The 57,671-nt window shown below is 43.9% G+C and carries 47 protein-coding genes (2 of these 47 only partly in view); 37 read left to right on the top strand and 10 right to left on the bottom strand.

Annotated features, from left to right (window positions below; all coding sequences use genetic code 11):
- Positions 1 to 1,559, top strand: the 3' portion of a protein-coding gene (locus AC3WJJ_RS17685; protein WP_492542719.1) for a vWA domain-containing protein. It extends 127 nt beyond the left edge of the window; only the last 1,559 of its 1,686 coding nucleotides appear in the window; its start codon lies off the left edge, out of view; it ends in the stop codon at positions 1,557 to 1,559.
- Positions 1,560 to 1,597: 38 nt separating this feature from the next.
- A complete protein-coding gene (locus AC3WJJ_RS17680) occupies positions 1,598 to 2,737 on the top strand; it encodes a toxic anion resistance protein (RefSeq protein ID WP_492542717.1) in 1,140 nt (379 codons plus the stop codon).
- A gap of 74 nt (positions 2,738 to 2,811) precedes the next feature.
- Here AC3WJJ_RS17680 and AC3WJJ_RS17675 read toward each other — a convergent pair whose 3' ends face one another.
- Entirely contained in the window at positions 2,812 to 3,027 is a 216-nt protein-coding gene (locus tag AC3WJJ_RS17675) for a hypothetical protein (RefSeq protein WP_492542715.1), read from the bottom strand.
- A 387-nt stretch (positions 3,028 to 3,414) separates the two neighbouring features.
- On the bottom strand, positions 3,415 to 4,266 hold the full coding sequence (locus AC3WJJ_RS17670; RefSeq protein ID WP_492542713.1) for a helix-turn-helix domain-containing protein: 852 nt from the start codon (positions 4,264 to 4,266) through the stop codon (positions 3,415 to 3,417).
- 207 nt (positions 4,267 to 4,473) lie between these two features.
- On the opposite strand from AC3WJJ_RS17670, the gene AC3WJJ_RS17665 reads away from it, so the two are divergent.
- The 3 genes from AC3WJJ_RS17665 to AC3WJJ_RS17655 all read left to right on the top strand — a co-directional run bounded on the left by AC3WJJ_RS17665 (position 4,474) and on the right by AC3WJJ_RS17655 (position 8,790).
- Complete coding sequence (locus tag AC3WJJ_RS17665) at positions 4,474 to 5,898, top strand: sulfatase family protein (protein ID WP_492542711.1); 1,425 nt, start codon at positions 4,474 to 4,476, stop codon at positions 5,896 to 5,898.
- Positions 5,899 to 5,977: 79 nt separating this feature from the next.
- Positions 5,978 to 7,369 carry a sulfatase family protein gene (locus AC3WJJ_RS17660; protein ID WP_492542709.1) on the top strand — a complete coding sequence of 464 codons (1,392 nt, stop codon included), beginning with the start codon at positions 5,978 to 5,980 and terminating at the stop codon, positions 7,367 to 7,369.
- 20 nt (positions 7,370 to 7,389) lie between these two features.
- Positions 7,390 to 8,790, top strand: a complete 1,401-nt coding sequence (locus AC3WJJ_RS17655; protein WP_492542708.1) for a sulfatase family protein — start codon at positions 7,390 to 7,392, stop codon at positions 8,788 to 8,790.
- A gap of 101 nt (positions 8,791 to 8,891) precedes the next feature.
- On the opposite strand, the gene AC3WJJ_RS17650 is transcribed toward AC3WJJ_RS17655, so the two are convergent.
- The 3 genes from AC3WJJ_RS17650 to AC3WJJ_RS17640 all read right to left on the bottom strand — a co-directional run bounded on the left by AC3WJJ_RS17650 (position 8,892) and on the right by AC3WJJ_RS17640 (position 11,747).
- Complete coding sequence (locus tag AC3WJJ_RS17650) at positions 8,892 to 9,302, bottom strand: DUF2500 domain-containing protein (protein ID WP_492542706.1); 411 nt, start codon at positions 9,300 to 9,302, stop codon at positions 8,892 to 8,894.
- Positions 9,303 to 9,621: 319 nt separating this feature from the next.
- Positions 9,622 to 10,890 carry an MFS transporter gene (locus AC3WJJ_RS17645; RefSeq protein ID WP_492542704.1) on the bottom strand — a complete coding sequence of 423 codons (1,269 nt, stop codon included), beginning with the start codon at positions 10,888 to 10,890 and terminating at the stop codon, positions 9,622 to 9,624.
- Between the two features lie 101 nt (positions 10,891 to 10,991).
- The gene (locus tag AC3WJJ_RS17640; RefSeq protein ID WP_492542702.1) at positions 10,992 to 11,747 is read right to left on the bottom strand and encodes an SDR family NAD(P)-dependent oxidoreductase; all 756 of its coding nucleotides are present in this window, start codon (positions 11,745 to 11,747) and stop codon (positions 10,992 to 10,994) included.
- Positions 11,748 to 12,148: 401 nt separating this feature from the next.
- Between AC3WJJ_RS17640 and AC3WJJ_RS17635 the strand changes: the two genes are divergently transcribed.
- Complete coding sequence (locus AC3WJJ_RS17635; RefSeq protein ID WP_492542700.1) at positions 12,149 to 12,469, top strand: winged helix-turn-helix transcriptional regulator; 321 nt, start codon at positions 12,149 to 12,151, stop codon at positions 12,467 to 12,469.
- Positions 12,470 to 12,645: 176 nt separating this feature from the next.
- A complete protein-coding gene (locus AC3WJJ_RS17630) occupies positions 12,646 to 15,276 on the top strand; it encodes a cation-translocating P-type ATPase (RefSeq protein WP_492542699.1) in 2,631 nt (876 codons plus the stop codon).
- Positions 15,277 to 15,413: 137 nt separating this feature from the next.
- Here the strand turns inward: AC3WJJ_RS17630 and AC3WJJ_RS17625 are convergent, their stop codons facing one another.
- On the bottom strand, positions 15,414 to 16,646 hold the full coding sequence (locus AC3WJJ_RS17625; protein ID WP_492542697.1) for a metallophosphoesterase: 1,233 nt from the start codon (positions 16,644 to 16,646) through the stop codon (positions 15,414 to 15,416).
- A 261-nt stretch (positions 16,647 to 16,907) separates the two neighbouring features.
- On the opposite strand from AC3WJJ_RS17625, the gene AC3WJJ_RS17620 reads away from it, so the two are divergent.
- The 3 genes from AC3WJJ_RS17620 to AC3WJJ_RS17610 all read left to right on the top strand — a co-directional run bounded on the left by AC3WJJ_RS17620 (position 16,908) and on the right by AC3WJJ_RS17610 (position 24,364).
- Positions 16,908 to 18,332: an MATE family efflux transporter gene (locus AC3WJJ_RS17620; RefSeq protein WP_492542695.1), complete on the top strand. Its 1,425-nt coding sequence runs from the start codon at positions 16,908 to 16,910 to the stop codon at positions 18,330 to 18,332.
- Positions 18,333 to 18,616: 284 nt separating this feature from the next.
- Positions 18,617 to 23,695 carry an AAA family ATPase gene (locus AC3WJJ_RS17615; RefSeq protein ID WP_492542693.1) on the top strand — a complete coding sequence of 1,693 codons (5,079 nt, stop codon included), beginning with the start codon at positions 18,617 to 18,619 and terminating at the stop codon, positions 23,693 to 23,695.
- Positions 23,696 to 23,710: 15 nt separating this feature from the next.
- Positions 23,711 to 24,364 carry a response regulator gene (locus AC3WJJ_RS17610; RefSeq protein WP_492542691.1) on the top strand — a complete coding sequence of 218 codons (654 nt, stop codon included), beginning with the start codon at positions 23,711 to 23,713 and terminating at the stop codon, positions 24,362 to 24,364.
- A gap of 80 nt (positions 24,365 to 24,444) precedes the next feature.
- Here AC3WJJ_RS17610 and AC3WJJ_RS17605 read toward each other — a convergent pair whose 3' ends face one another.
- On the bottom strand, positions 24,445 to 25,302 hold the full coding sequence (locus AC3WJJ_RS17605) for a DMT family transporter (RefSeq protein WP_492542690.1): 858 nt from the start codon (positions 25,300 to 25,302) through the stop codon (positions 24,445 to 24,447).
- 11 nt (positions 25,303 to 25,313) lie between these two features.
- Entirely contained in the window at positions 25,314 to 26,282 is a 969-nt protein-coding gene (locus tag AC3WJJ_RS17600; RefSeq protein WP_492542688.1) for a metallophosphoesterase family protein, read from the bottom strand.
- 229 nt (positions 26,283 to 26,511) lie between these two features.
- Here AC3WJJ_RS17600 and AC3WJJ_RS17595 point away from each other — a divergent pair, with 229 nt between their 5' ends.
- From AC3WJJ_RS17595 to AC3WJJ_RS17465, 27 genes are all read left to right on the top strand, one after another.
- Positions 26,512 to 27,279: a DeoR/GlpR family DNA-binding transcription regulator gene (locus AC3WJJ_RS17595; RefSeq protein WP_492542686.1), complete on the top strand. Its 768-nt coding sequence runs from the start codon at positions 26,512 to 26,514 to the stop codon at positions 27,277 to 27,279.
- An 89-nt stretch (positions 27,280 to 27,368) separates the two neighbouring features.
- Positions 27,369 to 27,629, top strand: coding sequence for a hypothetical protein (locus tag AC3WJJ_RS17590; protein ID WP_492542684.1), 261 nt, complete (start codon positions 27,369 to 27,371; stop codon positions 27,627 to 27,629).
- Between the two features lie 206 nt (positions 27,630 to 27,835).
- Positions 27,836 to 29,176, top strand: a complete 1,341-nt coding sequence (locus tag AC3WJJ_RS17585) for a sialidase family protein (RefSeq protein WP_492542682.1) — start codon at positions 27,836 to 27,838, stop codon at positions 29,174 to 29,176.
- A 241-nt stretch (positions 29,177 to 29,417) separates the two neighbouring features.
- On the top strand, positions 29,418 to 29,585 hold the full coding sequence (locus tag AC3WJJ_RS17580; RefSeq protein WP_492542680.1) for a hypothetical protein: 168 nt from the start codon (positions 29,418 to 29,420) through the stop codon (positions 29,583 to 29,585).
- Positions 29,586 to 29,624: 39 nt separating this feature from the next.
- Positions 29,625 to 30,053 (top strand): GNAT family N-acetyltransferase, encoded by a 429-nt coding sequence (locus tag AC3WJJ_RS17575; protein WP_492542678.1) that lies wholly within the window; start codon positions 29,625 to 29,627, stop codon positions 30,051 to 30,053.
- A 14-nt stretch (positions 30,054 to 30,067) separates the two neighbouring features.
- Positions 30,068 to 30,988 carry a ribonucleoside hydrolase RihC gene (gene rihC / locus AC3WJJ_RS17570; protein ID WP_492542677.1) on the top strand — a complete coding sequence of 307 codons (921 nt, stop codon included), beginning with the start codon at positions 30,068 to 30,070 and terminating at the stop codon, positions 30,986 to 30,988.
- 29 nt (positions 30,989 to 31,017) lie between these two features.
- The gene (dcuC, locus tag AC3WJJ_RS17565; protein WP_492542675.1) at positions 31,018 to 32,433 is read left to right on the top strand and encodes a C4-dicarboxylate transporter DcuC; all 1,416 of its coding nucleotides are present in this window, start codon (positions 31,018 to 31,020) and stop codon (positions 32,431 to 32,433) included.
- 209 nt (positions 32,434 to 32,642) lie between these two features.
- Complete coding sequence (locus AC3WJJ_RS17560; protein ID WP_492542673.1) at positions 32,643 to 34,421, top strand: sensor histidine kinase; 1,779 nt, start codon at positions 32,643 to 32,645, stop codon at positions 34,419 to 34,421.
- Positions 34,396 to 35,427 (top strand): response regulator transcription factor, encoded by a 1,032-nt coding sequence (locus AC3WJJ_RS17555; RefSeq protein WP_492542671.1) that lies wholly within the window; start codon positions 34,396 to 34,398, stop codon positions 35,425 to 35,427. Before AC3WJJ_RS17560 ends, AC3WJJ_RS17555 begins: the two co-directional genes overlap by 26 nt.
- A gap of 289 nt (positions 35,428 to 35,716) precedes the next feature.
- Positions 35,717 to 37,354 (top strand): type 2 periplasmic-binding domain-containing protein, encoded by a 1,638-nt coding sequence (locus tag AC3WJJ_RS17550; RefSeq protein ID WP_492542669.1) that lies wholly within the window; start codon positions 35,717 to 35,719, stop codon positions 37,352 to 37,354.
- A 72-nt stretch (positions 37,355 to 37,426) separates the two neighbouring features.
- Entirely contained in the window at positions 37,427 to 38,317 is an 891-nt protein-coding gene (locus tag AC3WJJ_RS17545; RefSeq protein WP_492543089.1) for an ABC transporter permease, read from the top strand.
- A 21-nt stretch (positions 38,318 to 38,338) separates the two neighbouring features.
- Complete coding sequence (locus AC3WJJ_RS17540; RefSeq protein ID WP_492542667.1) at positions 38,339 to 39,229, top strand: carbohydrate ABC transporter permease; 891 nt, start codon at positions 38,339 to 38,341, stop codon at positions 39,227 to 39,229.
- A gap of 238 nt (positions 39,230 to 39,467) precedes the next feature.
- Positions 39,468 to 40,757: an ABC transporter substrate-binding protein gene (locus tag AC3WJJ_RS17535; protein ID WP_492542665.1), complete on the top strand. Its 1,290-nt coding sequence runs from the start codon at positions 39,468 to 39,470 to the stop codon at positions 40,755 to 40,757.
- Between the two features lie 99 nt (positions 40,758 to 40,856).
- The gene (locus AC3WJJ_RS17530; RefSeq protein WP_492542663.1) at positions 40,857 to 41,744 is read left to right on the top strand and encodes a carbohydrate ABC transporter permease; all 888 of its coding nucleotides are present in this window, start codon (positions 40,857 to 40,859) and stop codon (positions 41,742 to 41,744) included.
- Entirely contained in the window at positions 41,741 to 42,580 is an 840-nt protein-coding gene (locus AC3WJJ_RS17525; protein ID WP_492542661.1) for a carbohydrate ABC transporter permease, read from the top strand. The genes AC3WJJ_RS17530 and AC3WJJ_RS17525 overlap by 4 nt, the downstream gene beginning before the upstream one ends.
- A 50-nt stretch (positions 42,581 to 42,630) precedes the next feature.
- On the top strand, positions 42,631 to 44,718 hold the full coding sequence (locus AC3WJJ_RS17520; protein WP_492542659.1) for an alpha-N-acetylglucosaminidase: 2,088 nt from the start codon (positions 42,631 to 42,633) through the stop codon (positions 44,716 to 44,718).
- Positions 44,719 to 44,837: 119 nt separating this feature from the next.
- Positions 44,838 to 45,611 (top strand): response regulator transcription factor, encoded by a 774-nt coding sequence (locus AC3WJJ_RS17515; protein ID WP_492542657.1) that lies wholly within the window; start codon positions 44,838 to 44,840, stop codon positions 45,609 to 45,611.
- Complete coding sequence (locus AC3WJJ_RS17510) at positions 45,608 to 47,317, top strand: sensor histidine kinase (protein ID WP_492542655.1); 1,710 nt, start codon at positions 45,608 to 45,610, stop codon at positions 47,315 to 47,317. The genes AC3WJJ_RS17515 and AC3WJJ_RS17510 overlap by 4 nt, the downstream gene beginning before the upstream one ends.
- Positions 47,318 to 47,444: 127 nt before the next feature.
- Positions 47,445 to 48,284 carry an AraC family transcriptional regulator gene (locus AC3WJJ_RS17505; protein ID WP_422659409.1) on the top strand — a complete coding sequence of 280 codons (840 nt, stop codon included), beginning with the start codon at positions 47,445 to 47,447 and terminating at the stop codon, positions 48,282 to 48,284.
- A gap of 305 nt (positions 48,285 to 48,589) precedes the next feature.
- On the top strand, positions 48,590 to 49,906 hold the full coding sequence (locus AC3WJJ_RS17500; RefSeq protein ID WP_492542653.1) for an ABC transporter substrate-binding protein: 1,317 nt from the start codon (positions 48,590 to 48,592) through the stop codon (positions 49,904 to 49,906).
- Between the two features lie 6 nt (positions 49,907 to 49,912).
- Positions 49,913 to 50,821 carry a carbohydrate ABC transporter permease gene (locus AC3WJJ_RS17495; RefSeq protein WP_492542651.1) on the top strand — a complete coding sequence of 303 codons (909 nt, stop codon included), beginning with the start codon at positions 49,913 to 49,915 and terminating at the stop codon, positions 50,819 to 50,821.
- The gene (locus AC3WJJ_RS17490) at positions 50,821 to 51,657 is read left to right on the top strand and encodes a carbohydrate ABC transporter permease (protein WP_422659412.1); all 837 of its coding nucleotides are present in this window, start codon (positions 50,821 to 50,823) and stop codon (positions 51,655 to 51,657) included. Before AC3WJJ_RS17495 ends, AC3WJJ_RS17490 begins: the two co-directional genes overlap by 1 nt.
- A 60-nt stretch (positions 51,658 to 51,717) precedes the next feature.
- A complete protein-coding gene (locus AC3WJJ_RS17485; RefSeq protein ID WP_492542649.1) occupies positions 51,718 to 52,845 on the top strand; it encodes a Gfo/Idh/MocA family protein in 1,128 nt (375 codons plus the stop codon).
- On the top strand, positions 52,842 to 53,282 hold the full coding sequence (locus tag AC3WJJ_RS17480) for a NanQ anomerase/TabA/YiaL family protein (RefSeq protein ID WP_492542648.1): 441 nt from the start codon (positions 52,842 to 52,844) through the stop codon (positions 53,280 to 53,282). The genes AC3WJJ_RS17485 and AC3WJJ_RS17480 overlap by 4 nt, the downstream gene beginning before the upstream one ends.
- Positions 53,283 to 53,310: 28 nt before the next feature.
- A complete protein-coding gene (locus AC3WJJ_RS17475; RefSeq protein WP_492542646.1) occupies positions 53,311 to 54,231 on the top strand; it encodes a dihydrodipicolinate synthase family protein in 921 nt (306 codons plus the stop codon).
- A gap of 159 nt (positions 54,232 to 54,390) precedes the next feature.
- Positions 54,391 to 54,987 (top strand): RNA polymerase sigma factor, encoded by a 597-nt coding sequence (locus AC3WJJ_RS17470; protein WP_492542644.1) that lies wholly within the window; start codon positions 54,391 to 54,393, stop codon positions 54,985 to 54,987.
- Positions 54,959 to 56,068 carry a DUF4179 domain-containing protein gene (locus tag AC3WJJ_RS17465; RefSeq protein ID WP_492542642.1) on the top strand — a complete coding sequence of 370 codons (1,110 nt, stop codon included), beginning with the start codon at positions 54,959 to 54,961 and terminating at the stop codon, positions 56,066 to 56,068. The genes AC3WJJ_RS17470 and AC3WJJ_RS17465 overlap by 29 nt, the downstream gene beginning before the upstream one ends.
- A gap of 86 nt (positions 56,069 to 56,154) precedes the next feature.
- Here the strand turns inward: AC3WJJ_RS17465 and AC3WJJ_RS17460 are convergent, their stop codons facing one another.
- Together AC3WJJ_RS17460 and AC3WJJ_RS17455 are read right to left on the bottom strand one after the other, a co-directional pair.
- The gene (locus tag AC3WJJ_RS17460) at positions 56,155 to 56,457 is read right to left on the bottom strand and encodes a hypothetical protein (protein WP_492542640.1); all 303 of its coding nucleotides are present in this window, start codon (positions 56,455 to 56,457) and stop codon (positions 56,155 to 56,157) included.
- Positions 56,458 to 56,680: 223 nt separating this feature from the next.
- Positions 56,681 to 57,671, bottom strand: the 3' portion of a protein-coding gene (locus AC3WJJ_RS17455) for a methyl-accepting chemotaxis protein (protein ID WP_492542639.1). The gene runs 788 nt beyond the window's last position; 991 of the gene's 1,779 nt are visible here — the last part of the coding sequence; its start codon lies off the right edge, out of view; it ends in the stop codon at positions 56,681 to 56,683.

The following is a 57,671-nucleotide window of genomic DNA, read 5'->3' as shown; positions in this document are numbered from 1 at the left end:
CAGCCAAGAAGCTGAATAAAGTATACGGTAATATTTCAGTAACGACGGCTGAACCAGTCAAGGGGCAGATCGACCTCGATCCGGTAGCGATTGGAGATTCACTTCCGGATATTTCGAAATATCCAATTTCTGTGCAGAACACAACAGATAGCTTCGTAGAGATTTTCTCCTCTCCAGAGAAAGCAGGAAGCGGCATTGATGGATGGTTAAATGAAGTCGCAGAAGAATTCAATAAGTCGAATACGACGGTGAATGGTATGCCCGTTTCTGTGAAGATTCGCAATATCGCATCAGGAACAGCGAAAGATTACATAATCTCAGGTAAATATGTACCCGATGCATTCACCCCTTCCAATGAGCTGTGGGGAGAGATGGTGAAAGAGAGTGGGGCCAGCATCGAGCTTGTATCCAAGCGACTTACCGGTAATGTGACCGGTGTAGTCACCAAGAAGGCTAAATACGATGAACTTATTAAAAAGTATGGGTCTCTAAATCTCAAGACTCTTACGGATGCAATTGCCGCGAATGAGCTGGCTATGGGTTATACCGATCCTTTTGCAAGTTCAACGGGTCTAAACTTCCTTGTAACCGCCCTTCGTACATTTGATAGCAGCGATATGCTTGGCGAGAAGGCGGTGCAAGAATTCGAGAAATTCCAGGCGAATGTACCTTTTATTGCGTCCACAACAATACAGATGCGTGATGCAGCGAAATCGGGAATGCTAGATGCTTTCGTTCTGGAGTATCAGACTTTTGTGAACGCGGCAGATTTGAAGAGTGGTTATGTGTTCACTCCTTTTGGTGTAAGGCACGATAGCCCGCTGTATGCTGTTGGGAATGTCCCTCAAGAAAAGAAGGATATCATTAAGGCATTTGCCGAGTTTGTCGAGCAGGAGAAATATCAGAGTCTAGCGGAGAAAAAAGGCTTCAATGGACTTAACGACTATCAATCCGAGATGGATGCCATTGAGAGCAGCCTTTTGCCTTCGGCTCAGAAGCTGTGGAAAGAGAAGAAGGACGGCAATAAACCAGTTGCGGCGGTGTTTGTAGCGGATGTATCCGGAAGTATGGATGGTGAGCCGCTCAACCGTTTGAAGGAATCATTATTAACGGGGCAAAAGTACCTCGGCAGGGACAACAGCATTGGCTTCGTCTCCTACTCTGACAGTGTGTCGATCAATCTTCCCATTGCAAAATATGATACGAATCAGCAATCCATGTTCGTTGGAGCGATTAACAGTCTACAGGCGAGTGGAGGCACAGCTACATTTGATGGCATAGTCGTTGCGATGAAAATGCTTCAGGATGAGATTGCGTTAAATCCGGATGTGAAGCCGATTATTTTTGTCCTTAGTGATGGGGAGACGAATAAAGGGCATTCACTTGATGATATCAGAGGGTTGATTGAGTCCTACAAAATCCCGGTGTATACGATTGGATATAACGCAGATATTCAAGCGCTTCAAAGCATATCCAGTATTAATGAAGCAGCGAGTATTAATGCAGATACAGATGATGTGGTCTATAAGATCGGTCAATTGCTTAATGTTCAGATGTAGATGTAATTCACTATACAACACTTAAGGAGGGGTTGCGGTTGTCATTTACCATGGAGGTTATTAGTGAGGAAAAGATTAAGACAGCTATTGAAGAACAGATAAAGCCAGAGCCTGAAGAGGTTAGACAATTAAAGGAACTTGCAGCTAACAATGTACAGACCATCATCGAACTCGATATGGATTCATTAGAGAAGCGGAAGCAGGTTCTGCAATCGATTGATAGTTTCGGCATGAACACGATGAGGTCTTCCTCAGAGAAGAATTCCCTGCTGCAAGTATCTGTCGGCAATCTTTCCAAGACGGGCGATGAGGGCGGTCAGGTTGCAAAAGGGCTGACAGAGCTGCAGCTCCAATTGAAGGATTTAGATCCGAGTCTCGTGGATTTTGCCAAAAGCGGTTTCCTAGGCAAGTTCTTTAATCCGCTGCGGAGTTACTTTGCTAAGTATCAGAAGGCCGATGCAGTTATCTCCGATATTATTGTTTCCTTAGATAAGGGCAAAACCGTACTGAGAAACGACAATACAACCCTTGAGATCGAACAACAGACACTTCGGGATCTCACCAAAAAACTTCAGAAGGAAATTCAACTTGGGATGCTCATGGATACAGAGATCGAATCCCAGATTGAAGCTGCTAAAGCGCGCCAGGAATCTGAAGATAAAATTAGGTTCATAACAGAAGAAGTGCTGTTTCCACTGCGTCAGCGTGTCATGGACCTGCAGCAAATGCTGGTCGTGAATCAACAGGGCATCATGGCCATTGAAGTTGTCATGCGGAACAACAAAGAACTGATCAGAGGCGTGGACCGGGCCAGAAATGTAACGGTATCTGCTCTGAAGATCTCGGTGACCGTGGCGAGCGCGCTGTATAACCAGCGAATCGTTCTGAAGAAGATTGAGCTACTCAATCAAACGACAGACAATTTAATAAGCGGGACTTCAAGAATGCTGAAGGATCAGGGTGCCGCGATTCATAAGCAGTCACTTGAGACAAGTGTGTCGGTGGACACCTTGAAGCAAGCCTTCACAGATGTGTTATCCGCACTGGATTCAATCAGCACTTACAAGCAGGAAGCTCTGCCTAAAATGCGTGACACCATTCTTGAGTTTAGAGAGCTGGCGGATAACGGAGAGCAGCAGATTCACCGGTTGGAGAGAGGTCAGCAGTTAGGTTTATAGAGGGAAGGGACACCCCAGGGTTGGGGTGTCCCTTCTTTGTATACATTTGCGGATGGTATGCGTAACAATTGTTCTTAGTTTTCGTTAGTATTGTCATCTGCTGTATTTTTTGTTTTTTCATTTAATAGTTTCTTTAAATCAAAAACTTCTTTTTTTAGATGATCAACTTCAGATTTCAATCCTGAATTTTTAAGAACAGCGCTAACGATAAGGTATATTATTAAGTAGTTAGCAGCCATTATTATCAAGAGCATAATGAGTTCTGGCACTCCCTGTACAGCCAGTTGCATAAAAAATCCCCTTTCTAAAAAAGATGGTGGGAATTAGAAGATGATACAAGGTGACTTTGTGCAATGGGAAGTTATCTTCTATTTTGTAACACCAGATCCCTCAGGCCTTCCGGATTAAATTCAAGCGATGTGCATTCGGCATACTTTTAATAACAACCGGACAGAGAGTTCGCTATTTACTAAAATTCACCCATTATTGGGTAACATGCGGACTCAGAATCCGTTATTCGCTCAATCAGATCTAAATCGGCTTGTTATATAGGTAATAACGACTCTCCTGTCCGCTTACATACACAAAATGATAAAAACAGAGAAATAACGGAATGTGAGTCCGCAAACCGCCAACCGCAAACCGCGAACCGCGAACCGCGAACCGCAAGTGGTCCTTTACCCATTCATATAGGAGAGGGCTAGGTTTTTGCGATATTGGCTCGGGCTTACTCCTTCTGCGCGCCTGAAGGCGCGGCTTAGCTGGCTTTGATCCTCATAGCCGATCCGCTCGGCAATTTCCCGAAGGCTTAATGTGTTGTTCAGCAGCATCTGTTTCGCAAAATCGATCCGACTCCGTCTGACAAACTCCATGGGTGCAGTGCCTAGCGTCTCCAGGAATAGATGGCTTAACTGGCTAACACTGATATGAACATGATCTGCAAGCTCTTGTAAGTGAAGAGGCTGATCCAGTCGTTCTCTTACATAATCACATACCTTCATTACACGGTGGTCGAAGCGAAGTGGTTCATCGGGAAGCATGTGCCGGACGGTAGTCATCCACTGCTGAATCCAGCGATAGATAAGTCCTTGTAGTCCGCAATAATGTATGGGGATATCCGTATGAAGCAGATATGTATTCGTTCCTTCGTTATCATGATGTGAGGCCTTCGCCTCGACAAGCTCACCTAAATGATCAAATTCCTCTACGAGTATGTTCCAATTCGCAATCCACTTATCTAGCCGATCCGATGGCTCTAATCTCACTACAGTGGGGAGCCCGTATAACGAAACGAGATCCATACTGCAAATCTTCAGGTCAGCACAGAAGGATAGGTAGTGAATACGGTCTTCAGAATCGCGAGGAATCAGCTCGAATTGGGTATTGGGAGGACACATAATCAGATCTCCACGGGTAGCCCAACGCTGTTCCCCATTAATCTCGATCTGGAGTTCTCCATCTAATACAAGCCATATCAGGGTGTAAGGCACACGCATATGGCTCACGTAAAAGCTTGTATGTTTGTTCATATTACGTATCCAGTGAACACGCATAGATAAATAATCGATATGAAATGACTCATTGAGGACAAACACGAAGTAGAGCCCCTTTCATAGAGATATGACGGTCATAAGAAATGTCAAAAAGGCAGTAGTTAGTGCCATAGTAAGACGGTAATCTTGCATGTTAGGATGAGTCTTATAAAGATACACATTCACCTGAAAAGGAGTTTCTTTATGCAAAAACCTAATATGATATACATTATAACGGATGATCTAGGTTATGGCGATTTAAGCTGTTACGGGGCTCAGCAGTTCGCAACACCTCATATTGACCGATTGGCGGAAGAAGGAAGAAGGTATACGGATGCCCATGCATCTTCTGCTGTATGTACGCCGTCTAGGTACGGTGTTATGACAGGCAGATATTGCTGGAGAGGCAAGATTAAGAGTGGTGTTCTTCACGGGCACGACGCATCTATTATAGAAAAGGGGCGCAAGACACTGCCCTCATACCTGAAAGAGCACGGATATGAAACCGCTTGCATTGGGAAGTGGCATTTAGGCATGGATTGGGCAAAAGTAAACGACTCACCTGAGAGATTTGATTATAGTCAGCCGATTCAAAATGGCCCTGTGTCATGTGGGTTTGATTATTACTTCGGGATATCCGCTTCCCTTGATATGCCGCCGTATTCTTTTATCGAGAATGATCGTACCGTTGGAATACCGAGTATCCCAAAAGACCCTGAGGATTTCAGTCAGCGAGGGCGCGGTGGGTTGATGGTTCCGGGGTGGAAGGATGAAGATGTTCATCCAGTGTTGACACAAAAGGCACTTGAATTCATTGAACAAACTACGGGAGTAGATCCGTTCTTTCTCTATCTACCTTTAACGGGTCCCCATACGCCATGGAGTCCGAGTGAATCCTTCCAAGGTAAGAGCGGAATTGGACCTAGAGGTGACTTAATACTGGAAATTGATGATACGGTCGGACGCTTAGTGAGCTTACTAGAAGACAAAGGCATTCGAGATAATACGCTGATCGTCTTTACAAGTGATAATGGACCTGATCCATTCCGTGAGGAAATTACGGTTCACGGTCATGATTCTGCTGGAAATCTGCGTGGTCAGAAAGCAGACATCTGGGAAGGGGGGCACCGTGTTCCCTTTATCGTAAGCTGGCCTGGATATATTCCCCGAGGAACGACTAGCGAGGAGCTTATCTGCCTGACTGATTGGATGGCAACATGCGCATCGATTCTGGAGGACGAATTGCCTGACAATGCGGGAGAGGACAGTATCGATATGCTTCCAGATCTGCTTGGGCAGGTACTCGGTAGTCCACTTCGAGAATCCGTCATACTCCAGTCTCTTGATGGGATGCTTGCTCTTCGCCGGGGGGATTGGAAGTATATCCGAGGAGCTGGTGGAGGTGGATTCGACCAGAAGACACGTAGCATTATTGGTATTCCGCATACACCAGACCGGGAAGTGAAACCAGAAGATCCACAGGAGCAGCTTTATGATATAAGGGATGACATTCGCGAAGCAGTGAATCAATGTAACAAGTATCCTGTGCTAGTGAGCGAGATGAGGTCTGAGCTAGAGAGGCTTGTGGAAGCAGGACGAACAAGGCCTGTACGGTCGGCGAGAGCATAATGACCCCGTACCACACTTATAAGGTTCTATATATGGAAGTGATAATACGAAAGTAGAGTTACATATAAGGGGCGAGAATATGAAGAATCCATCAAGTCCAAAACGCAAGCCGAATGTTGTTTTCATGATTGCAGATGATCACCGTGAGGAGGCCATAGGTGCATTCGGCAATGAAGTAATTTCTACACCCGTACTCGACGCACTGGCATCTGAAGGAACGTCATTTGGAAATACACATATTTTTGGTGGCCTAACTGGAGCAGTGTGTGCACCTAGCCGTGCTTGCGTAAATTCAGGCATGTCTGTCTTTAATGCGATGATCGGCAGAGATGTGATGTCTTGGGATCATAGCGTGATTATACGGCCAGATGTCCAGCTTATGCCGCAAACGCTGCGAGAGGCAGGCTATCATACACACGCAATCGGAAAATGGCACAATGATAAAGGTAGCTTTGCCCGTAGTTTTGATGGTGGAGATAAGCTATTCTTTCACGGCATGAGTGAGCATACGGAGGTCCCGGTTCAGGATTTTGATCCTGATGGGAAATACCTAATGGAGAGGCAGTATGTAGAGAATACCTTTTCAACCGAGTTGTTCACGGACGCGGCTGTACGTTTTATAGAAGACTATCAGAAGGAAGAACCGTTTTATCTGTACATGGCATATACAGCGCCTCACGATCCTAGAACTTCACCTGAGCCTTATGCGAGCATGTACGATCCGAAGGATATTCCGCTACCTTACAATTATAAGGAGGAGCATCCTTTTGATACGGGAGATATGACGGTTAGAGATGAGCACTTGGCAGCACTCCCTAGGAACGAAGATGAAATTCGTCAACATATTGCTGATTATTATGGGATCATTACTCATCTGGACACCGAGATTGGCCGTGTGGTTGCAGCACTGAAGGCGAAAGGGATCTACGACGATACCATTATTGTGTATACGGCTGATCATGGTATTGCAATCGGGCAGCATGGTTTGATGGGTAAGCAGAATATGTATGAGCATAGTGTGCGGATTCCGCTTATTGTTAAAGGACCAGAAGTGCAAGCTGGAAAAAGAGAGTTAGCTCCAGTCAGCAACATCGATATTTTTCCGACGCTTATGGAGTTGTGTGGTGTTCCGACCCCACCGGAAGTCGAAGGAATCAGCATGGTGCCAAGCTTGATTGGAGACAACAACGCTAACTTGCGCCGTGTCGTATGCTCTGTATACCGCGATGTCCAGCGTATGGTGACCGATGGAAGATGGAAGCTCATACGGTATTACTATTCTCCGGCTACAGATACAGGCGTTACTCGTCTGCAACTATTTGATCTAGAGAATGACCCATGGGAGACGAAAGATTTGTCAGCAGAGGATGCATATAGAGAAGTCTTGGAGCGACTTGCCGGTGAATTAGCGGCATGGATGCGCAGCCATAACGATATTTTGCAGGATGAGCCTGTACTACTTGGACAATGAGGATAAAGGAGACGACGAACATGAAACAACCGAATATTGTATTTATTATGTCCGATGACCATGCTGCTCATGCGATGAGCTGTTATGGAAGTAAGGTGAACACAACACCGAATATTGATCGCATTGCGAATGAGGGTGTTCGTTTCGATAACTGCTTTTGTACGAACTCCATTTGTTCTCCGAGCAGAGCTGCTATTTTGACAGGAAAGTATAATCATTTAAATGGTGTAAAGTCCATTGATGAACATTTCGATGGGAGACAGATGACATTTCCGAAGCTACTTCAAGAAGGTGGCTATCAGACAGCTATGGTTGGCAAATGGCATTTAGGACACGGCGGGGATGCAGACCCTACGGGCTTTGATTATTGGAATGTTATTGTGGGACAAGGCGATTATTATGATCCGACATTTATCGAGATGGGGGAAGAGAAGCAGTATAGCGGCTATGTTACCAATCTAATTACAGATCATTGTCTAGACTGGCTTGGGAAGCGGGATGAGAGCAAGCCGTTCATGTTAATGTGCCATCATAAAGCGCCGCACCGACCATGGGTGCCGGATGAGAAGCATAAGCAAATGTATGAGGATGTGGATATTCCTGAGCCAGAGACCTTCAATGATGATTACGCAACTCGCTCACAAGCAGCGGTTGAAGCCAATATGCGGATTGAGGATATGCTGGAAAGTGACACAAAAGGGAAGCCGCCGGAAGGCCTGACGAAATTAGAGGAGAAAAAATGGAAGTACCAGCGTTATATGAAGGATTATCTGCGCTGCGTTGCGTCCATTGATGATAATGTCGGCAGGTTGCTCGATTATCTGGATCGTGAAGGGTTGGCTGAGGATACAATCGTTATTTATACATCAGATCAGGGCTTCTTCCTCGGTGATCATGGTTGGTTCGATAAAAGGTTTATGTATGAGGAATCACTTCGGATGCCGTTCGTCGTGAAGTATCCTCGCTCCATTAAACCGGGTACCGTAACAGATGCGATGAGTCTGAATGTGGATTTTGCCCAGACATTCCTCGACTATGCTGGTGTTCAAGCACCTCCTGATATGCAGGGATATAGCTTGCGTAGCGTCTTAGAGGGCGAAACACCGGATGGATGGCGAACATCGATGTATTATCGGTACTGGATGCACCTTGACGATCATCATAATGTTTATTCGCATTACGGCATACGGACGCATCAATATAAGCTAATCTATTATTATGCGGAAGCACTAGGTACTGCAGGTTCTAGGGATGAAAACAGACCCCCGGAATGGGAATTGTTTGATCTTACGCAGGATTACTGCGAGATGAACAATGTGTATGGAAATCCTGACTATGCGGAGATCACGGCTCAGTTAAAAGAAGAACTTGCCGCACTGCAAAGAGAAGTACTGGATGAACCGGTGAAGCAGATTGATTAAAGAGAGATTCGGTACGAAGGCGTAGAGACATTTCACGGTAACATAAAAAAGGCGACCTCATATGGGTCGCCTTTAAATATATAGTAGGTGGCGCGGTAGACTTAACTTCTGCTTTCTACCTCTCGTTGAAAGGCAACAATCCATTCGCCTTGAACTGCCGCATAACCGGAATCTCCTTCAACCACGAGACCGTACAAATTCTTCACATCTAAATATTCATTGCGTTCACCATTCTCGAACTCTAAGGTGATGTAGTAATACGTTTTGGATGAATTGTGAGAATGCATCATGTCATGATTGTGGTGATGATTCGTATGATTACGAACCTCCATCCGTTTGGAAACAACTTTAGCATATATGGATTCTTGGGGTGAGGTGGCATTCTTGACATGGCGTGCACCACTGGAGATGAGCCCGACAATAACAATGACGAATACAATAACAATGAGAATGGGAACAAGCGTAAACATGAAATCAAATCCTCCACCGAAAGATGGTCCTGGGGAAAGCATGCTGCAATTCCTCCTGTCATTTATCTAATTGGATAATCTATATTGTTTATATGTACGGTGAAATAGATCATTATGTTTCAAAATATGAGAAAAAAGGGAATGTAACTATTTACATAATAAATCGACATAAAGGACGGTTTAGTCGTGTTTTTTTGACATGGCATGTACCATCTGCGATAATATAGTAAATAACACCGAGGAAATGAACATATTTCGGTGTTGATTAACGGAGTATGTGCTTATTATCACATGCGAATAAAGACGTAAGAGTAAAAAAAGAGATCTCCTCGAAAGGAAATCTCTAATTTCTAAACGTCGATTAATTCCATAATCCTGCTTTTTCTAACTTTTTCTTACCATTGAATGCTACGATAAGTAGGACTACGTTAACGATGAGCATAACTGCAATGGCGTAAAGTACAGGCGTATAAGAACCTGTCGCGTCAAACACATATCCATACACTGGCAGAGCAACAACAGATGCAACAGCCAAGCCTAGAGCGATGTTCGCATAAATCTGACTGTATTCTTTATTACCGAATAGAGCAGATGTAAGCAAAGGACCTAAGGTACCGATGGATGCAACAACAAATCCGAAGATAACCATAGCAATGGAGAACATCGTTGGGTTCTTAGCAGATGTTAATAACATAACTACTGGAACTAATCCAAGCACCATCGCAAAGATTGCTGTGTTTCTCGCGCCGATTTTGTCGGTCAAGAATCCGAAAGCCAAAGCACCAATTAGTGCACCAAACATCCAGCCTGCCATCGCATTACCTGCGAACGTTCCACTGTAACCTAATTCTTTGGTTGCGTAAGTTGGAATGTGCTGAGCAATACAGCCAACAGCAGTAATGAAGAAGAAGAATACAATGAGTGCATAGAATGCAGATGATTTTTTAGCTGCTTTGAGTGTAACTCCTGTTTCTAGTGCAGGTGTTTTAGCCGCTGCATCATCATTGCTAACTTCATCAGCACCATAAGGCTGCAAGCCCTTCTCTTTTGGAGACATTCTTAGGGTAAAGAATATAACTGGGATAATGATTGCCATGACACCCAATCCAATAATGAAATACGTGTGTCTCCAGCCTTGGCTAATAATTAAGTTACCAACGATCGGTTGAAGTACAGCACCTAATCCGCCGGATACAGCCATCATAATACCAATCATTAGACCTTTGTTCTTCTTAAACCAATTGTTGATTAGTACAGGGCCTGCCATTTGGGTCAAGAATACGGCACCAATAGCCATAGGAATGGAGAACAAGTACCAGCCCCATACGGAATTCATGAAACCGAACATAGCAAATGAACCAGCTTGCAGTACAGCTGCAATAATTAATACCGTACGTATATTGTATTTAGCCATTAATTTACCAGCGATAGGTAAGAACACCATGGTGACTATGGCAGCAATACTGAAATAGATCGTCAAACTTCCCATTTTAATACCTAAATCTTCGGTAATTGGTGGTAGGAACAATCCGCCAGAACTGTTTAGACCGCCTCTTGTTAGACCAACCATAATGGAAACGCCGATGAGTATCCACCAAGCCCAGTGGAATTTCTTCTTGTTGTTATTCATGTTAACTCCTCAATTCGCCCGAAAGGGCATTATATAATATAAACTTATTTATAAGATAGGAATGCTCTCTAGCCCAGAGCATTCCTATTTTATTATTGGGATTAGCGTAGTTTAATAGATCCGCCATCAACCATAATGGTTTGACCTGTAATATAAGCTGAATCCTCACTTGCTAGGAATACAGCTACACGTCCGATGTCGTTTTCTAGTTCACCAAGTCTTCTCATTGGGATCTTAGCAAGCATACCTTGATAGTACTCTGGGTTCTCTTCAGCCCATTGAACCAATCCAGGTGACTTAGCAATTGGAGCGATGATATTTACATTAATGCCGAATGGACCGAATTCATTTGCTGCAACGCGAGTAGCTGCACGGATAGCTTCCTTAGCAACTGCGTACGAAACTTGATTCACGTCTCCGTTAATGCCAGCGCCCGATGCAAAGTTGATGATGTTACCTTTTGTTTCTTTAAGATAAGGTAGGGCTGCTTGCATCAAGTAGAACGTTGGATAGAATCCAGTGTCGAAAGATAGATCGAAGTCTTTCTGTGTTGTGTCCGCAATGGAATTCATACGGGACGCATGTGCATTGTTGACCAAGATATCGATTTTGCCAAACTTCTCAACAACAGTCTTCACGATATCTGCCAATTTGTCGTGTTCTGCTAGATTCGCTTGAATGAAGATGGATTCAGGTGCATATTCTTGTAGCTCTTTAATCGTCTGGTTACCAAGCTCAGCATTCAGATCGATAATAGCGACAGTTGCGCCTTCTTTAACGTAAGCTGTTGCGATACCTTTACCAATACCGCCACCAGCACCAGTGATAATTGCGATCTTGCCTTCGAGTCTTTTCATGGATGATATCTCCTTTACAAGAAAATGATAGCGTGGATGATATAAGCATCTCGATCTATGAATGCGCTTTCACTAAGTCTCACTAAGGCAGGATTCGGTGGAAGTTCTACCTTTCGGTATCCCAATCACATTCAATAATCCCAATCTTAGTATGCGCTTCATGTAGCAACATTCCAAGTAATCGGGATACTTATTTTATATTGGTTACTTAATGTAACCATCTTACGCCTTAAATTCTTATGTGTCAATCTTGTGAATAAAAGAACTTGCAGTGCACTTTGTCACAAGGAAGAAATTGTATGATATAGTGGAAGAATTGAAGAAAAAACGAATAAATTCATAACCTTGTTATTAAAAGTACCTAAATATATCGGTATTTTCCAGATCTGGAGGTGTTCGTAATGACTGAAGAGGAACAGAAATATGAGTTAATCAAAAAGGTAGAGAAATGCTATGAAATTATATGCAAAAAGTGGATGGGGATTATCATTCATACCTTAATGACTGAACCTAAGCGATTCAGTGAGATTCATGTTGCTATACCAGACTTAAGTAAACGAATGCTAAATGAACGGATGAAAGAGTTAGAGGATTGTGGACTTGTTTTAAGACATGTCATTACAGATCGACCTGTCAGGACAGAGTATTCATTAACTAGAAAAGGTAATGAACTAGGCTCCTCACTTCGAACGGTTGAACGCTGGGCCGAGAAATGGATGTAACGAAGGGGATTTTTCATATATAAGTAACAGCCCTCAACCATAGGTTGTGGGCTGTTTTATCCGAGCTGTTGTGGAAGAAGTGTTGAAAATGATGTGATCAAGGTTATTTCTGCTTCATTAGGTTTACAATACCCTTAGCAACTTCTAATTTACGCTAACAAGAGGTGTTTTCGCGAATGTGGTATTCGAAATCGAAAGAAGAGGTCCTACAGAACTTTAAAGTAACCCCAGAGGCAGGGCTAACCTCCGAAGAAGCGAAAGCCAAATTAGAGAAATATGGCCCTAACCAATTAAAAGGTAAACCGAAGAAGAGCATGATCGCGTTATTCTTCGCACAGCTTAAGGATATGTTAATCTATGTGCTCCTTGGTGCAGCAGTTGTTACACTAATCGTTGGAGAATTCGTGGATGCGATCATTATTTTGGCTGTTGTATTGTTAAATGCAGCAATCGGTGTGTTCCAAGAGAATAAAGCGGAGAAAGCGATTGAAGCATTACAACAGATGACCACCCCTAAATCACTTGTCAGACGTGATGGTGAAGTGAAAGAGATTAATTCCATAGATATCGTTCCTGGGGATATTGTTATTCTGGATGCGGGCAGATACATACCTGCAGACTTACGGTTAATCGAGAGCGCGAATCTTCAGATTGAGGAATCAGCCTTAACAGGAGAATCTGTACCTTCAGATAAAGATGCCAATGCGCTCCTTGAAGATCCCAAGACACCACTTGGTGATATGTCTAACATGGCCTTTATGTCCACGCTGGTTACCTATGGTAGAGGCGAAGGGGTAGTCGTCGGCACGGCCATGGATACGGAAATGGGTAAAATCGCTGGAATTTTAGATGAAGATACGGAGCAAATGACTCCACTGCAAAAAAAGCTAGAGGAACTCGGCAAAATATTAGGTTACATTGCTATCGGGATCTGTGTGCTTATTTTTGTTATCGGCCTTATCCAAAAAAGGGATCTGTTCGAGCTGTTCCTGACGGCAATTAGTTTGGCGGTTGCGGCTATTCCCGAAGGGCTTCCGGCCATCGTAGCTATCGTATTAGCACTTGGTGTGACGAGAATGTCGAAGATTAATGCCATTGTGAAGAAGCTGCCAGCCGTTGAAACGTTAGGCTCTGTGAATATCATTTGTTCAGATAAGACGGGGACATTGACACAGAATAAAATGACCGTTGTCAAATATCATACAGCAACCCCACTAGGCGAGGAGCCACCTGTTGAGCTTATCAAAACCTTTGTTTTATGCTCAGACGCTACCTATGAGAACGGTCAAGGTACGGGTGATCCTACCGAGGTTGCACTTGTTATGTACGCAGAACAGAATGAAATACAGAAAAAATCGCTAGAAGCGGAGTATAAACGGGTATCTGAGAAGCCATTTGACTCCGATCGAAAGCTGATGTCCACCTTGAATCAGACCCGCAAAGGCTACCGGGTACATACCAAGGGGGCCATTGATCAACTGCTTAAAATCTCCTCTTCTGCTGTTGTAAATGGAGAGGTTGTACCTCTAACTGAAGAGTTGAAGCAGCAATATCTCACAGCAGCAGAGGCGATGTCGGATGATGCTTTACGGGTTCTAGCCGCTGCGTTTAAAGACACAGATCAGATTCTGGAACCTGATGAGATGGAGAAGGATCTTACTTTCCTTGGTTTTGTGGGTATGATTGATCCACCGAGACTGGAAGTGAAAGATTCCATCCGAGAAGCGAAAATGGCCGGTATTACGCCTGTGATGATTACGGGCGATCATAAGAATACAGCTGTTGCAATTGCGAAGGACCTGGATATCGCCACTTCCATCGAACAGAGTATGACAGGCGCTGAAATTGATGAAATGTCTGATGAAGAATTTCAGAAGAGAATTAAGGATATCCGGGTATTTGCCCGTGTATCTCCTGAACATAAGGTGAAGATCGTTAAGGCCTATCGTGCGCAGGGAAATATCGTTTCCATGACAGGGGATGGAGTGAACGATGCGCCTTCCTTGAAGAATGCCGACATTGGTGTGGCTATGGGGATTACCGGAACTGACGTATCCAAAGGTGCGAGTGACATGATACTTACGGATGATAACTTCACGACGATCGTGCATGCGATCAAGGAAGGAAGAAACATCTATGCGAATATCAGAAAGACGGTCACGTTCCTGCTGGCTTGTAACTTCGGTGAAGTCGTTGCTATTTTAGCATCGATTGTGTTCTTCTGGCCCTTGCCGCTCCTTGCTACACAAATTCTCTGGATTAACCTTGTAACCGATACACTGCCTGCCATTGCGCTTGGTGTTGACCCGGGCGAGGATGATGTAATGAAGAAGAAGCCAAGGGATCCTAAAGAAAGTTTCTTCGCAGGTGGTGCAGCTATCAATGCTGTCCTTGGCGGAATTCTCATCGGAAGTTTAACCTTATTCGCCTTTTATTTGGGGTTGCGAGAGCATGGGTATAGCCTAGGTTCAGACAATATCTCGGAGGATGCAATGACGTATGCACGTACAATGGCCTTTGTGGTGCTTGCCGCATCTCAGTTGTTCTACGCATTCTCGAAGAGAAGTGCAACGAAATCGATCTTCCAGATTGGGTTGTTCTCCAATAAGCTGTTAGTTGGTGCTGTTGTTGCAGGGCTTCTGCTGCAATATATTTCGATTAGCATCCCGTTCCTTGCTAATGCCTTTAACGTGCAGAATCTTCACCTTGCCGATTGGGGGTTGGTCATCGGACTTGCGTTACTCCCTCTTCTCATTAATGAGATCATCAAGGTATTTGTGCGTATGAGAAGAATAAAGGAAGCATGATGTAAGAAAAAACTAGTAAATCAAGGGCGAAATCGGCTGAGTACTCACTCGAGATCGATCTGTCATGCAGTTAAGAATGCCCTACATGGAAGCTGATGCTTCCATGTAGGGCATTCTTTGTTTATGAAGTTCAATAATTAACTCGATACCGTCATCGATTGCGTTCGGCACGAGGTGACCAGTGTTTGCTCACTTACGTTCCCGAATGCATCAATAGCATGGACTGTTACTGAATACGCATGGTCTGGAAGTAAATCCGGCAATGTCAGCGTGATCTGCTCAACTAGTGGATAGTTATAGTATTCGGAATAGGCTAAGTATGAATGAAGTTCCTCACACGTTGATGCATCACACAGTGTAATTTGATAGGAATGGACAATTTCATTGTCAGTTGCCTGGTCAAATGTAATGGTTACAGAGTGTGAAGTCGTTAGGTCCATCTCTACATGAATTTCCGCAGTTGAAGGGAAAAAGGGAGCTTCTTGATCTCGATCTTTTCTATAGATAAATGACTCTGAGGTGGCGGGTAATGACACGACCCACGCCTCATCGATCTCTCGTTCATTCGCGAAGTCGAGACGATGGATAACAACTTGATCCTCGTACACCTCTACAAGACAGCCTTGACAGAATTGCTCATGCCCTGGGGGGAGATTGCCTTGAATCTTGCCTCGTTCTACCTCCATATAGCTGAGTGATGCTGTTCCGACCGAAGTGAAATATTGCTGATGTATACTGCGTGGATCATTCAGCGGATAATGAGAGTGACCGGAGAATGTAATCACTTGTGGATAAGGCTTTAGTGCATCCATGAATGCCTCAAGGTTATCCACAGTCCCCCACTCTTCACTGCCGTATACCGTATCCGTTAAAGGCTGATGCATGAACACAAAGATAGGACGATTCGGTGTATCCGCAGAGGCCGTTTGAAGCTGTTCACTGAGCCATGCAATCTGCTCAAGAGAGAAATGGCCTGGTGTTATATGCTGTTCGGTACCCATGACGATAAAGTGATAGCCTTGTATGACCTCGTGATAATAGAGTGAAGGCATACCCGTCTTCTCCAGAAAAAGAGCCTGTGCTTCTTCGGTGGGCAGTCCGTTCCAATAATCGTGATTGCCAATCGCAATAAGCGGCTGCACACTTGGAAGCTTATGCTTGCGGAATACCTCCATATTCCGATCATACTCTTCTGCATACCCGTTATTCGTTAAATCTCCTACAATAACAAAGGCATCTTGATGAGGTGCGCGATTATTCAGCTGGGTCAAAGCACGTTCAAACTTGGTGATACATCCGTCTCCTGTCGGAGCGATATGTACATCACTAATGACGGGAAAGATAAGATGCGGCTGTTGATTTCGTGACATCGATAAGACAGCTCCTTTTTATTGTGGTAATTTTATGTATGCGTTCACAACTACAGTTTATTTCCTTTTGCTTCCTTTGAACAGCGTTGATTTCATGAATGAAATCATTATTGACTATGTATGATTTAACATAGCGTTATAAGGATGAATGTAGCTTGTTTCATTGACAGAATCAGGGTACGGTGATATTCTCAATCCAATCAAGAGGGGAATCCGTCTGACATATATTGTGGCATTCCCACGTGACAAGAAGCTCTTCACATGAAGAGTTTTTTCCATTTCAAACGAAAAGAATGTGATGACTTGAAGCAGGCTCATTTACGAATGAATGGCTTTCTAAATAAGTACTTTTCCGGAGAGTCGATGGATTACAGGCAGATTTTTGCCTTGTTTTTACCGATTCTGATTGATCAGGCTTTTATTGTCGGACTGAATCTGGTGAATACGGCTATGATCAGCTCGTCAGGAGTGGGAGCGGTCAGCGCTGTAAATATGGTCGACTCGCTGAATGTATTTCTGATCAACGTGTTTGTGGCTGTGGCGACTGGGGGGACGGTCGTTGTGGCGCAGTATAAAGGAAGTCGTAATGACTTGATGGTGTCACGGGCGGCCGCTGGTACAGTAACCTCTGTTGCGTTAATCTCAATAGGCGTTGGTTTATTAATTATGGGATTACATGGTCCTGTACTTCATCTCCTCTTCGGATCAGCATCGCCAGATGTGCTGGAGAGCGCCCGAATCTATCTGATCGGGAGCAGTGCTTCTTATGTAGGTATTGCGGTTGTTCAGGCTGTCTGTGGTGCCTTGCGGGGAATTGGGAAGACAAGGGCATCACTAGCGCTTTCGCTCATTATGAATCTGATGTATGTTGCGCTTAATGTAGTCTTCATTAACTTTTTGCAGATGGGTGTGCTAGGGATGACCATCGCAATCAATATAGCTCGCTATGGAGGAGCCGTCTGCGCCCTGTACTACTTGTTCAAAGTCGATGCTACGCTGCATCTGCGTGTCCGAGATCTGTTTCATTTCCCGCTGTCTATGCTTCGTAAAATTATGTTTATCGGGATACCATTTGCCGCAGAGCAGATGTTCTTTAACGGTGGGAAAATTTTAACTCAGGTGTTCATTGTAAGCTTGGGGACGTATGCCATTGCCACGAATGCAATTGGCGCATCTCTCGCGATGGTCTTCCAGATCCCTGCAAGTGCTTTGTCTTTAACCGTAGTTACGGTTGTAGGGCAGTGTATTGGGAGCGGGAATATACCTGATGCAAGAAAGTTCATTAAGTCTTTTCTCTGGCTCGGTGCCTGCTCTTTGGCGGTGACTGGTCTGATATTGATGCCATTGTTCCAGCCGCTCGTTGGATTGTTTAATCCTCCAGCCGATATTGTGGATGATCTCTTCTTACTCCTATTGATTAATACGCTTGTCCAGATTCCGCTCTGGCCGATTAGCTTTATTCTACCTTCCGCGCTACGGGCGGCAGGTGATTCCAAGTTCACATCGATTACTTCGATGATGACGATGTGGTTGTTCCGGGTTATTTTTGGTTATGTTCTCGGAATTGTGATGGGCATAGGGATTCTGGGTGTCTGGCTCGCGATGAACTGTGAGTGGGGTGTGCGAGGAGCTCTCTTTCTATGGCGTTTCCGCGGGAAGAAATGGTATGAGCATAAGCTTATCTAAAATGAAGGCTGTTTATAAACCAACCGGATCCTTGAATTAGGAACCGGTTGGTTTTTTTGTTATTACTTTCGTTAGGCTTGAATCGTTTCTCTTCCTTGATGTCATATGACAACAATCATGACAATCTTCACTATTTGGCGAATGTATATTTGAATATAGTTAAGAGGTTAATCCAGAACAACATCTGATGTTATACTTAATAGAAATAACACTTGGAAAATAATCTCATATAAATCCTTATGTAGCGTTCGGATGACATACATGCTAGCGGGGAGTGCGGCGATATGATCGAAATGCCGGGTTATCAAATGTTAGAAGTTATAGGCTCGAACGAAGAGGTCCTCATATTCAGAGTGCTTCGTGATGAGGATGGCCTGTGTGTGATTGCCAAGACAACCTATGAAGAGTATCCAGGCGCTCACGTGATAGACACTTTTCGGTACGAGTATGAGATGCTTAAACGTCTAGGTGGACGAGGGGCGTTGCAGCCTTTTAGTCTGGAGTATGTGTCGAACCGGCCTGTTCTTTTCTTGCAGGATATGGGGGGTAAGACGCTTGAACATACATTACATTCGCATGGGATGTCATTAGAGCTGCCTGATCTCTTAAGCATTTCCGTAGCTGCGGCTGATTGTCTTATGAAAATACATCGTGAGAACGTTATACTTCACGAGATCACACCTTCCTCTCTATTAGTGAACCTAGACACGCTTGAAGTAAGGTTCGTTGATATTCGTTTGTGTTCTACAGACCAGAGCAAGAGTCCGTTATCGATGAAAAGTGATCGGCCAGACTCTGTTCTGCCGTATATATCCCCGGAACAGACGGGAAGAACGGGGATCACACCTGATTTCAGATCTGATTTCTATTCACTTGGTGTAACCTTCTATGAATGGTTCTCTGGGATTTTACCGTATGATACCCAAGATGCTATGGACATTGTATATCGTCATCTTGCTACTACACCGGAATCACTTCACCATCGATTTCCGTGGATACCCGAGGCACTCTCTGGCGTTATCGCGAAGTGTATGGAGAAGATGCCTGAAGCCAGGTATTCCAGTGCATTCGGATTGAAGTCTGACCTCGTAGAGTGTTTATCTAGATATGATGTTGGGGGAGAGGTAGAATCTTTCGCACTGGCAAGTCAGGATACGCCAGAGAGATGGACAGTCCCAGGGAAATTTTATGGTCGCCAAGCAGAACAGCAGCAGTTGAGAGATGCATTAGAGCGGGTTACGAACGGCACTACTGAGGTAGTGTGGATTCGAGGTAGTGCGGGAATCGGGAAAACGTCTTTTGTAGGTGAGGCTTTTCGAAAAGAAGCTCCTTGTGAAGGCTTTTTTGCTATGGGGAAGTCTGATGCCGGTCATACCCCTCTTCCTTACGATATCTGGATTGAAATCATGGAGGGTTTAGTCACACAGCTGCTGATGGAGTCTAAGGTGCAGGCTGAAGTATGGAAGCTTCGGATATTGAATGCATTAGAGGGATTCGGGCAATTGCTAATCGATCTTGTTCCTAAACTGGAATTGATTATTGGCAAACAAGCTTCTGTGCCAGCACTGCCACCAGCGGAGGGTAAGAATCGGCTACATCTTCTTATGAATCGGTTCATTCAGCTGTTCCTTCATGAAGATCGTCCATTGATCTTATTCATTGATAATCTTCATTCAACCGACGAAGCCTCTGTGCAGTATTTAGAGTGCCTTCTGGAGGATCGGGAAACGAGGTATTTGCTGGTGATTCTAGCTTACCGTGAGGAAGAGGTTTCGCCAGAACATCATATCATTCGTCTGAAGAGGCAGTTTCAGGAACGTGATATTGTGATGCGTAGTATTCAGATAAAGGCCCTTGAACTCGAAGATTTGAAGCAGTTACTCTATGATGCGATGCATGCTGAATCAGCAGGGGAGAGGGAGTTGGAGGATCTGGCCGTGCTGCTACTACATAAGACAGAAGGTAACCCTTTTTTCTTAAAGCAGTTTCTTCAAGATCTGGTTGACGATAAGTTAATTGTGTTCAGTGAATCCAGTCGATGCTGGGAATGGGATCTGGAGCTTATTAAAGAGATGAGTGTTCCCGATAATGCGGTTGCATATCTATCGGATAAGCTGAAATTATTTCCGTACAGAACCGTTTATGCGCTTAGTCGAGCCGCTGTATTAGGAAGCAGTTTTGATCTCGACATGCTCTCTTCGATTACGAGTATTCCAATACAAGACCTTTCCGAAGTGCTGAGTATCGCTGTTCGTGAGCATTTGCTACAGATTGTCAGCGGTGGAGATGAGGTATCAACTTCCTATAAGTTTCAGCATGATCGAATTCAGCAAGCGGCATATGATCTTGTGTTCGAGGCTGAACGTCCTGATTTACATATGAGGACAGGGCTAATTCTGGTGCAGCGGATTAAATGTGGTCATAATATTAATTTATTTGAAGCAGTTGATCATTTGAATCAGGGCGGGGCTTGGATAGATTTTGCCGAAGTGAAGTTGGAAGTAGCAGATCTTAACTTGCAGGCAGGCATGATGGCGAAGCAGTCCACAGCATACGAAACATCGTTAAGATATTTACGATGCGCTGCGTCACTACTTGAGGAAGAGAACTGGGATCATGACTATGAACTTACCTTTCAGATTTATCGGGAGCTAGCGGAAGTCGAATACTTATGTTCGCATTATGAGAGGGCAAATAAGCTGTTTGATATGCTGATTAGTAAGGCGAATACAAGCTTGGACCAAGCCATTGTCTATAGTGTGAAGATTCAGCTTGAGTCAGCTTTTGATAATTATAAAGAAGTGATATCCTTAGGCCGAAAAACATTGGATTTGTTAAATGTCAGTCATAATTTTGATCCTAGTTCATTGGAATTAACATTTCAGTGGTTCCGCCTAACTCGAAAAATGAAGAACCGTTCGATAGAATCGCTGGGAACCCTCCCACCGATGACGGATGAAGTCCGTAAAGTGGCTATGTCTGTGCTAGTTTATACGTCGAATGCCTGTTTTTTTGTCAATCGAAAGGCCTGGCTTTCTTCGACCTTCACCATGATTGAGTTGACGATTGATTATGGTCTGATGCCAGAGTCTTCAATCGGGTTTATAGGGTATGGGATGTTCTTGTATTATCATTTCCGTCACTACGATCAAGCTTATCAATGGGGATTACTTGCGTGTCGCATATCGAAGCCTTATCCCACACTCTACATGAAGACAATTTCTTCATTTACGATGTGTTACGATAGCTGGCGTCGTTATGACCCAAGCGTACTCGATACATTTACGCAATATGCAGGAAAGGTCGGGCTTGAATCGGGAGATCAGTGGCATGGTAATCAGAGCATTCTGATTAACTGTGGAGCACTTTTTCTATGTGGCCATCCACTTGGGATGATCTATGATCGACTGTTAGCGCACTCAGGAGAGTTACTTAAGCATGCTAATAGTCTTCATATGAAACAAGCAACCGTATTTATGGCTATAATTATTCGTTTAACGGGATATCGTGCACCTAACGATCCATTTAACATAGAGGATGTAACTCTTGAGGACTACGCACAATCAGTCCATGGAGATGAGTTTAATTTAATCGAGGAGCTCGTCTGTACACTTCATTATCTTCCTGGATATTTGTTTGGTCGGTATCGTGAGGCAAATGAGGCTTTGAAGAGATCGGCTGAGATTCTGGTGGCCCGCGAAGGCTACAAAGATTATGCTGTTCAATACTTCTATGAGTCGTTAGTGTGGGGGCAACTTTACGAAGATGCTTCACCTGAAGAGCAAAAAGAGATCAAGATAAAATTGCGTAAGCGTCTGAAAAAAATAAAACAGCATGCTGACCGCTGTCGGGAAAATTATTTACATAAATACTTGTTGATTAAAGCGGAACTATCGAGGCTGAATGATAAGAATCGCTTAGCAGAAGAGTTGTATGAACAATCCATCGAAACAGCTCGTAAGTATGGGCATATTCATGATCTGGCGATGGCTGCCGAGTGTTACAGCAAATATGGTCTTCAAAATGGAAAAATGCAGATTGCAAAAACGTATATGACTGAAGCGCATGAAGCTTATCAGAAGTGGGGAGCGACAGCGAAAGTCTTGGATGTGGAACAAAAGTATGGGCATCTTCTGAATGCGAGACGAGAAAGCGGACTTGAAAGTGTTGATTACCTCTCTGTTGTCATGTCTACGCAGGCTTTATCAGGCGAGATGGAGATGAGCCGTTTGCTGGAAACGTTGATGCATATTATGCTCCAAAATTCAGGAGCAGACTCCGGCGCGCTTCTTTTTCTCCATGAGAACGGCTGGGTTGTCGAAGCCTATGGAACGTCAGAGGAGATCTATGTGAAGTCAGTCCCCTTAGAGGAGGATCCTAGCTTGGTTCCATCAGCCATCATAGCCTATGCGGCAAGAACCAAAGAGGAAGTTGTGCTGCATCATGCGGCCAGAGAAGGGATTTTCTCACGAAATGCGTATGTTAAGAATAATGCATTGAAATCAGTCCTGTGCCTCCCGATCATGCACCAGAAGAAGTTAATCTGTCTGCTCTATATGGAGAATAAGCTGTCCTCAGACGTATTTACTCCGGAACGACTCGATGTTTTAAGGCTGCTTGGTTCTCAGTGTGCGATCTCGATCGAGAATGCGAGACTTTATTCGGGGATTCAGTATCTGAGAGATAATCTGGAAGAGCAGGTTGAAGAAAGAACACGGAGACTGGAACGATCGATGCGCGAGACGTCGGCGGCCTTGGCTGAAGTTTCTGTGTATGAAGAGCGCAACCGGATTGCTCAAGAAATACATGATATTGTGGGACACACTCTTACATCAACGATTCTTCAGATTGAAGCCGGAAAAAGACTCATGCAGAAAGACCCGGACGGCGCTGCCATCAGGTTGAAAGAAGCACAGGATCTTGTCCGCCACAGCTTGAATGAAATCAGAGGTTCTGTCCATATGTTGAAGCAAGACAAGTTTGCTGATCTTGGACAAATGCTGAGTCAGCTGATACGTGATGCAGAGCGGAATACAGGCGTCATTATCGAATCGGATATTCATGATATACCTGAGCTGTCTGCCGCGTATAAGAAGACACTCTACCATGCACTTCAAGAAGGCTTGACTAATGGGCTCAAGCATGGTGGAAGTACAGAGTTTCGCTTTCGTTTGGAGATTGCTGATGAGAGTCTGCAGTTTAGGCTTGAAGACCACGGAGCAGGCTCGAGTCATATCGTCATGGGGTTTGGGTTAAGGACGATGAAGGAACGTGTTGAACAATTGAACGGCAGTTTATCCATTGACTCACAGCCTGACCAGGGCTGTTTGCTAAGTATCGACCTGCCGTATCCTATGCAGTGAAATGGGGGGCAGAGAATGCGGACGATAAAGATTGTAATCGCTGACGATCAAATGCTAACACGTGAGGGACTCCGAACCATTCTGGACTTAGAGGATGATTTTGAAGTTGTAGGTGTGGCGAAGAACGGAGAAGAGGCTTGTGAATTAACGGAGGTACTACAGCCCGATCTGGTATTGCTTGATATCCAAATGCCGGTCATGGATGGAATAAGTGCATTGAAGCGGATTAAACACAGTTGCCCTAATATATTTATTCTGATTTTGACGACCTTTATTGAAGAGGATTACATTGTTGAGGGCATGGCGAATGGAGCAAGTGGTTATATGCTGAAAGATATGGATGCGGATAAGATGATTACCTCCATTCGAGATATCGTATCGGGTCAATTTATTCTTCCGGCTGCTGTAGCGGCGAAATTGGCAGGAAGACTGAACCGTTTTACCGAGGATTATGCACATTTTCAGCGAAATAGTCTGAGTGTAATCAAGCTTACCGAGCGAGAAGAAGAGTTGGCACAGCTCATTATTAAGGGGCTAAATAACCGTGAGATCGCCGATACCCTGCATATTGCTGAAGGTACAGCTCGTAACTATATTAGCAATCTGTACGGCAAATTAGAGGTCGTTGATCGGGCGCAGGCCATTGTGCGTCTTCAAGCGATTATGTAAAAGTACTTGCAAAAAGAAGCTGTACCTAAGATCTAGCGATCTTGTGGTACAGCTTCTTTTTTTAATAAGTGGCTTAGTACTTATCCCCACATCCCGATAAGCAGGATACCGCAAAGGATAACAATGGAACAGATAATTCGTTTCAATCCTTGTTGCTCCTTCAGGATGAAGATGCCGAGGAAGGTAGCGAATACTGTTCCAATCTCCCGTAGGGGACTAATATGAGCCATCTGCGCTTGCTGCATCGCAAAGAGGAACAATAGATAAGATCCAGGATTCAAGACAGCTCCTAATAAAATGGTTGAACGATTGACTTGCCACTCCCGCCGAACAGCTTTGGATCGAATGACAAGAGGTGTCAGGCCTGCTACAAAGCCAATGTTCGTAATTTCCAGTAGTGCCAGGGGAGAGATGTTCTGCAAGTTCAGTTTATCTACAAAGACATAACTGGTTGTACATAGGCCGACACACAGTGCCATGACAAAAGGCTTCAATGTCTGCCACCGTGTTTCAGACTGCGTACGGTGTGATCCAAGTCCACTGAGCATGATGAACCCACTAAGCATACAGAGGACTCCGATCCATCCATAAATAGAGAGTGATTCATGCAGAAATAAGACCCCGATGATCGGTACAAGCAAGGTGCTGGTTCCCCGCATTATGGGATATATCTGTGATAAATCACCAAGCTCATACGTCTGGGATAACAGCCATGAGTATACGGATTGCAGGATTGCGGATAAAAGCAGCAGTCCGTATGCACCTAGGGGCAAGGGATTTTGCCAAAGCTCTATGATGAGGTTCGGTAACAGTAGGATGGTGCACATCATCATGATCATCCATAGAAAAACGCTTTTGTTCAGGCTTCGCTTGGTGAAGAGGCTCCAGACTGCGTGAGCCATACCGGAAGCAATAACGAGCAGAATAGGTATCAGCATGATATATTCACTTAGGCTTTAATCGTTGTGCTAGGTTCATGAGTCGGCTGATTCGTAATAACCGAGCCATCAACAAGCCGTAGCCATGTCTTAAAATTCGATTCTCCCGCAGTCAATTGGATCATGCGCGCTCCCCGCAAGAACCCTTCCTGACCATAGGTGTTATAGCCACTTGCCCGCCCGTAACATAGGCGTATGCCATGCAGCGTGCCTTCAAAGTCATTAATGTGATCGTGTCCGCAGAATGTACCTACAACGTCACCCATCTCAAGCATCGCGGTAAACAATCCGGAGTTGACGGGAGGGCAGCAGATCCGTTCAAACTTATGACCATAGCAAGTCTGAGTATCCCAGACTTCTTGATATTCTGGCAGTGGAATGTGGAAGAACGCAAGGGCAGGCGTCTTGCCTTCTTGGTCTGATGGATTTAAACGCGCCGATTCCGCAGTGAACCAGTTAATCTGATCTCGGCGAATCCAGTCATACCCGGGTACATGCTGAAGTGGAGATGAGTTTCCAGAGTCCAAAAAGTAAAGATTAGCTGCTGCTTTTCCTTCGGTATCAACCAGTTCAAGTACATAGTTTCCTTCCCCTGTAATCTCCTCAGGTCCAGCTTGAACGAAAGTGTGCTGGTGTGAGGCTGCCAGTTGAACAAGCTCTTGGCGAGTGATTCCACCTCCAGGTTCACTATCGTGATTGCCAAATACACAAGCCCATGGAATACCTCTCTCCTCCACAGCTGCAACGGCATCGCGGAAAGCCTGTTCTGGATTCTGACATCTGACATCGCCAGGTGCAACCCCGCCTGTATATATGATGTCTCCAGTCAGAACAACGAGATCAGGTTGTTCGAGGTCCATGGTTATTTCCATGAGTTCCCGTGTACGCAAGTCCTCGTCTCTTCCATCCATATAATGAAGATCGGTAAATTGCATGATTTTAAATGTTCCATCTTGACGAAAAGATAACTGACGACTCAAAAAATCTCCCCCTTGGGTTCATGTTTGTTGCAATGTTGATTTTGTTTAATTCATGTGGTTTTTCGTTGATTGTATGCCCTGTATACGTGATTGTCAATCCATTTTTTACACTGCGTTTACAAAACGGCATACAAGTTTGACAGGAAACCACACAGAACTATACACTGAATGAAAACAACAACAATACACACAAAATCGACAAATTACTCATAATAGGAGGAATCAGGATATGTCCTTAACCTACGAGGAGCGCAGGCAGACGATTCTCGCCCAGTTAAGTACAGAGGGGAAAGTGCAAGTTCATGCACTTGCCGAAATATTTAACGTCTCGACGGAAACCATTAGACGTGACCTGGACCGACTTGAGAAAGAAGGAAGACTACGCAAGGTGTACGGAGGTGCGGTTCAGACGCGTTCTGAATGGATCGAGCCGACCTTCATAAAGCGTTCTGAAATGTATCGAAGTGAGAAGCAATCGATAGGCAAATTAGCTGCCTCTCTTGTTAAAGAGGGGGAGACCGTCATTCTCGATAATGGAACAACAACCTTGGAAATTATGCGTCACCTAAAGGACCGTGCGGATATCACGGTTATTACGAATTCTGTACCGATTCTTGCATGCGCATTGGAAGACTTTCAGGGGAAAATTATTTTTGCTGGCGGCGAAGTGAATATGAGCTATCAAGCAGCGACAGGAGCCATTGCTCATCAAATGCTGGATCAGTTCAAAGTGAATAAGGCGTTTATTTCAGCAGGTGGAATCTCACTCTCTGAGGGGATCACCGAATATAATGTCGATGAAGCGTTATTATCACGAAAAATGATGCAACGAACGGAGGAGGCCATTCTCGTTGCAGATCACTCCAAGTTCGGTGTTACGACATTTGCCCATATTGCTCCTATTGAACAGATATCTATGATTGTCACGGATTCAGGCTGTGCCGAAGAATGGGTTGAGGCACTGAACAAGCTGGATGTTGAGGTTCTCCTGGGATAAGACATAAATCAATCATAGATTCTAGCACAATCCCACCCCAGTCAGTATTCATATAATAGATTATCTTAGCTAGCTGGGGGTGAAGCTACTTGAGCAGAACTAATCGCGAGATTGTGAGTCAGACTTATTCTAATCGAGTGTTACGTTCAGAGTTTGATAGAAATTGGGTAACATCCATCTCGAAAACCGGCTATGTCATCTACACGGCTACTTCTAATCATGCAAAAGTGGAAGTATTACTAGAGGGTGGATCGGGCAAACGTCTGATCTTCCGCAAAGGTGGCAAGGTGCTGGTAGGTGGTGGCGGAGTGAGCCACTATAGTAAACCCCATGTCGTTATTAGTCTGTAAAAGCGAGAAAAGAGACAGATCGGAGATATTTCTTCGATCTGTCTCTTTTCTATGCCTACGTAAGGTTGAGAATCGTCGTATTCTGCGGTCGAAAAGTATCAAATATACAAGAATGAAATCGGAATTTACATGGTTAGCCCTTACCCCATGATATAACATAGGGTTGAAATCGATGGCTGAAGACAGTATTCAGAGGGGGCTTTAAAGTGGCAAATATTAAAACAGAGGCTATTTTTTATCCGAACTATGCAGGATCGAAGGCTTACCGTATTCCATCCATGATTACAACGAGTAAAGGGACCGTTATCGCGGGCATTGATGCTAGAATTGCGGATTCTACAGACAATCCGAATGAGATTGATGTGTCGATTAGACGCAGTGAAGATAATGGAAAGACGTGGGGACCGATTCAGAAGCTCGTTGAATATGCTGGAGAAGGGCTTGATGGGGCAGCAGCCATCGATACTGCAATCCTGGAGGATGAAGAAACGGGAACGCTAATGATGATTTTCAGTCATACACCTGGCGGAATCGGACTTCATGCTAGTGATACTGGCGTCGGTTTTGACACTGCTGGACGCAGGAAGTTATACGACCTTGAGGGTCAAATGTTCTTCCTAGCTGAGGATGGTTCGGTACTGGATACTGAAGGGAAGACGACAGCCTATCGTGTAGATGAGCAAGGTTATGTATTCCTTGATGGTGAAGCCAGAGGAAATATATATTTTAAAAAAGGAATTGACCCACAAGAAAGTCTGCTCGAGGCTCGGACATCATTTTTACAGATCATACGAAGCAACGATGACGGGTTAACGTGGTCTAAACCAGAGGAATTGAATCCGAAGGTAAAAGAAGAGTGGATGCGGTTTATTGGAGCTGGACCAGGTCGCGGTATTCAGATGAAGAATGGTGAGAAGGCTGGGCGCTTGTTATTCCCCATCTATTTCTCCAATGAAGGCAGACATTTGTCATGCTGCTGTATCTACAGTGATGACCATGGTATAACGTGGCAGCGGGGAGCATCACCGAATGATGGAAGACAGTGGAACGGTGAGATATTGACGGCGGAGACGATCTATGACGGCAAGCACTATTTGACGGAATCCCAGCTTATTGAACTGCCGAGCGGAGAACTTACATATTACATGAGAAATCATTATGGATTACAGAGAACGGCTGTTGCAACCAGTACCGATGGTGGAGAAACGTGGGGCGAGATTACGTTTGATATGACACTTGTAGATCCAATCTGCCAGTCTAGTGTGATTCGCTACCCGGATACTGGAGATGGTAAGGTGCGCGTACTCTTCTCGAACCCAAATCACGAGGATTATAGAGTTAAAGGAACGGTAAGGCTCAGTGAAGATGGCGGGAAAACGTGGCCTTACAGTAAGGAGATCGAAGAAGGCGGTTTCAGTTATTCTTGCTTGACGGTGTTGAGTAATGGAGAAATCGGTATTCTATATGAACACTTATATGATTCCTCCAACTGGAATAACATGAACATTCAATTCGGAACATTCACGTTAGAATGGTTGAAATCGTAAAGGGCTTGGCGTAAAGGTTTACACCTTCGAATAACAATTCGGGGGTGTATTCTTTTTTGTCTATAAAACTTAAGGAGTTAGGCACATGTCATTATTTTCCTTTGACAGACATGGAGTGGATTTTTTATAGTATATGTAACCGGTTACGGAAACATGGTTTCAAAGATACAAAATAAAGAGAGGAAGTATTGAACGATAACAATATTTATCTCATCTGAAAAGAGAATCCATTGTCACAAATGTGGAACCGGTTACACATTCAAATACAGGCATATCATTTATCACAATTGCGGAAGCTGTTAATTGTGTATCACAAGTTAAAGTAACGATGCAGATGGTATGTCACTTTGCAGCAAGTATGGTTGTAACAAAATTCGGTGCACAAAATGCCGTCACTACAAGGTTGTAAGATTTTATGAGCTGAGCATAAAAGGCAGGCGATTGTTAGATGCTAAGGAAAGAATTAGATGCATTGACTCCCGAATTGTATATTGAACTTCGACGAAAAGTTGAATTTGAAGATTACTCTATTCAAGATGTCACTCAAGCATTAGAAAAAACACTCTTCTCCGTTGTTATATATGATGATGACGTACCTGTAGGTATTGGTCGAATTGTAGGCGACGATCGAATTGTGTTTTTCATTAAGGATGTCGTGGTTGATCCGAGCTACCAGAATAAATCGATTGGTACTGCGATCATGAAAGCTTTGATGGAGTACATTGAGGGAAAGGCCTGCAACAATGCCTATGTAGGTTTAATGTCTACACCGAATAAAGAAGGTTTTTATAAAAAATTTGGATTTATAGAGCGTCCAACCGAAAAGTACGGTCATGGGATGGTCAAGTTTGTAAATCGCAATATTGATAATTCATAGGGGGATGAATGAACATGTTGAAAAGACCAATTATTATTGACACAGATCCAGGAATTGATGATGCAGTAGCCTTGGCGATTGCCCTATATAGTGAAGAGTTAGATGTAAAACTCATTACAACAGTCGTTGGGAACGTTGGACTTGATAAAGTGACTTACAATGCTTTGAGACTTCTTAAATATTTCAAGAAGGAAGTTCCGGTTGCCATGGGAGCAGCAGCTCCATTGATTCGTGAAACAGAAGATGCAAGCGATGTGCACGGTGTTAGTGGAATGGAAGGCTTTGATTTTGAAGAACCTACAAATGACCTACTTCTTGAAGAGAATGCGGTCAATGCCATGTATAGAGTGATTAAAGAAAGTAAAGAAAAAGTAACGCTTGTTCCAATTGGTCCTTTGACGAATATAGCACTACTGTTGAAGGTGTATCCTGAAGTGAAAGAGAACATCGAGGAAATTGTTCTTATGGGTGGATCGATCACTCGTGGTAACAAAGGCGTGATGTCCGAATTCAACATTCATGTTGACCCTGAAGCAGCTCAAATTGTATTTGATAGTGGAGTTCCAATTGTGATGGCAGGACTAGATGTTGGTCTGAAAGCCCTTGTACTGCCAGAAGATAGCGCGAAGCTCGAGAAAATGAACGATGTTGGATTTATGCTTCACAGCCTCTTTAAACGGTACCGTGGTGGCAGCATGAAGACAGGTCTAAAGATGTATGATAGCTGTGCGATTGCCTACCTATTGAAGCCTGATATGTTCGAGACGGTTGATACCTACGTTGGTGTGGAGCTGAACGGTAGCATGACAGCGGGAGCAACCATTGTGGACTTGAAAGGATATTTGAAAAAGCCGAACAATGCCAAAGTATGCCTGGATATCGATCAGCAGATGTTTCGCGAATGGTTGCTCGATAGCCTGAGCAAATGCAACTAACTACCGACACCTAAGGAGTGCTTACGACGATGGATTTAATTATGTATGGATCTGCGATATTGGCGATTTGTATCATTGTATATATGCTAATCAAGCAGATGGATATCAAAATAACGCTATTCTTTATCGGGATTGCATTGATGTTTATCGCAATTATGATGGGAAATGGAATTAGTGCAAAAGACTTTGAGTCAACAGGAGCCGTATGGTTAGATCCACTGCTCGCGATCACCGACCAGTTCAAGTCATCCCTGACTTCAGCCGGCTTTATCATTCTCGTGCTTGGTGGATATACAGCTTATATGTCCTATATTAATGCGAATGATGTAACGGTTAATGTACTAACCAAACCACTAGGGAAAATTAAATCGGTTTATGTTTTAGTACCCGTTGTTTTCTTGCTCGGTAACTTATTGTCCCTGGTCATTCCAAGTGCATCGAACTTAGCGATCATCTTGCTAGCGACGCTATTCCCAGTATTGAAAAAAGCGGGCATGTCTACTTTGTCTGCAGCAGCGATCATCGCAACATCTGCAACGATTGTACCTACGCCAATGGGTGGGGACAACGTGGCTGTAGCAACAGAGTTGGCACAGCATGCTATGTTCGCGAATATGACAGTAACAGATTATGTGTTCCGTTATCATGCGCTGGTATCCATTCCTACGCTAATCGTCATCGCGGCTACACATTACTTCTGGCAGAAACGTATGGATAAGAAGATGGGTATTGATACGGACCATGCGGAAGTGGAACTGAAAGACGTACAGTTAGTATCTGGTGGTAAACTGTTCACAGCTGTATATGCTTTGCTTCCTGTACTTCCGATCCTGTTCCTGATCGTTATCTTTATTCTTCAATCCGTATCTAATCTCACGATCAATGTGAGTGTTGAAGTTGTTACCTTGTTATCCTTCGCTATTGCGATTATCTGTGAATTGATTAGAAAAAGAACGCCGAAGGCTGTACTTGATGGTACAGAGCATTTCTTCAAAGGAATGGGTGGCGCAGTACCTATCGTTGTTCTTCTCGTTGCGGCATCCGTATTCGTTACAGGTCTTAAATCCATCGGGATTATTGAGGCGCTCGAATCAGCAATGGTTGGAATTCAAGGCTCCAACCTTGGATTTATCCTTCCGCTCATTCTCGTTGGACTAACCGCTCTGATCGTTATTCTAAGCGGAAGCGGAACGGCACTCTTCTACTCCATGGTACCGCTTATGGTGCCACTTGCTGAAGCAGCTGCCATTAATCCAATTGCTGTTACAATTCCAATGGGTCTGTCTGGTAACCTGTTAAGAGCCGTTTCTCCAGTAGCTGCAGTTGTACTGATCGTTGCTGGATCGGTGAAGAAGAGTCCAATTGAGATTGTGAAGCGGACATCGGTACCGATGATTGTTGGTGTGGTCTTTATGTTCGTCCTTTCCATGATCATATTCCTGTAAGAGCATCATCTTACCGTGACAATAAGGTATTAAATTACGTATACACAAACAACTAAATTTTGTTTAAGAACAGCCATTGACGAAGATACGTCCAGTGGCTGTTCTTATTTTTTTTAATGGAGCTATTCAATGGAGGTCGCTATAATAATGAAATAGAGTTTGGGCCAAGTGAAAGAATAAGTTCAGACAGGGGTAAAGGGAGAGGACAGATGATGTTGAGGATAGGTGATTTCAAGATAGCTCCAAAGCGCCTTTGGCCTAAGACCTTACGTGGTAGACTTAGTATTCTTCTCGTGATTAGTGTCTTGATTCCCGTCGTATTGATTGGATTTATATCTTTTCAGTGGATGTCTTCGGTCCAAACTACGAAGATTGATGAAGATTTAGCGAGCAGTGTTACGTCTGGAAGAGAATCCATTGAACGTATTCTGAATAACCTCAGTGATGCCTCTCAGATGCTTACATTTGATAGTAGTACTGGACAAGATGTCATTGAGTTCCTTCAAGCAGAAACGCCGTATGACCGAGCTGTGCTTTTTAAAGCCATTAATAAATCCATGAATCTCATTAATCTGTCGAATCCAAGTCTGGGACAAATGTTATATTATTTTCCTGAAGAAGAGACAGCATATCGGTTTGAGAATATGCCAATAACGGAGCATATAAATCTTGAAACACTGCCATTGTTCTATCAGGCAAATCGTATTGCTTATTATGGTCCACATCCATCGGTAGCCAAGGGAGCCGAAGACCGGCTTGTCTTCTCGATTATGCGTGAGGTAAGCGACGACTTTCCGAACACATATGTATATGTTGAGACTAGGGCAGATAACTTTAAGGAAATATTACCTCCTAGTCAGCTTGGAATGAAGGCGCTTTATTTTCTTGTGAATCCGAGCGGAGAGGTAGCGTACAGTAATGATCCTAAGCTTGTCTCTCTAGGTCAGCGGTTGTCAGCTGCGAATAACTTAAGTGAGAATTATCAAATCTATGAATCTTCTAACCGAAATGGATGGACCCTCGTGATGGCTGTTTCTAAGCTCGAGTATGAATCGGAAACCAACAAATGGCTAAGGCAATACATCTATATATCAGCATTATCACTTGGCCTTGGCTTGATCTTTGCTATGGTCATCTGGCGTATGGTGTATCGCCCACTTCAGATCATTACGAAGGAAGTTCGTTTGTTCACCGGACAACAACCCGTTGATTCTCCAACGGTTCAGACGGGTTTGGATGAATTCGATATTCTGTTAGAGCGATTCTATGATATGAGGAATAGACTTATAGAGTTGATTGGGGAGATCAAATATGAGGAAAAGCGTAGAGGTGAAATGGAGATTGAAAAATTATTAGTTCAAATTAATCCGCACTTTCTTCATAATACGCTAAATACGGTCCAGTGGCTGGCACGCATCCACCGTCAACCGCAGATTGATCGCTTGGTCTCGATCTTTACGCGTGTGCTGCATTACAACTTGGGAAAGCAGAACATCATTGTTCGAGTTAGCCAGGAAGTAGAGGCGCTGTCCAATTATATTGAACTGCAGAACATCCGATATAATTATGTATTTCAAGTAAAAGTGGATGTTGATCCGGCTTTAATGGACGTTGCTATTCCCCGTTTTATTTTACAGCCTTTAGTTGAGAATGCCTTGTACCATGGACTCCCTGATGATAAAGGGGAAATATCCGTTGTGATCCGTCAATTGAATGAGAACCAGTTCGAAATGCGTGTGTCGGATAATGGGACTGGCATGGATCAAGAGCAATTGCAGCAATTGTTAAGTGAAAAAGGGAATAAGGAACATAAAGCTGGGCTCGGGATTGGGCTGAAATACGTGATTAAGTTAATTGAAGTTTATTATAAGGAACAAGCCCACTTTGATATGCAGAGCGAACAAGGCAAGGGGACGGTTGTGTCGCTAATATTACCGCTTCACATTGAAGGAGTGTCATTTGATGATAAGAGCAATGATCGTAGATGATGAACATTTAGTTCGTGTCGGATTAAAAATGACGATGCCATGGGACAAGTTCGCAATTGAGGTGGCAGGTGAGGCCAGAAATGCCGAGGAGGCACTCGCACTGCTCGCGAAGGAATCATTTGATTTAATGTTTATTGATATTTCAATGCCTGGGATGAATGGTCTTGATCTTCTAAATGTAATCCGTACAGAATATCCGGATGTTTCAACCGTCATACTGACCTGTCATCAGGAATTTGAGTATGCACAGAAAGCACTTCGCTCTGGGGCTATAGATTACTTAGTGAAGACACAGCTGGAGCTAGACGTTATGGAGCAAGCCTTGGAGCGAATCATTTCACATTTAGCTGAGGTTGGCGTACAGCAGGATGGAGTTGTAAAGCAAGTTGAGCCCGCCCATTCATACGAAAGTTTGAAGGAGTTATGGCTTCAGGTGAAATGGTTTATGGATGACGACTTGTTCATTCAGATGGTAACTTCAATGAATCAGCATAAAGGGGAAGTCCGTGCTTCTATACTTCAAGAAGCCTCTGCATACTGGACAGATTGTCTTCCGGTTTATGCGGATATTCTTGAACAGGAATCGATAAGTGAGGAAATAGACAGGGAGCCCATTCTGCAGTGGTTAAAGGAAACTCGGAAAGCAGTGGTTAGCCGGTTGATCAGAACGAACTATACTGAGGAAGTGATTAAGCAGATATTACTTGCGGTGGACTTTATCCATCAGAGTCATGGAAAGCAGCTGTCCCAAGCAGAATTATGTGTATACGTAAGCATGAGCCGTAGTTACTTCAGTAAATGCTTTAAAGATATAATAGGCGTCTCATTCGCTACATACATTCAAAATGTTGGTTTGAATCGTGCTAAACACCTTCTATTAGAGACGAACTATCCCGTTTACCGGATCGCTGAAGAGGTTGGATTTCAAGACGAGAAGTACTTTAGCAAGCTATTCCGGGAACGGACAGGCTTTTTGCCAAGTCAATATCGCTCTAGCATGAGATGATGGATCGAACGTGTGAATGAAGCGCAGGCACTCAGCCGGTTGCTTCTTTTTTTTTGCAGTGGTTACGGGGGAAAATAATCTATTAATGGTGTGTTAATTGTCTTGAGCATATCTTAAGTCGGCAAAATCTGAGCACAAATTTCACCGATAGTGAGGACATTCGACTTTCCCGTGCAAAGAGATAGCGGTGGTATACTTTGCTCAGAGATGAATTAGACATCGCTTAATCGCAAATATGAAAGGGGTTTCAGAGATGAAGAAAAAGGGGACAATATTGCTTTTATCTCTTATGTTACTTTTGACTACAGCGTGTTCGTCTGGAACGAAAGATAGCGAGAAGGGGAAGGTAGAGGGAACGCCTGCAAAGGTTGAGAACGCAGATCCGTTTGGGCCTCTTCCTGAGAAAGTAACCATAAACCTGTCGAAAAGTGAGGGGGACATCAACCTAAATCTGCCTTCAGGCGACACGATTAATGATAACGCATGGACACGTATGATAGAAGAGAAGCTGCAGGCAGATTTAAACTTTGTGTGGACTGTAAAAAGAGGAGATCCGTACACTCAAAAGTTAAAACTAGCTATTGCTAGTAACGACCTTCCAGATGTTTTTCTTGTAGGGTTTGATGAGTATTTAGAGCTCGTTAAGAATGATATGATCGAGGATTTGACGGGTGTAATGGATGCTTACGCTTCCGAAGGACTAAAGGAAATGTATACCTCGGATGGTGGTAAAGCACTCGAAACCATGAAGGTAGAGGACAAGATCTATGGTATACCATCCATGGGAACCATTGATAATAACTCTCCGGTTGTCTGGGTACGTCAAGACTGGCTCGACAAGCTTAAGCTAGAAGCTCCAACGAATATGGAACAATTGAAGAAAGTAACACAAGCATTTATCGAACAGGACCCGGACGGCAATGGTCAAAAGGATACGATCGGTCTTCCTGGACAAAGCACCTTCTTCAAAGCGGATATGTTTGCGTTTGATGGAATTTTCAATCAGAATCAATCGTTCCCTGGGTACTGGATAAAAAATCAGAGTGGAGAAATTGTATACGGCTCCACTACACCAGAAACGAAAGAAGCGCTCGGTATCCTTCGTGATATGTATGCGGAAGGTCTCATTCATAAAGAATTCGGAGCCATGAAATATGATCAAGCATCGCAGTTGGTTGTAAGTAATAAGGCTGGTATTTTCTTTGGCTCATGGTGGGCAGGTTGGTCCCCGCTGTCTGACTCGGTTAAGAATGATCCGAACGCGGTGTGGCGCGCTTATACGGTAAAGGCATCTGAAGAGGGTCCTTATTATGCGAAACAAGAAAGACCGATCGGTAACATTTTGGTTGTGAAGAAAGGCTTCGCTTATCCAGAAGCAGCTGTGAAAATCATTAACTGGCAAATAAAAATGCAATATGAAGATAAATCAATCGATCCATACAAAGATCTTGATCCGCAAGTACACGACAATGCACTTCCAATCGATATCCAGTTGTGGCGTGCAGACGAAGTACTGAAACTGCATGAACTCGTCATGAAGATTGTAGCTGGCGAAACTATCGATGAAGCAACTTACGATGGGCCTAAATACTTGATCGAAGACGCAACAAAGGTAGCAGAACAATGGAAGAAAGGCGAAGATTGGCTGAAACAAAACGCAGATAAATTCGGTGAACCATTCTCCCGTGTCAAAGGCGTAGAGCCACTCGTAGCTGAGAAGAATATCGAGCGTGTATACAGTGAGTTCTACAGCAAGACCAAAACAATGGAACGTAAATGGGTGAACCTGACGAAGCTTGAAGAAACAGCATTTATGCAAATCGTATTAGGTAATAAGCCACTCGATTACTTTGATGAATTCGTAGCGGAGTGGAATAAACAAGGTGGAAGTCAAATTACCGAAGAAGTTCGCGAGCAGTTGAAATAAATCCCGTAATCAGTAGCCAAGAGCCTGGGTCAGGTTCTTGGCATCTGATGGCTTAGAAGGAGGAACCCATTGATCATGAAAAAACGAACATCTATGCATTACCATCTGATGCTCTTCCCTGGGATATTACTTCTGCTGATTTTTAGTATTTATCCGATGTTTGGTATCGTTATTGCATTTCAGGATTTCAGCCCAGCTAAAGGGTTCTGGGGTTCCGAATGGGTAGGACTAGAGAATTTCAAGTATATGCTCGAGATTCCAGATAGTAAGCAAGTGTTTCTAAACACCATATTTATTGCCGTTATGAAAATTATCGCTGGATTAATTGCTTCTCTGACCTTTGCTTTGCTATTAAATGAGCTCAGAGTTCGATTCTTTAAGCGTGCTATACAGACTATTGTGTATTTGCCTCACTTTATCTCATGGGTACTGATTGGTGGAATCGTAGGACAGATGCTGTCACTCGATGGAATTATCAATCAGGGGTTAGAGTATATTGGCGTCGAGCCTATCTTCTTTCTCGGAAGTAACGACTGGTTTCCATTTGTCATCGTAGGAACCGATGTATGGAAGGAGTTTGGCTTCTCCGCCATAGTGTTTTTGGCTGCGTTAACCGGTATTAATCCGGTCATGTATGAAGCTGCAGAAATCGATGGAGCAACAAGGTGGCAGAAATTACGCTTTGTAACTCTGCCTGCCATTTCGGCAACCATCATTCTAATTGCGACACTTAGTCTTCAGAATGTATTGAATGCGGGATTTGAACAGGTATTCAACCTGTATAACACGCTCGTGTACGAGTCTGGCGACATTATTGATACGTATGTGTACCGAATGGGCCTTATTGAATCTCAATATGAACTAGCTACAGCCGTAGGTACACTGAAATCCATCGTGAGTCTGATTTTGATTTACATTTCATATCAGTTGGCTGCAAAGTTTGCGAATTACCGAATTTTTTAGCGGGACAGGAGGATCACATCTATGGTTTATGGAAAAGGAAGGCTCAATCGGCTCGTAGACGGAGCTATTCTAGTTATTCTATGCGGCATCGCTGGCCTCAGTTTGTTTCCGCTGTTACATATCCTTGCCATTTCATTTAGTGACAAATCAGCTGTTGCCGCAGGGTCCGTCATTTTATGGCCCAAAGGTGTAAACTTAGCTGCTTATCGAGCTGTGATTGAGGATAGAGCATTCTTTACAGCATTCTGGGTTTCTGTGAAAAGAGTACTCCTTGGAGGGATCATTCAGTTCGTCATGACTGTTTTGATGGCCTATCCGCTCTCACGTGAAGTACATGTATTCCGTTCTCGGAATGTTTATATGTGGTTTGTCGTATTTACAATGTTGTTTAGCGGTGGGTTGATTCCTTGGTATATGACGATCCGTGATTTGGGCTTGCTCGATTCCATATGGGCATTAATACTTCCAGGTGCAGTCCCCGCCTTTAACGTGATTATCTTGATGAACTTCTTCCGGGGGATCCCGAAAGAGCTGGATGATGCGGTCACCATTGACGGTGCTGGACCTTGGCGCACACTACTGACGATATATGTCCCACTGTCCTTACCCGCTCTGGCGACGGTTACGCTGTTTAGCATTGTGTTCCATTGGAACTCTTTCTTTGATGGTCTTATTCTGATGAACGATCCATCGAATCAGCCTTTGCAGACGTATTTGAATCAGATTGTCGTTCAGTTTAATAATTCAAGTGCGAACATGACCGTTGATGAGATTGAGAGACTTGCGAAGCTTTCAAACCAGACCGTCAACTCAGCTAAAATACTTGTCAGCATGATCCCGATATTAATAATCTACCCACTGCTGCAAAAATACTTTGTTAATGGATTAACCTTAGGATCTGTTAAAGAGTAGTGGTGTCAAGAACATATGGATCAGAGTAAAGATGAATATATACGTAATGTAAGAGCAGCCTTTATTGGCTGCTCTTTTTTTGCGTGTACTTCCTGTATTGGTCTCATTTCTAGGTAATCCATAAATTATTGTACATATCCAAGAAATCTTAGATTTAGACTCTGATCCGTGTGGCCTATAATTAGGTCAGAAATAGAGGATGGCATTAAAAATTACTCATAAGCAGGAGGGGTCAGAAGTGAAGAAAAAGTCGATGTTGAAGTTGTCCATTAGCGCACTTACTGCACTTACGCTTCTTGTAAGCGGTTGCGGAAATTCACAGGATAATGGTAGTGCAGATGCAGGTACAGATTCCCCGAAAAAAGAGCAAAAAGTAAAAATCCGGATGGCGTATTGGAATAAGGAAGACAGCATGAAAACGTTACTTGATTTGATCAAGGAAAAGCTGCCAAACGTAGAGCTGGATTATCAATTTATCGATAACAAGCAGTATGACAATATTATCGCAACTCAGCTTGCAGCAGGCTCTGGTCCTGACATTATCTCTGTAGCACCAGCAACGAGCACCAAGTATGCCAAGCTGAACTATTTGGAAGACCTCTCTTCTCTGTCTGATCTATACAATGATGCAGGTAAGAATGTGTACTCAACAGACGGGAAATTGTATGCAATTCCAGGGATCAGCTGGTTCGAAGGTATTTTTTATAACAAAGAAATTTTTGCACAATACGGCTTGAAGCCACCAACAACGTTTGACGAGGAACTTCAGCTTCATGAGGAGCTGGCTAAGAATGGCGTGAAGCCTCAGGCATTGGGAGGAAAATCATGGGAGCCTATGATGAAATCCTCCATGGGTCTGGTTATGAATGACTTCTTGTCGAAAGATGAGAATAAGGACTTTGACGTGAAGTACGGTAAAGGTGAAATTACCTTGGATGGCAACTGGAATGCGAGCGTCGAGAAGTGGTCTGAGTTGATTAAAAAAGGTTACATTAACAGCGATATGCTTGGTGTTGACTATGACCAGGCACTTAACGAGTTCGCTACCGGTAAGGCAGCGATGTGGCAATCCGGTCCTTGGGCGCTTGAGACGATCAAGGCAAAGAATCCAAACATCCAAATTGATATGTTCCCATTCCATGGTTCCGCACCCGGTGAAGGCTGGTTGATTGGTGGACCGGGCGTTGGCTTTGCAGTAAACAGTAATTCGGAGCAAAAAGAAGCGGTAATGGAAGTATTGAAGTTGATCTCCACGCCAGAAGGACAAGAAGCGTTCTGGAACGATAACAAGGGCGGAAGCAGCTACTTAAAAGGAGTAGAGTTCGAAATGCCTGCGGAGTATGAAAGCGTGAAGGAGACGTTCAAGGCAGGTAATGTCTATGCTCCATGGAACAATTGGGGAGATAATGCACAGTCGATCATCGAAGATTACGGCAAGCATTTGCAAGAGCTGCTCGGCGGTCAGAGTGATGTAAGCAAAGCACTTCAAGCGACTGACAAGAAAACGAATAGTCTTGTAAACAAGTAACCATAACGATGTCAACTAAAGGTTGATCCTGAATAAGCAAGGGGCTGCTTTCATAGATAAAGCAGCCTCAGCCATTTAGATTCAGAGGGGCTGAGGATTTTGCGAAAAAGATTTGGAAGGGAACTTCAATATTCAGTACTCATCGTTCCTGCGCTCATATTTTATTTGTTGTTTTGCGTCTATCCGTTCTTAACGATGTTCTATTACAGTGTTACGGATTATTCTGTAGCCAAGATGACTGACCTTAATTTTATAGGTTTTGTTAACTTTACTAAAGTATTTGATAACGATCTGTTGATGGCTGGATTTAAAAACTCTCTGCTCTATGCGATATTGATGACGGTCTTCCAGACAGCCTTTGGTATTATTTTGGCGGTGCTGCTTGATCGCAAGCTGAAGACACGCAACTTGCTGAGATCTGCATTTTTCCTTCCAGCGGTATTTAGTCCGCTTGTTATCGGGTTCTTGTGGAACTATTTGATGTCTACATCGGACTTCGGACTAATCAATAGAGCGCTAACTGCACTCGGCTTAGGCAAGATTAACTTTTTAGGAGATGCCGATATTGCGCTTTACTCGGTTGTTGTTACACAGCTGTGGCAGTGGACGGGCTGGGCTATGGTTATCTTTCTGGCTAATCTTCAGAGTATTTCTAAAGACTTGTATGAAGCTGCCGAAATTGATGGTGCTACACCGTGGAGAAAATTCTGGGGCGTTACACTTCCGTTATTGCAACCATCCGTTAACGTCGTAGCAGTAACCGCAATGATTGGTGGACTTAAAGTATTTGATATTATCATGGCTTTGACCGATGGTGGTCCTGGTAATGCAACGCAAACCATCATGACCGCTTATATTAAGACTTCATTTACTGAAGGGGCCTATAATGAGGGCGCCGCTTCGGGTGTCGTATTCTTCGTCGTTGTTATGATTATCACGCTACTGATGATGAAAGCATTAGGTAAATGGGGGAGGAATGTACAATGATCAAGAGAGTTCTACGTAAACGCGCTAATCTGGGACTCGAGCTGCTCATGATACTTTTGGCTGCGGTATTCCTCATCCCTGTCTATTATCTCGTAGTTACAACTTTTAAGACACCGGATGAAGCGACACTGAATCCAATGTCTCTGCCGACAAATTGGGATATTGTCAATTACGTTGCCGCATGGGAAGCAATGCAATTCCCAAAAGTACTACTAAATACGCTTATTGTCACAGTTTCTTCTGTGGTTTGTATAATTGTATTCTCATCGATGGCCGCTTACGGGCTGGCTCGTCGGAATCATAAGCTGCATCGTGTCCTATTCTATGTGTTTTTGGCGGGAATGATGGTTCCATTCCAGATGGGTCTGGTCAGTCTATATAAGCTGATCATGGCGCTGGGCATTATGGATAATTTGATGGCAGTCATTGCGGTGAATATCGGTAGTGGCTGTGTCATCGCAATCTTTCTGTTCCATAGCTTTATTCACTCTTCCGTACCGCTTGAGCTGGAAGAGGCAGCATTTATCGATGGATGTTCGGTCTGGGGAACTTTTTGGAAGGTAGCATTTCCACTACTAACGCCGGTCATTGCAACGGTTGCCATTGTAACGACCTTGAATGTATGGAACGATTTCATGAATCCACTGTTGTTCCTGCAATCTCGTGAGAATAATGTAATCTTGCTAGAAGTGTTCCGTAATATCGGACAATTCTCCGTGGACTGGACGAGTATGTTCCCGATGCTATTGCTCGGTGTATCACCTCTTCTGATCTTCTACCTGTTCATGCAGAAATATATGATTAAGGGTGTAGCTGCAGGTGCACTTAAAGGATAATGTTTGGAATTATTTCGACATAGAGATGAGTCACAAGGGAGAGGGAAAGCTTGAGTATATCAGCTATACAACAATTACTAGTCCGGACGATCGGGTCATCCGCTGCTTTCTTTAAGCTTGAGCTGATGGAGTCCGAGGACGAATACGATATTTTTGAATTGCTCAGTATAGACGCCTATATAGTGATTCGTGGGACTTCGAATAGTGCTCTAGCGTCGGGATTCTACTGGTATTTGAAGCATGAATGCCATGTGCACCTCTCTTGGTGTGGAGACCGTCTTGAATTGCCGGCAGAGCTTCCGGTGTTGGAGAATCCTATTCGTCAGAAGTCACCTTATCGTCTTCGCTATAATCTCAATTACTGCACGTATTCCTATTCGATGCCTTTCTGGGATTGGGACCGCTGGGAGCGGGAGCTGGACTTTATGTCACTGAATGGCATCAATCTGATGCTGACAGTAACGGGCCAAGAGGACGTATGGAGACGAACACTGCTTCGGCTTGGTTACACGCAAGAAGAGGTGTCTGAGTATTTGTGTGGACCTGCATTCTTCGCTTGGCAGTGGATGCAGAATCTGACCTCATGGGGCGGCCCATTGCCGCATTGGTGGTATGAGGAGCAGGCTGAGCTTGCTCGAAAAATCATAGAGCGGATGAGTGAGCTCGGAATCATGCCTGTCGTACAAGGCTTTAGTGGTATGGTTCCGCGTGACTTTGGCAGCAAGTATCCGGAGTCGGCTCCAGTAGATCAGGGACAATGGTGCGAATTCGATAGACCATTCTTGCTTCTGCCAGATGATCCGATGTATACACAAGCAGCAACGATCTATTATGAGGAGTTGCAGCAGTTATACGGCGCGGATGTCCACCATTACAGCATAGATCCGTTCCATGAAGGCGGACGTGCAGATGTTGTGGATATGGCACAATACGCTCGGGATGTAGAGCAGGCTCTGTTAGCACATGATCCGCATGCGGTCTGGGTTCTTCAGGCTTGGGAAGGAAATCCGAAGCCCGAGCTTCTTGGTGCCATCAGCAAGGATCATGCGTTAATTCTTGACTTGTGGTGTGAATCGAAGCCAGCATGGAAAGAGACAGATGCCTTCCAAGGTCATCCTTGGGTCTGGAATATGATCCAGAATTATGGCGGGAAGAACGGATTGTACGGCAATCTGAAGACATTGGCTCATGAGCCGCTAGCGGCATGGAATCATCCTTCTGCTGGCAGCATGTCTGGAATTGGCCTTGCGATGGAAGGCATCGGTACCAATCCAGTCATGTACGATTTATTAACCGATATGGTATGGAGAGAGAAAGAGCCAGATCTTGACGAATGGCTGAAAGAGTATATGATTCGCAGATATGGAGAGGCGCCTGCAAGTGCACGGGAGGCATGGAGTCTGCTTCAGCAAAGTGTATATGATATCAGCCGCGTTCAGCAAGGGACATCGGAATCTCTATTATGTGCACGTCCAGCGCTGGAGATTGCGAATGTATCTACTTGGGGACCTAAAGGTATAAATTATGATACGACCATGGTTAGAGATGCCGCCAAGCGTCTTTTCGAGGCCTATGAGGAGTGCAGTGCTTCGAAAGGTTATCTGTATGATTTGGTTGATGTGACACGTCAAGCAGTAGCGGATCTGTCCCGAGAGATTCATAAAGAACTGATTGAAGCCTACCGTGCCAATGATATGGCAGCCTTCGACCTCCAGACGAATCGATTCATGAAGCTGCTGGAGGATCAAGACCACTTACTCTCAACAAGGCAAGAATTTATGCTAGGTCCTTGGCTGGAAGCTGCGAGGAAGAAAGGGAGAACTGAAGAGGAGAAGAATCTCTTCGAGTACAATGCCCGTACTCTGATTACAGTGTGGGGACCTAAATCCTCGGCCGTTTTGTTAAGAGATTATTCTCATCGTGAGTGGTCAGGTCTACTGAGCAGCTTTTATGCCTCGCGGTGGGATATGTTTATCAAGGCAATGCGCCATTCTATGATCACAGGTACAGCGTTGGTTGAACCAGACTGGTATAGCTGGGAACACCGATGGACTTGTGAGGAGGGGGCACCATATCCACTGGAGCCACAAGGCTCAATTCGGGAGTATGTGGATCACATCCTTACAACCTATTTCTAGTTAGATCTGTTACTTCCATAGTTCGTATAGGCCGTTCTCAATTCGAAGAATTGTGAGCGGCTTCTTGTGTTCAATATCGGAGAGGCTTGGTAGAATGGGATAAGGAGGGATTTCACACCATGTACCGACTTATTATTGCTGACGATGATCATATTGAGCGAGAAGGTATCAAATTTCTAATTGGGCGTTGTCAGTTTCCTCTGGAAATTAGGGAAGCCAAGAACGGCAGACAGGCACTGGAAATGTTGAAGGAGCAGCCAAGTGATCTTTTAATTACAGATATTAAGATGCCCTTCATGGATGGTCTTGAATTAGTGAGAGAATCCAGAACGTTCTTACCGGATCTTAGCGTTATTATTATGAGTGGTCACGGTGAGTTTGAATATGCCAAGGCGGCGATTTCACTGCAGGTCATTAACTATCTGCTAAAGCCCATTGAAGAAGAGGAATTTAAGACCGTATTAACCTTTGCGATCCATCAGTTGGATGCACGTAGTAAGCAGCAGGCATATGAATTGCCATCGAACGCGGTATCAAGAAGGCTAGACAGTGAACTAACATCCAAGGGTCGAGCTGTTGCTGAAGTGCTACAGATTATCGAAATAGAGTATGGAAATGATCTGAGTCTAGAGTATTTAGCAGGGCGAGTTCATCTTACACCGAGTTATATGAGTCATATGTTTAAGAAAGAAACGGGGATCAGTCTGGTTAAATATATTAACAAGTATCGAATGGAAAAGGCTAAAGAATTTCTTGATCAGAGTAACTATAAAATCGTAGAAGTTTACCGAATGGTCGGCTTCTCGGACCCGTCATACTTTGGTATGACCTTCAAGAGCTTCTATGGATTGACACCTTCGCAATACCGCGAGAGAGCAGGGCTCCCGAGATGAATCGTCTATTTCGATTTTTTAGAGACAGTGGTCTCAGGCGCAAGCTGATTCTCAGCTATGCCATTATGATCATCATACCGATTCTTACATTAGGGATTTATTCTTATATAAGTGCGAAGGGATATCTCAAAAATCAGCTACTTGAGGGCATGAATTATACCGTCAACCAAGCGGCTCTAAGCCTTGATCAAAAAATGATAAAGATCGGCGATTTCATGGATTTCATGGCCTTCAATCCGATCGTTAAGAAGATAGCAGGCAACGAATTGCCTGATTTACTGTCCTATACGAAGGAACTTAATGAGAATATCGAGCCTACCTTATGGTACTACATGAACATTAACCAGGAGCTGCGTGAGGTGATCTTTTACTCCGATTATAGGAATAATCAGATTGGGAATTTCATTTATCCTAGCCATGACGTTCAGGACAATGAGTGGTATAAACAGGCAAAGTCGAGTCGAAACACGCAGTGGCACTACGATAATGATGTACTTTATGCGGTTCACAATATCCAAAAAAGTGATAATGTCACTTTTGCGGGTGCATTGTATGTACGGATTGATGATGAACTTCTATTCGAGAATCTGGATCAAGTTTACCAGGGGCGATACGGAATCCTCATTGGCAAACCGGATGGAGGAATTGTGTATGCCGGGCAAGAGGCTAACGCACTCAGCCAGGCGGATATTCACCAAATCACGAATGAGCCAGGCGGAGCCTTCCGTATGCAGGGAAAAGACTACTTGCTGACGAAGAGTATTCTTCCCCATTCTGGCTGGACGTTCTATTATTATGTGCCGACCGCGGGAATTGCGGTGAACACAAAGAGCATTCTAGAGGCAACCGGAACAATTATTATCTTATGTCTCATTCTCCTCATGTTCATGATCTGGCTATTCTCTCGTACACTGGTAAGGCCGATATTAAAGCTTCGTCAGAAGATTGAGCTGGTTGAGAAGGGGGATTTCGATATCCCGATTCTATCGGATGCGAAGGATGAGATTGGTGGTCTGACCCGAAGTTTTGCTCAGATGGTCAAGAAGACACGCGAATTGATCCAGGAGGTATATCAGGCAAGACTCCAGGAAAAAGAAGCTGAAATGAAAGCGCTTCAGGCTCAGATCAATCCTCATTTTTTGTATAATACTCTTTCTATCATTAATTGGAGGGCGATTCAGTTAGGTGCGAAGGATATTAGCCGGGTCGCGAATGGGCTATCTCGCTTCTACCGAACGAGTCTGAATAAAGGTAACCATCTTACACGGATGAGGGATGAAATCCAGAATATTCAGGCGTATATCGATATTCAGCTCTTGATGCATGAAGAGGAATTTGAGGTTATCTATGACATCCCTGAACAGGCGGAGTACTATGAGACGATCAATTTTATACTACAGCCTATCGTAGAGAATGCCATTGTACATGGGTTAGATGAGCGTGAAGAGGAAGGTGTAGGGCGTCTTCTCATTCGGGTGGAATGCGATGAAGCGTCAGAGCTGGTTCATATTCTCATTCAGGATAATGGAAAGGGAATGGATGAGGAGCAGATGAATGGCTGGGCTCAAACTCAGGTCGGAGGCTATGGTCTTCGCAATGTCCATGAGCGGATTCAGCTCTACTATGGTGAAGAATATGGAATAAGCATCGAAAGTGAGCTTGGCGTTGGAACGAAAGTTACGGTAAAGTTGCCTTTGCGTCGTTGAATTTAAGAGCAGAGCAGGCCTTATTGGCTGCTCTTTTTTTGTCGACTATTGACAGCTTCAGGAAATATGTTCATGATTCGTGGGAGAAATGTGCTAGTGGATCTAACTTTAGAGGAGGAAGAAACTTTTGGCTGATAATGTACTATTGCAGACACTTCGTTTGAATTATATCTATTCTGAAAAATATGCATTTCCCAAGGGCTGGAGCTATTACGAGTCATCCATACCGTATTCCATGATTCGGTACATTGAGAAGGGAAAAGCGTCGTTTACGATCGACGACACCCTCTATCAGCTTGAGGCCGATGATATTATTTATATTCCCGAGGGATGCAGGCTCGAATGCGAGGCTTTGACCGATGACTTCACGTTTATTAGCATCCGCTTCTCAGCGGCATTTTCGCTAAGTGATAGTGATTTCTGGTCCAGTATTATGGGCTATGATACCAAAATCAAATGTACGGACCCACTCATCAAGCGATTTTTTGACAGTATTATTCAAGAGAAGGATTCCTCAAAGCGGGGGAAGTTTCTATTGCTGAGAGGTTATTTGGAGATCATCCTGGGCTATGTGATCAATTCCTCTGATACAGCATTTAACCGATCTGACAAGCCGAAACCGATCAAGCAGGACAGCAGCAACAATGGCAACCGGGCTCAGATCGTTGTCGATTATATGATTCATCACTTTGACAAGAGCATCAGCATTGAAGAAATGAGCAAGATGGCTAACATGAGCTCAGCAACGCTTCGCAGATTGTTCAAACAGCATACAGGCAAATCCCCCAGTGAGTTTCTAATCGAGCTCAAGATGACCGTAGCAGCCCGAAAAATATTGGAGACTGACGAACGTATATCAGACATCGCCTATATGGTCGGCATCGAAGATCCTAACTACTTTTCAAGGGTATTCAAGAAACATTATGGGGCAACACCACATTCCTATCGTCAGTTGGCAAGGGATTAAGGACGAGAGCTGTTTGAAAAACATGTGATCGATTTGTGCTACTTATGATTGGTTTACTATGTTTAAGTATCATGGAATATTAGCTATTGTTAGTAATGTAGAGATTGATCAATCATATTTTGAAAGCGGATACTCTTATACAGATAGGAGTTTCTGTTAGGTAATTGAAGAAGGGGAATTTCGCGTATTTTCTTCTGAAGTCCTTCTAAGCAAGTTGGGTTTGTGGGTAGCACTTTCTGATTACATGTTTGATTTATTCTATTCAGAAGAGAGGTAGGTCAGGATACATGAGGAGAACACGAACCTTGATATTCATTGCATTCTTGATGTTATTCACAGCTGCCTGTAGTAAAGAGCCTGAAGCTTTGCCGCCACCAAGCGCGAATGGAGATTTACAAGGTGAAATTGTGTTGTGGCATTCTTTCACACAGGGAGCCAGGAATGAGTTTATGAAGAATGCGGCTGATGCTTTTATGAAAGAGCATCCCGGTGTAAAGATCACGATTGAAACATTCGCCTGGTCTGAATTTTATACGAAGTGGACCACAGGTCTTCAATCTGGTCAGGTGCCGGATGTCAGCACGGCTTTACCGAATCACGTGGTGGAGCTGCTCGATGCCGATGCCATTATTCCAATTGATGATGTGATTGACCATATCGGAAGAGATAGATTTTATGAGGCTCCGCTGAAAGAAGGCAGCCTGAATGGAAAGAACTATTCCATTCCGATTTATTCACACGCACAAGTGATGTGGTACCGAAAGGACCTGCTTGAGAAGGCGAATCTGGAAGTTCCTAAGACATGGGATGAGCTCTTCGAGGCTGCGGTTAAGCTGAATGATCCACCGAACGTGTACGGTTTGTCCGTTCCTTTGGGTATGGGAGACATGCTAGCAACCCGCTTCCTTAACTTCTATGTCCGTTCAGCTGGAGAAACCCTCATCACAGAGGACGGGAAGGCGAACTTGACGAGTAAGGCGGCTATTGACGGGATTAACTACTGGGTGAATATGTACAAATCCACATCACCTAATGGGTCGTTAAACTTTAAGACCTTAGATCAATCCACGTTATTCTATCAGGGCAAGACCGCTTTTGATTTCAATAGCGGCTTTCATATTGGCGGGGTGAAGACCAATTCACCAGACTTGATTGACTACATCGAAGCAGCACCTATGCCCAAGATCCATGCCGATGATCCAGAGGTGGGCATTGAAACTTCGAATATTCCAATGATCGTATGGAAGAATAGCAAGCACCCTGATATTGCGAAAGCTTTTGTTGAAAGTTTATACGAAAAAGATAATTACATCGATTTCTTGCACTCGGTTCCAGCAGGAATGTTACCTGCGATGAAGGACATTGCTGAAGATCCGGCCTTCCTTAATGAACCAACGATTCAAAAGTTTCGTAGTAGCGTTGATATCATTAGCAATGCTGTGAACAGAGGGACGGCAATCGGAATGGAATATGAACCTACGCTTCCATCCGTAATTGTCACAACTCAGAACGTAATCGAAAAAATGTTCCAGAATATTATTTTGAAGAATGAATCCGTACAGGAAGCTGCGGAGAAAGCAGAAAGAGAATTGAACGGTTTGATTGAAATATCGAAATCGTAAAGCGGGGTGAGACAGGTGAAAGCGATGAGTGCTAAATTCAAGAACATGAACACAACCGGCTTATTGTTTGTTATCCCAGCAGCATTGGTCGTCTTCCTACTACTGATCTATCCGATCCTATCTAGCATCTACTACAGTTTTACCTCCAAGCACTTGATCAAAGCAACCTATGACTGGGTATGGCTGAAGAACTTCCAATTCGTGCTGACGAATCCGGATTTCTATACTGCATTTCTTAACTCGATAAAATGGACGGTCTTCTCTATTGCAGGGCAATTACTTGCAGGGTTTGCGACTGCTCTTGCCCTTAACAAAATTCCGAAGTATTCCGGTTTGTTTCGAACCCTGCTCATTATCCCATGGGCATTCCCGGCAATCGTTATAGCATTCTCATGGAAATGGATATTCAATGATGTATACGGTTTCATTCCGAATCTGTTAACAAGCATGGGCATTACAGATTATAACGTGAACTTCTTCGCGGATCCGGGATTTGTATTCGGGGCTGTTGTGTTCATCAATATTTGGTTCGGAGCTCCCTTATTTATGGTCAACATATTATCAGCGCTCAAGACGATTCCTTCCGATCAATATGAAGCTGCTGTGATGGATGGAGCAACCGCTTGGCAGTCCTTCTGGTCCATTACGGTGCGTCATATCCGGGGAGTCATCGGGCTGCTGCTCGTGCTTCGAACGATCTGGGTATTCAATAACTTTGATCTGCTGTACTTGATTACAGGCGGAGGACCATCGGATCTGACCACGACCTTGCCGATCTTTGCTTATCGGGCAGGTTGGGGCATGAAGCAACTGGGGGTATCTTCTGCGATCACCATCATTCTGCTGTTGTTCCTACTGACACTGTGTTTCTTTTACTTTAAGCTGCTGAATAAATGGGAGAGGGAGGATCACTAATGACGAACGTGGGCCGTAGCAAAATAGGTATAGCAATGCTGTATGTGTTTCTCTCTCTAGCATCGCTTGTGGCTGTATTTCCTTTATTGTGGATCATCTTATCCTCTTTCAAATCTGCTGGAGAAATGGCTAGTCATCCGTTATCGTTCTTTCCCCAAGTCTTTACATTTGAGTACTACGACCGGGTACTGAACAACCTCAATTTCACGACCAACATTAAGAACAGTATCATCATATCGTTCGCGACAACACTTATATCCATTGTTATTTCAGCCTTAGCTGCTTACGGGATTGTTCGGTTCTTCCCTAAGGCGGGAAAAAAGATGACCAAGATGTTAATCACCACGTATATGTTTCCACCGATTCTACTTGCGGTACCTTATTCCATCATCATTATGAAACTAGGTCTGGTGAACACATTTCTCGGACTGATCATTACGTATTTGTCCTTCTCGATTCCGTATGCGGTCTGGATGCTGATCGGTTTCTTCCAGACGGTTCCGTTAGAGATTGAAGAAGCTGCCAAGGTAGACGGTGCAGGAAAGATGAGAGTGTTCATTCAAGTTGTCCTACCTGTGGTGTCACCTGGTGTCGTAGCAACAGCCATTTACACGTTCATCAATGCATGGAATGAATTCCTGTTCGCGCTTCTATTAATCAGTAGTTCTGGCAAGATGCCAATATCGGTTGCGTTGTACTCGTTAAATGGCTCTGAAATCCTCGATTGGGGAGAGATGATGGCTGCTTCTGTTATTGTCATTTTGCCTTCGATCGTATTCTTCATGCTCATTCAGAAGAAAATTGCAGGCGGCTTAGCAGACGGATCTGTGAAATAGGTATCTAGCAAGAGTACAAGATAAATATAAAAAAAGATGGATATGGAAGGAGTTATTAAAGTGAAGAAACAAGTGAATTACGGTATCGTAGGTACAGGATATTTTGGAGCAGGGTTAGGTCGATTGCTGAATGAATTGGAAGGGGCAAAGGTTACTGCCGTATATGATCCTGAACATGCTGAACCTGTTGCGAAAGAGCTGAACTGTGAGGTGGAGCCAAGTATCGAGGCGCTGTGTAAGAGAGCAGATGTGGATGCAATTATTGTAGCTTCACCGAACGGATATCATAAACACCCTGTAATTTGTGCTGCTGCGAACGGAAAGCATGTGTTCTGTGAAAAGCCGATTGCTCTATCCTATGAAGACTGTAATGAGATGATCGCGAAGACGAAAGACAAAGGGCTTATTTTCATGGCGGGGCATGTCATGAACTTTATGCATGGTGTGCGTACAGCGAAGCGGTTAATCAACGAAGGGAAGATTGGTGAGCTTCTATTCTGTCACGCAGAACGTAATGGCTGGGAGGAACCTCAGGAGGAAGTCAGCTGGAAGAAGAAGCGGGAAATATCCGGCGGTCATCTCTATCATCATATCCACGAGCTGGACTTTATTCAATTCTTGATGGGACCCGCAGAACGCGTATGCATGATCGGTGGTAACGTAGCCCATCAGGGAGAGCGGTTCGGGGATGAAGATGATATGCTGCTTATTTCGCTGGAGTTTGCGGGCAATCGCTATGCAACCCTGCAATATGGATCGGCATTCAGATGGAGTGACCACTATGTGAAAATACAAGGAACCAAAGGTGCTATTCTTATCGATCTACAGGATGTTAAAGTTGTACTTAAGACTCCTCAAGGTGAAGAACGGTTCTTGCTCCATGAGAGTCAAGAGGTGGATGATGACCGTACCCGTATTTACAAAGGCTTAGAGATGGATGGTGCGATCATGTACGGCAAGCCTGACCGGACACCTCCGCTGTGGCTGCAAGGCATTATGAAAGAGGAGATGATCTATTTCCATAACATCATGCAGGGTCACGAGATTGAGGAGGAGTTTAAGCCATTGCTGGATGGAACAGCAGCCAGAGCATCTATTGCAACGGCCGATGCGCTTACGTTATCGAAAGAAGAGGATCGAAAGGTAAGTGTGAGTGAGATAACGAATAAAGAGGCGGTGGCGAAGTGATTTTCGGAAAAATTTCAGACGCTGGGAAGTATAAGTTTGATCATCCAGCCCTTCAAAATGCAGTCGAAGATATGATGCACCATCTTCATGAAGCGGCGCCAGAACAGAGTTCTTTTAAGAAAAATGTGGCTGTCTTTACAACCACCCCGAAGGCAGAGAAGCGTTACGAGGCACATCGGAAATATATTGATATTCATGTTGTTCTGGAAGGTAAGGAGTATGTAGAGGTTAGTCATGTAGAGCATCTCGTAGACCAGACGGAGTATAACGCTGAATCGGATATCTGGTTCGGGGATGTTAAGGCAGACACCAAGTTTAGCGGTTACTTAGAGCCGGGATATTTCCTAATCTGTTTCCCAGAAGACACACATCTGGTTGGTGTACATGAGGGTACGGCTGAAGAAGTGCGCAAGATCGTTTATAAAATCGCCATCTAATCAAAGGCGCTGTGGAGGATGAGGAGATATGAGGACAGGGAATGTTGCTACATTTGAAGGTGTTTATGTGGCCATGTATTCTGCATATGATGCAGAGGGCCGCGTCGATGTGGACCGAGTGAAGAAGCTGGCTCGTTATTATGTAGGAACCGGGGTAAAAGGTTTATATGTTGGGGGAAGCTCAGGCGAAGGCATACTGCAGAATGCAGAGGAAAGAAAGCAAGTCGTAGAAGCTGTTATGGAAGAAGTGAAAGGCGAGCTGACCGTGATTGTCCATGTGGGTGCGAACTCTACAATGGAAAGTGTGGAGCTTTCGCAGCATGCGGAAGCATGTGGAGCTGATGCCATCTCAGCGGTACCATCGATTTATTATCGCTTATCCGAGTCTGCTGTGGAGAATCACTGGCAACATATGATTGATAGCACGAATCTTCCTTTCATTATATATAATATTCCGCAAACAACAGGTTTCCAATTGTCTGTGAATCTGCTCAAGAAGATGGCGCAGCAGGAGAAGGTCATCGGTGTCAAAATGTCAGGGGAGAGTACATTTGAACTCCAGCAGTTTAAAGATGCAGGTGGTGATGACTTCCTCGTATTCAACGGACCGGACGAGCAGTTCTTAGCGGGAAGAATCATGGGCGCAGATGGCGGAATTGGCGGTACCTACGGTGTGATGCCAGAGTTGTTCTGTAAGCTAAACACGTTGTATAAAGAAGCTCGCTTGGAAGAGGCCAAGGCACTTCAAACGGAGATCAATGCCATCATTAAGCAGCTGCTGAGCTATCCGTCTTTATATGGGGCTTGTAAGTACATATTGAGCCTAAGAGGCATTGAAACAGGTCATCCGCGCTTGCCTATGCTACCTGTTCGTGAGCAGGATCATGCATCCTTGGCGGCGTTGAACCAGAAGATTGAAGAGACGATGAAACATATCGTTTCTGTGTAGAGGATAGAGAATTAGAGACCCGTGACCGGGTCTCTTTTTTTGTGGTAACGTAGATTTATTGCATTTAGCATTTTGAAAAGTCTGGAGCTAAAAACAAATGAAGTGTCACATTTTTCTATTCCTAATTGTTATATAGGTGCTTGAAAGGAGGTGCTCACTTTGGAATCTAGATATCACCAAAATACGAGAAGTAGTGATCATTTAGATGTAGAGAATACGGTTTTATCCATCCAACAAGGTGAAATAGAGCAATACAGAGTCATCATTGAACAATATCAGAAGCAAATGTATGTGTATTGCTACTATCTGTTAAAACAGACGGAAGATGCACAGGATGCAGTTCAAGATATTTTTGTAAAAGCTTATCAGCATTTAGATAACTATAAGCAGTCCGTTTCTTTCTCGGCATGGATGTATAGGATTGCTTACAACCATTGCATGAACCTCAATAAGAAGAGGTATCGAGATATTCGCCTATTACAGGTGTTCAAGAATACATATCAAACGATTATTTATCCTAGGCGAAGTTCGATAGAAGAAGGCTTAGAATCTTTATTAAGTCTCTTATCTTTTAAAGAGAGACATCTCCTGCTTTTACGTGCTGTTGAAGAATACTCATTCGAGGAAATTGGACATGTCATGAACATCACACCGGCTAACGCGCGGAAAAAATATGAGCGTATTCGAAAAAAGCTTGTGCAAAAAAACGAAGAAGGAGGTTACCTTCATGAACAATCACTTAAAACAACCAGATGACGAGCTTGTTGGAGTGATCAGCATGATTCGCAATAAGAAAAGTTCAATCGATGTTACGGATCAGGTGATGTCCCGGATTTACAAACATCGATCAGATCACAAAGGGAAGGTAGGTCTGAAGAAGAATTTCAAAGTGACAACGATTATTGTAACAACAGCATTTATGATTATGGTAGGGAGCGCCTTTGTGTCCCCAACGATGGCTGATTCTCTGCAGCAAGTACCCGGAATGAAAGGGATTTTCAAAATCGCGGGTGATTTGGGATTGAAAGTAGCCTCGGAACAGAATCTAATGGATACGCCAAATGTAAGTGTCGTTCGTGATAATACCACTTATACGGTTCCAGAATTAATATTTGATGGTTCACGCGTGACTTTAAGTATTGAGCGTTCCAAAGCGGATAGCGATATACAATATGATAATCGTTTGATTGATGCGATTAACAAGATTGATATCAAAATTAACGGTCGCGATTTACGGAAGTATGATTCCGATAAAGGTAGTAGCATCGGTATATTTCTAAAGCCTGGAGCAACGGATGATTCTACATTTATCGAATTTTCGGATCTTCGAAATCAGAAGGGGATTCCTTTTCCAGATGCCTTTGAGCTAACGCTTAGTTTCAGTGTAGAGGAATCCAAAGCCCCTCTATTATTCACTATACCTGTAGTCAAGAATAATGAGAATATTATTGAATTGGTACCTAATGAAACGAGAAAGCATGGAATATACACATTAACGATTAGCAAGATCAAGCTCTCGCCCGTAACGACTAATATTACGACTAAACTATCTCTGTCGGGTGCTATTGATTCGTTAAAGACAAACATTACTTATGATGTGTTTGATGAAAAGGGAAATCAGATTAAAGTGATCAGTGGGAATGGATCTGGAGGGGATGAACGTATGTCAGATATGCGATTTGAACCGTTCACCTCGACACCTGAGAAATTGATTATTAAACCCTATCAATATGAAATAAGCGATAAGAAATCGGGGCAGTTTGTAGTAGATGAGGATGGAGAGGCTGTTAAGCATTATATCCCTGAACTTGATTTTGAAATTCCGATTAAAGAGTAGATAGGGATAAAATGAGTGTGAATAATAATGTTATATCTTTTAGAGAAGGCCAACGATGCATGCCTTCTCTTTTTTTGTTCTATACACTAGAATGCTTGTCCGATATTCACAAGATTACGCAACATAAACGATATAGGCTGGATGGGAATGGACAGAAGATGAAGAACGACCGCAGCGGAACTCGTCATTCCAAAGTCCCCTCTTAACAAGGCTAATGGGTCTTGGTAGTCTTTCGGGTCTGGCATGTCCAATCCGTAACTGTCCCTGATTCGATCTATCGTCTCTTGATCCAAAGTAGAATCTTCCTGAGCATATGCATTCGTGGATATCGTCCCTAATGCTAACAAGAGTAGTAGAAGGGGGATGATTATTAATTTAAGATTTCGCATGGTTTCCTCCTTATCTAGAGTAATTACTGTAACCAACTGTCTTTACTCAAATCTTACATATTATTATAGTCGATATATTCAAATACCCTTTACAGTGGGGACTTCAATCCGTGGATTTTAGGTATTTGCGGGGAATTGTATAGACTATTATACATCAGAAAAAGCTGTCCTCTTGGTAGAAATACCTACACGGAGGACAGCTTTTTGACACCCTAAATTATAGTCATTCTTTCAGTTTAAATCGATTAGACATGGATTCAAGCTCTTCTGAAAAAGCATTCAGGGATTCAGCCAAAGTACTAAGCTGCTGCATCGAAATAAGCTGTTCCTCTGCGGCTTCAGAAACACACTGGGCAGCGACAGAGGATTCATTGGCTGCTTCTTTCATCTCACTAAATGATTCGGATATACTCTCTGCTTCAGCGGACATCTGCTCGGCTGCGGCAGAAGCCTCTTGGATGCCTTCCACGGTTTGCCGAGTGAAAGCCAGAATATCTTGAAAGGTCTCACCCGTCTTGTTTATGTATGTAACACCCGTCTCGGCTTCCGTCTCGACACTGCGTACGGAGGCGGATGCAATACGGATCTCCTGTTGGATTGTATCGATAAGATTCGCCACGGCGGAGGCGGATTCATTCGATTGAATAGCTAGTTTGTGAACCTCAGAGGCAACAACAGCAAAACCGCTTCCGCTGCTTCCTGCTCTTGCGGCTTCAATCGAAGCATTGAGTGCCAATAGATTCGTCTGTGAAGAGATATCCTTCATGGATGTGACAATGCTCGTGATCTGTTCAGAATATCGATTCAAACTTCGGATGGACCCTGTCATATCAGCTATCTTCTCTACGATGGCCTGCATTTGCTTCTCTGATGATCGAATTAATTGGATGCCGGACTCAGCCTTATCCAAGGTGCGGGAAGAAGTTTCGAATGCATTTGAGGCAGTGCTAGCAACTTGCTGAACACTGAGTGCCATATCTTCCATCGCTGATGATGCACTGCGTATGCTATACGCTTGACTATCGCTTGAAGCCGCAACTTTTCGAATGGATGTTGTCGTCTGTTCAACGGCCGCCGTTGTGTTATGTGTAACGGACAGAAGCGTACTGGCGGTCTTGTTCATTGTTCTTGAACTTAGCTTTAGGCTGCTGATCAGATCTTTTAAGCTATCGATCATCTTATTAAAAGAGGAAGCCATTAAGCCATTCTCATCT

The organism is Paenibacillus sp. FW507-14B1B (genome assembly GCF_058781425.1).
This window is presented reverse-complemented; position numbering and strand designations above follow the sequence as displayed.

Coding starts and splice junctions, on each gene's coding strand:
- AC3WJJ_RS17540 (WP_492542667.1), top strand. CDS start 38,339: ATGGTTTATGGAAAAGGAAGGCTCAATCGGCTCGTAGACGGAGCTATT.
- AC3WJJ_RS17575 (WP_492542678.1), top strand. CDS start 29,625: ATGCTAAGGAAAGAATTAGATGCATTGACTCCCGAATTGTATATTGAA.
- AC3WJJ_RS17475 (WP_492542646.1), top strand. CDS start 53,311: ATGAGGACAGGGAATGTTGCTACATTTGAAGGTGTTTATGTGGCCATG.
- AC3WJJ_RS17675 (WP_492542715.1), bottom strand. CDS start 3,027: ATGCAACTGGCTGTACAGGGAGTGCCAGAACTCATTATGCTCTTGATA.
- AC3WJJ_RS17595 (WP_492542686.1), top strand. CDS start 26,512: ATGTCCTTAACCTACGAGGAGCGCAGGCAGACGATTCTCGCCCAGTTA.
- dcuC (WP_492542675.1), top strand. CDS start 31,018: ATGGATTTAATTATGTATGGATCTGCGATATTGGCGATTTGTATCATT.
- AC3WJJ_RS17615 (WP_492542693.1), top strand. CDS start 18,617: ATGATCGAAATGCCGGGTTATCAAATGTTAGAAGTTATAGGCTCGAAC.
- AC3WJJ_RS17605 (WP_492542690.1), bottom strand. CDS start 25,302: ATGCTGATACCTATTCTGCTCGTTATTGCTTCCGGTATGGCTCACGCA.
- AC3WJJ_RS17665 (WP_492542711.1), top strand. CDS start 4,474: ATGCAAAAACCTAATATGATATACATTATAACGGATGATCTAGGTTAT.
- AC3WJJ_RS17550 (WP_492542669.1), top strand. CDS start 35,717: ATGTTACTTTTGACTACAGCGTGTTCGTCTGGAACGAAAGATAGCGAG.
- AC3WJJ_RS17560 (WP_492542673.1), top strand. CDS start 32,643: ATGATGTTGAGGATAGGTGATTTCAAGATAGCTCCAAAGCGCCTTTGG.
- AC3WJJ_RS17635 (WP_492542700.1), top strand. CDS start 12,149: ATGACTGAAGAGGAACAGAAATATGAGTTAATCAAAAAGGTAGAGAAA.
- AC3WJJ_RS17460 (WP_492542640.1), bottom strand. CDS start 56,457: ATGCGAAATCTTAAATTAATAATCATCCCCCTTCTACTACTCTTGTTA.
- AC3WJJ_RS17655 (WP_492542708.1), top strand. CDS start 7,390: ATGAAACAACCGAATATTGTATTTATTATGTCCGATGACCATGCTGCT.
- AC3WJJ_RS17660 (WP_492542709.1), top strand. CDS start 5,978: ATGAAGAATCCATCAAGTCCAAAACGCAAGCCGAATGTTGTTTTCATG.
- AC3WJJ_RS17625 (WP_492542697.1), bottom strand. CDS start 16,646: ATGTCACGAAATCAACAGCCGCATCTTATCTTTCCCGTCATTAGTGAT.
- rihC (WP_492542677.1), top strand. CDS start 30,068: ATGTTGAAAAGACCAATTATTATTGACACAGATCCAGGAATTGATGAT.
- AC3WJJ_RS17620 (WP_492542695.1), top strand. CDS start 16,908: ATGAAGAGTTTTTTCCATTTCAAACGAAAAGAATGTGATGACTTGAAG.
- AC3WJJ_RS17525 (WP_492542661.1), top strand. CDS start 41,741: ATGATCAAGAGAGTTCTACGTAAACGCGCTAATCTGGGACTCGAGCTG.
- AC3WJJ_RS17490 (WP_422659412.1), top strand. CDS start 50,821: ATGACGAACGTGGGCCGTAGCAAAATAGGTATAGCAATGCTGTATGTG.
- AC3WJJ_RS17465 (WP_492542642.1), top strand. CDS start 54,959: ATGAACAATCACTTAAAACAACCAGATGACGAGCTTGTTGGAGTGATC.
- AC3WJJ_RS17640 (WP_492542702.1), bottom strand. CDS start 11,747: ATGAAAAGACTCGAAGGCAAGATCGCAATTATCACTGGTGCTGGTGGC.
- AC3WJJ_RS17630 (WP_492542699.1), top strand. CDS start 12,646: ATGTGGTATTCGAAATCGAAAGAAGAGGTCCTACAGAACTTTAAAGTA.
- AC3WJJ_RS17515 (WP_492542657.1), top strand. CDS start 44,838: ATGTACCGACTTATTATTGCTGACGATGATCATATTGAGCGAGAAGGT.
- AC3WJJ_RS17670 (WP_492542713.1), bottom strand. CDS start 4,266: ATGAACAAACATACAAGCTTTTACGTGAGCCATATGCGTGTGCCTTAC.
- AC3WJJ_RS17645 (WP_492542704.1), bottom strand. CDS start 10,890: ATGAATAACAACAAGAAGAAATTCCACTGGGCTTGGTGGATACTCATC.
- AC3WJJ_RS17510 (WP_492542655.1), top strand. CDS start 45,608: ATGAATCGTCTATTTCGATTTTTTAGAGACAGTGGTCTCAGGCGCAAG.
- AC3WJJ_RS17650 (WP_492542706.1), bottom strand. CDS start 9,302: ATGCTTTCCCCAGGACCATCTTTCGGTGGAGGATTTGATTTCATGTTT.
- AC3WJJ_RS17610 (WP_492542691.1), top strand. CDS start 23,711: ATGCGGACGATAAAGATTGTAATCGCTGACGATCAAATGCTAACACGT.
- AC3WJJ_RS17555 (WP_492542671.1), top strand. CDS start 34,396: ATGATAAGAGCAATGATCGTAGATGATGAACATTTAGTTCGTGTCGGA.